45 protein-coding genes (1 of these 45 running past the window's edge) are annotated in these 57,671 nt (G+C 55.6%); 24 read left to right on the forward strand and 21 right to left on the reverse strand.

Features of this window, described 5'->3' with window-relative positions; genetic code table 11:
• The 8 genes from WX88_RS11250 to WX88_RS11285 form a co-directional block, all read left to right on the forward strand.
• Positions 1 to 2,932: SusC/RagA family TonB-linked outer membrane protein (locus tag WX88_RS11250; RefSeq protein WP_046244488.1), on the forward strand; the 2,932-nt coding region annotated here is incomplete at its 5' end.
• A 15-nt stretch (positions 2,933 to 2,947) separates the two neighbouring features.
• Positions 2,948 to 4,414 carry a SusD/RagB family nutrient-binding outer membrane lipoprotein gene (locus WX88_RS11255; protein ID WP_046244489.1) on the forward strand — a complete coding sequence of 489 codons (1,467 nt, stop codon included), beginning with the start codon at positions 2,948 to 2,950 and terminating at the stop codon, positions 4,412 to 4,414.
• A gap of 410 nt (positions 4,415 to 4,824) precedes the next feature.
• On the forward strand, positions 4,825 to 8,034 hold the full coding sequence (locus WX88_RS11260) for a SusC/RagA family TonB-linked outer membrane protein (RefSeq protein ID WP_197076754.1): 3,210 nt from the start codon (positions 4,825 to 4,827) through the stop codon (positions 8,032 to 8,034).
• A 34-nt stretch (positions 8,035 to 8,068) separates the two neighbouring features.
• Entirely contained in the window at positions 8,069 to 9,727 is a 1,659-nt protein-coding gene (locus WX88_RS11265) for a SusD/RagB family nutrient-binding outer membrane lipoprotein (protein WP_046244491.1), read from the forward strand.
• Positions 9,728 to 9,772: 45 nt separating this feature from the next.
• Positions 9,773 to 10,402, forward strand: a complete 630-nt coding sequence (locus WX88_RS11270; protein WP_046244492.1) for a hypothetical protein — start codon at positions 9,773 to 9,775, stop codon at positions 10,400 to 10,402.
• 830 nt (positions 10,403 to 11,232) lie between these two features.
• Positions 11,233 to 14,385 (forward strand): SusC/RagA family TonB-linked outer membrane protein, encoded by a 3,153-nt coding sequence (locus WX88_RS11275; protein ID WP_197076755.1) that lies wholly within the window; start codon positions 11,233 to 11,235, stop codon positions 14,383 to 14,385.
• Positions 14,386 to 14,415: 30 nt separating this feature from the next.
• A complete protein-coding gene (locus WX88_RS11280) occupies positions 14,416 to 15,981 on the forward strand; it encodes a SusD/RagB family nutrient-binding outer membrane lipoprotein (RefSeq protein ID WP_046244494.1) in 1,566 nt (521 codons plus the stop codon).
• Positions 15,982 to 16,033: 52 nt separating this feature from the next.
• Entirely contained in the window at positions 16,034 to 16,591 is a 558-nt protein-coding gene (locus tag WX88_RS11285; RefSeq protein WP_046244495.1) for a hypothetical protein, read from the forward strand.
• Between the two features lie 74 nt (positions 16,592 to 16,665).
• On the opposite strand, the gene hslU is transcribed toward WX88_RS11285, so the two are convergent.
• The 3 genes from hslU to lon all read right to left on the reverse strand — a co-directional run bounded on the left by hslU (position 16,666) and on the right by lon (position 21,935).
• On the reverse strand, positions 16,666 to 18,066 hold the full coding sequence (gene hslU / locus WX88_RS11290) for an ATP-dependent protease ATPase subunit HslU (protein WP_046244496.1): 1,401 nt from the start codon (positions 18,064 to 18,066) through the stop codon (positions 16,666 to 16,668).
• A gap of 52 nt (positions 18,067 to 18,118) precedes the next feature.
• Entirely contained in the window at positions 18,119 to 19,255 is a 1,137-nt protein-coding gene (gene porQ / locus WX88_RS11295; RefSeq protein ID WP_231590679.1) for a type IX secretion system protein PorQ, read from the reverse strand.
• 169 nt (positions 19,256 to 19,424) lie between these two features.
• Positions 19,425 to 21,935, reverse strand: a complete 2,511-nt coding sequence (gene lon, locus WX88_RS11300) for an endopeptidase La (RefSeq protein WP_046244497.1) — start codon at positions 21,933 to 21,935, stop codon at positions 19,425 to 19,427.
• A gap of 233 nt (positions 21,936 to 22,168) precedes the next feature.
• Between lon and WX88_RS11305 the strand changes: the two genes are divergently transcribed.
• Positions 22,169 to 24,304: an OmpA family protein gene (locus tag WX88_RS11305; protein ID WP_231590680.1), complete on the forward strand. Its 2,136-nt coding sequence runs from the start codon at positions 22,169 to 22,171 to the stop codon at positions 24,302 to 24,304.
• A 249-nt stretch (positions 24,305 to 24,553) separates the two neighbouring features.
• On the opposite strand, the gene WX88_RS11310 is transcribed toward WX88_RS11305, so the two are convergent.
• Genes WX88_RS11310 through WX88_RS11330 form a run of 7 tightly spaced genes read right to left on the reverse strand, consistent with a single transcriptional unit; the run spans position 24,554 to position 28,041 of the window.
• Positions 24,554 to 25,003: a 3-oxoacyl-ACP synthase gene (locus WX88_RS11310; protein WP_231590681.1), complete on the reverse strand. Its 450-nt coding sequence runs from the start codon at positions 25,001 to 25,003 to the stop codon at positions 24,554 to 24,556.
• Positions 25,000 to 25,431 (reverse strand): hypothetical protein, encoded by a 432-nt coding sequence (locus WX88_RS11315; protein ID WP_046244499.1) that lies wholly within the window; start codon positions 25,429 to 25,431, stop codon positions 25,000 to 25,002. Before WX88_RS11315 ends, WX88_RS11310 begins: the two co-directional genes overlap by 4 nt.
• Complete coding sequence (locus WX88_RS11320) at positions 25,418 to 25,900, reverse strand: hypothetical protein (RefSeq protein ID WP_046244500.1); 483 nt, start codon at positions 25,898 to 25,900, stop codon at positions 25,418 to 25,420. The genes WX88_RS11315 and WX88_RS11320 overlap by 14 nt, the downstream gene beginning before the upstream one ends.
• Before the next feature lie 3 nt (positions 25,901 to 25,903).
• The gene (locus WX88_RS31765; RefSeq protein ID WP_262489837.1) at positions 25,904 to 26,029 is read right to left on the reverse strand and encodes a hypothetical protein; all 126 of its coding nucleotides are present in this window, start codon (positions 26,027 to 26,029) and stop codon (positions 25,904 to 25,906) included.
• A 53-nt stretch (positions 26,030 to 26,082) separates the two neighbouring features.
• The gene (locus WX88_RS29445; RefSeq protein ID WP_052732594.1) at positions 26,083 to 26,367 is read right to left on the reverse strand and encodes a hypothetical protein; all 285 of its coding nucleotides are present in this window, start codon (positions 26,365 to 26,367) and stop codon (positions 26,083 to 26,085) included.
• Complete coding sequence (locus WX88_RS30805; protein WP_197076756.1) at positions 26,300 to 26,527, reverse strand: hypothetical protein; 228 nt, start codon at positions 26,525 to 26,527, stop codon at positions 26,300 to 26,302. Before WX88_RS30805 ends, WX88_RS29445 begins: the two co-directional genes overlap by 68 nt.
• 17 nt (positions 26,528 to 26,544) lie before the next feature.
• Positions 26,545 to 28,041: a GH3 family domain-containing protein gene (locus tag WX88_RS11330; RefSeq protein ID WP_046244501.1), complete on the reverse strand. Its 1,497-nt coding sequence runs from the start codon at positions 28,039 to 28,041 to the stop codon at positions 26,545 to 26,547.
• 143 nt (positions 28,042 to 28,184) lie between these two features.
• On the opposite strand from WX88_RS11330, the gene WX88_RS11335 reads away from it, so the two are divergent.
• Together WX88_RS11335 and WX88_RS11340 are read left to right on the forward strand one after the other, a co-directional pair.
• Positions 28,185 to 28,619, forward strand: a complete 435-nt coding sequence (locus WX88_RS11335; protein ID WP_046244502.1) for an OsmC family peroxiredoxin — start codon at positions 28,185 to 28,187, stop codon at positions 28,617 to 28,619.
• Positions 28,620 to 28,770: 151 nt separating this feature from the next.
• Complete coding sequence (locus WX88_RS11340) at positions 28,771 to 29,265, forward strand: hypothetical protein (RefSeq protein WP_046244503.1); 495 nt, start codon at positions 28,771 to 28,773, stop codon at positions 29,263 to 29,265.
• On the opposite strand, the gene WX88_RS11345 is transcribed toward WX88_RS11340, so the two are convergent.
• The 4 genes from WX88_RS11345 to WX88_RS11360 form a co-directional block, all read right to left on the reverse strand.
• Complete coding sequence (locus WX88_RS11345) at positions 29,262 to 29,744, reverse strand: Uma2 family endonuclease (protein WP_046244504.1); 483 nt, start codon at positions 29,742 to 29,744, stop codon at positions 29,262 to 29,264. The genes WX88_RS11340 and WX88_RS11345 overlap by 4 nt on opposite strands.
• A 52-nt stretch (positions 29,745 to 29,796) precedes the next feature.
• On the reverse strand, positions 29,797 to 31,353 hold the full coding sequence (gene dnaA / locus WX88_RS11350) for a chromosomal replication initiator protein DnaA (protein WP_046244505.1): 1,557 nt from the start codon (positions 31,351 to 31,353) through the stop codon (positions 29,797 to 29,799).
• 152 nt (positions 31,354 to 31,505) lie between these two features.
• The gene (locus WX88_RS11355) at positions 31,506 to 32,444 is read right to left on the reverse strand and encodes a bifunctional metallophosphatase/5'-nucleotidase (RefSeq protein WP_046244506.1); all 939 of its coding nucleotides are present in this window, start codon (positions 32,442 to 32,444) and stop codon (positions 31,506 to 31,508) included.
• 88 nt (positions 32,445 to 32,532) lie between these two features.
• The gene (locus tag WX88_RS11360; protein ID WP_052732595.1) at positions 32,533 to 33,300 is read right to left on the reverse strand and encodes a 5'-nucleotidase C-terminal domain-containing protein; all 768 of its coding nucleotides are present in this window, start codon (positions 33,298 to 33,300) and stop codon (positions 32,533 to 32,535) included.
• A gap of 195 nt (positions 33,301 to 33,495) precedes the next feature.
• On the opposite strand from WX88_RS11360, the gene WX88_RS11365 reads away from it, so the two are divergent.
• The 9 genes from WX88_RS11365 to WX88_RS11410 all read left to right on the forward strand — a co-directional run bounded on the left by WX88_RS11365 (position 33,496) and on the right by WX88_RS11410 (position 44,340).
• Positions 33,496 to 35,280 carry a methylmalonyl-CoA mutase family protein gene (locus WX88_RS11365; protein ID WP_052732596.1) on the forward strand — a complete coding sequence of 595 codons (1,785 nt, stop codon included), beginning with the start codon at positions 33,496 to 33,498 and terminating at the stop codon, positions 35,278 to 35,280.
• Between the two features lie 99 nt (positions 35,281 to 35,379).
• Positions 35,380 to 37,575 carry a methylmalonyl-CoA mutase gene (gene scpA / locus WX88_RS11370; protein WP_046244507.1) on the forward strand — a complete coding sequence of 732 codons (2,196 nt, stop codon included), beginning with the start codon at positions 35,380 to 35,382 and terminating at the stop codon, positions 37,573 to 37,575.
• Between the two features lie 97 nt (positions 37,576 to 37,672).
• On the forward strand, positions 37,673 to 38,497 hold the full coding sequence (locus WX88_RS11375) for a hypothetical protein (protein WP_156176071.1): 825 nt from the start codon (positions 37,673 to 37,675) through the stop codon (positions 38,495 to 38,497).
• A 499-nt stretch (positions 38,498 to 38,996) separates the two neighbouring features.
• On the forward strand, positions 38,997 to 39,776 hold the full coding sequence (locus WX88_RS11385) for a hypothetical protein (protein ID WP_046244510.1): 780 nt from the start codon (positions 38,997 to 38,999) through the stop codon (positions 39,774 to 39,776).
• 20 nt (positions 39,777 to 39,796) lie between these two features.
• Positions 39,797 to 40,387, forward strand: a complete 591-nt coding sequence (locus WX88_RS11390; protein ID WP_156176072.1) for a hypothetical protein — start codon at positions 39,797 to 39,799, stop codon at positions 40,385 to 40,387.
• Positions 40,388 to 40,511: 124 nt separating this feature from the next.
• Entirely contained in the window at positions 40,512 to 40,964 is a 453-nt protein-coding gene (locus WX88_RS11395) for a hypothetical protein (protein WP_046244512.1), read from the forward strand.
• 38 nt (positions 40,965 to 41,002) lie between these two features.
• Entirely contained in the window at positions 41,003 to 41,539 is a 537-nt protein-coding gene (locus WX88_RS11400; RefSeq protein WP_046244513.1) for a hypothetical protein, read from the forward strand.
• A 107-nt stretch (positions 41,540 to 41,646) separates the two neighbouring features.
• Entirely contained in the window at positions 41,647 to 43,059 is a 1,413-nt protein-coding gene (locus WX88_RS27545) for a Fic family protein (RefSeq protein ID WP_052732597.1), read from the forward strand.
• Positions 43,060 to 43,371: 312 nt separating this feature from the next.
• Positions 43,372 to 44,340, forward strand: a complete 969-nt coding sequence (locus WX88_RS11410) for a hypothetical protein (protein WP_046244514.1) — start codon at positions 43,372 to 43,374, stop codon at positions 44,338 to 44,340.
• 155 nt (positions 44,341 to 44,495) lie between these two features.
• On the opposite strand, the gene WX88_RS11415 is transcribed toward WX88_RS11410, so the two are convergent.
• The 4 genes from WX88_RS11415 to WX88_RS11430 all read right to left on the reverse strand — a co-directional run bounded on the left by WX88_RS11415 (position 44,496) and on the right by WX88_RS11430 (position 49,178).
• Positions 44,496 to 46,139, reverse strand: coding sequence for a hypothetical protein (locus WX88_RS11415; protein ID WP_046244515.1), 1,644 nt, complete (start codon positions 46,137 to 46,139; stop codon positions 44,496 to 44,498).
• 540 nt (positions 46,140 to 46,679) lie between these two features.
• Positions 46,680 to 47,435, reverse strand: coding sequence for a TonB family protein (locus WX88_RS27550; protein ID WP_082115985.1), 756 nt, complete (start codon positions 47,433 to 47,435; stop codon positions 46,680 to 46,682).
• A gap of 644 nt (positions 47,436 to 48,079) precedes the next feature.
• Positions 48,080 to 48,580, reverse strand: coding sequence for an ankyrin repeat domain-containing protein (locus WX88_RS11425; protein ID WP_046244516.1), 501 nt, complete (start codon positions 48,578 to 48,580; stop codon positions 48,080 to 48,082).
• Between the two features lie 121 nt (positions 48,581 to 48,701).
• Positions 48,702 to 49,178, reverse strand: a complete 477-nt coding sequence (locus tag WX88_RS11430) for a hypothetical protein (protein ID WP_046244517.1) — start codon at positions 49,176 to 49,178, stop codon at positions 48,702 to 48,704.
• Between the two features lie 413 nt (positions 49,179 to 49,591).
• Here WX88_RS11430 and WX88_RS11435 point away from each other — a divergent pair, with 413 nt between their 5' ends.
• Positions 49,592 to 50,509, forward strand: coding sequence for an urease accessory protein UreD (locus WX88_RS11435; RefSeq protein WP_046244518.1), 918 nt, complete (start codon positions 49,592 to 49,594; stop codon positions 50,507 to 50,509).
• A 72-nt stretch (positions 50,510 to 50,581) separates the two neighbouring features.
• Here WX88_RS11435 and WX88_RS11440 read toward each other — a convergent pair whose 3' ends face one another.
• Positions 50,582 to 52,957 (reverse strand): TonB-dependent receptor, encoded by a 2,376-nt coding sequence (locus WX88_RS11440; RefSeq protein ID WP_197076757.1) that lies wholly within the window; start codon positions 52,955 to 52,957, stop codon positions 50,582 to 50,584.
• Positions 52,958 to 53,320: 363 nt separating this feature from the next.
• Here WX88_RS11440 and WX88_RS28745 point away from each other — a divergent pair, with 363 nt between their 5' ends.
• The 3 genes from WX88_RS28745 (at position 53,321) to WX88_RS11460 (ending at position 56,300) form a co-directional block, all read left to right on the forward strand.
• Complete coding sequence (locus WX88_RS28745; RefSeq protein WP_072052998.1) at positions 53,321 to 54,379, forward strand: TlpA disulfide reductase family protein; 1,059 nt, start codon at positions 53,321 to 53,323, stop codon at positions 54,377 to 54,379.
• An 88-nt stretch (positions 54,380 to 54,467) separates the two neighbouring features.
• Positions 54,468 to 55,478 (forward strand): sensor histidine kinase, encoded by a 1,011-nt coding sequence (locus tag WX88_RS11455; RefSeq protein WP_052732600.1) that lies wholly within the window; start codon positions 54,468 to 54,470, stop codon positions 55,476 to 55,478.
• 87 nt (positions 55,479 to 55,565) lie between these two features.
• Positions 55,566 to 56,300 carry a LytR/AlgR family response regulator transcription factor gene (locus WX88_RS11460; protein WP_046244521.1) on the forward strand — a complete coding sequence of 245 codons (735 nt, stop codon included), beginning with the start codon at positions 55,566 to 55,568 and terminating at the stop codon, positions 56,298 to 56,300.
• 5 nt (positions 56,301 to 56,305) lie between these two features.
• Here WX88_RS11460 and ureG read toward each other — a convergent pair whose 3' ends face one another.
• Both ureG and WX88_RS29995 read right to left on the reverse strand, forming a co-directional pair.
• Positions 56,306 to 57,058, reverse strand: a complete 753-nt coding sequence (gene ureG / locus WX88_RS11465; protein WP_046244522.1) for an urease accessory protein UreG — start codon at positions 57,056 to 57,058, stop codon at positions 56,306 to 56,308.
• 228 nt (positions 57,059 to 57,286) lie between these two features.
• On the reverse strand, positions 57,287 to 57,671 hold the 3' portion of the coding sequence (locus WX88_RS29995) for an urease accessory protein UreF (RefSeq protein ID WP_156176073.1). It continues 293 nt past the right edge of the window; only the last 385 of its 678 coding nucleotides appear in the window; its start codon lies off the right edge, out of view; the stop codon is at positions 57,287 to 57,289.

The raw sequence follows: 57,671 nt of genomic DNA on the forward strand, positions 1-57,671 counted from the left end.
CACCGATACGAAACAACTGAATGAGGTTGTTGTCACTGCTCTTGGTGTAGAGCGAACCCGCAACTCGCTCGCTTATTCAGCTACTCAAATTGAGGGAGGTGATATTACGGTGGCTCGTAACCCTAATGCTATCAATGGCCTTTCGGGCAAGGTAGCTGGCCTAAATATTCAGCAGACTAATACACTTGGAGGCTCTAGCAACGTGGTCATTCGTGGCACAAAGTCGCTGTTCGGTAATAACCAAGCCCTTTTCGTAGTGGACGGTGTTCCTATCAGTAACGATAATACTAATACACGAGACCAGCGTACTGGCCGTTCGGGATACGACTACGGCAACGCCGCAGCCGATATTAACCCTGATGACATCGCATCCACAACCGTGCTAAAAGGCGCTGCCGCAACAGCCCTGTATGGTGAGCGCGCTGCTAACGGTGTTATCCTAATTACGACAAAAAAAGGTCGCACTGGCTTGAATGTGACCTTAAATTCGGGCGTAACCGTAGGCCGCGTTGACAAGAGCACTTTTATTAAGTACCAGAAGGAATATGGGGGGGGATACGGTGCCTACTATGGCCCCGATGCAGATGCTTATTTCAACCAACTAGGAGATGGGACTCTGGTAGTTCCGACCTCAGAAGATGCCTCCTATGGTGGGCGCTTTGACCCTAATTTACTGGTGCGTCAGTGGGGCTCTTTCACGCCGGGTTCGCCTACATTCGGCCAAGCCACTCCGTGGGTTACCGCTGCTAATGACCCAAGCACATTCTTCAAAACGGCGATATCAAGCTTAAATAGTGTTACTATTGACGGTGGCACCGAAAAAGGCACCTTCAAGTTGGGTTATACCAACAGTATTGAACGCGGTACCCTACCAAACAGCAAAATTGTAAAGGACATAATCAATTTTGGTGCCTCTCTCAACCTAACGCCCAAACTTACGACTAGCGCTACGGTAAACTTTTCACGAGTGAATGGTTTAGGTCGCTATGGAACTGGTTATGGCTCAGAAAACTTGATGACTAATTTCCGCCAATGGTGGCAGACCAACGTAGATATTAAGGAGCAGAAAGATGCCTATTTCCGCGACAAAACCAACGCAACTTGGAACTTTGCCAGCCCTGAGAGCGGAAACTTTTCACCAATCTACTGGAATAACCCTTATTTCGTCCGGTATGAGAACTATGAAAATGATTCGCGCTATCGCACCTTCGGCAACGTAGCCGCGACTTATAAGATAACTGATTGGTTCAACGTTTTGGGTCGCGTTACCCTCGATTCTTACGATGAGCAACAGGAAGAACGAGCAGCGTTGGGCAGCACAAAAGCTAGCTACCCTTCTTACTATCGACGCTTTAATCGTTCTTATCGGGAAATAAACTATGATCTGATTGGCAACTTCACGAAAAATTTCAGTGAGAATTTTTCATTCCGTGGTTTGATTGGTACCAACGTACGCCGTCAATACATTAAATCCATTGACGCGAGCACTAACGGCGGCTTGGCTTTGCCCAATCTCTACGCTCTAACCAATACCGTAAATCCCCTGGTAGCGCCCATTGAGACGGATGTAAGCATCGGGGTTGATGGAGTTTTTGCAAGCACAACCTTCGGCTACCGTGACCGGGTGTATTTGGACCTAACCGTACGCCGTGATAAATCAACTACTTTGGCGTTAGCCAATAATTCTTTCGTCTACCCATCAGCTTCGCTGGGCTATGTGTTCTCCGAAAGTCTTCGTGAAAGTACTCCGTGGCTATCATATGGCAAAGTGCGAGTGAACTACGCCGAAGTAGGCCAAGGTGCTACTCCTCGGAGTCTCTATGACTTCTTTTATCAGAGACCAGCTCTAGGTTCAGCAGCAATTGCATCGGTACCGGCCACTAAAAACAACCCGGACCTTGTACCCGAACGGACTCGCAGTGGCGAATTGGGCATCGAAACAGCTTTTTTGAACAGCCGCTTAGGACTCGAAGCAACCTATTATCAACAAAATACTACCAACCAGATAATTCCGCTAAACATCTCGACGGCAACTGGCTACAACTTCCGATATGTCAATTCGGGGGAGGTACGCAACCGCGGAATTGAATTGACCGGTTTTGTCGTACCAATCCAAACTGATAATTTCAACTGGAAAGTCAGTGCTAACTGGTCCCGCAACCGCAACGAGGTACTATCGCTCTTTGAAGGCGTAGACAACATTGTAGTAGCCACTTATCAAGCTGGAATTACGTCTAATGCCACGGTAGGCCAACCCTTTGGGGTTCTACGTGGTACTGATTTCGTCTACCTCAACGGTCAACGTGAAGTAGGAGCCAATGGCCGTTACCTACGCACAGCCGATGCCAATCGACCAATTGCCGATCCAAATCCTAAATGGCGCGGTGGCTTGACCAACACGATTTCGTACCGTGGTATTTCGCTGAATTTTCTCATCGACGTACGTCAGGGAGGACAAGTTTTTTCGCTTGACCGCTATTACGGTCTGGCAACCGGCCTGCAACCTGAAACAGCTGGCTTGAACGATTTGGGCAATCCTTCTCGTTTACCAATTGCTCAAGGGGGTGGTGTCATTCTACCCGGCGTGAAAGCGGATGGTACGCCTAACGACATCCGGACGAGCAATACCAATTTTGGATTATATGGTTACTCCCGTAATCCTGATGCAGCATTCGTATATGATGCCAGCTTTGTGAAACTGCGCGAGGTTGCGTTGAGTTATGCACTTCCCAAATCTCTGACCTCCCGCCTGGGTTTTGTAAAAGGAGCAGACATTTCCATAATAGGTCGTAACCTATGGATTATTCACAAAAACCTGCCGGATGCTGATCCAGAAGACAGTCTTGGCTCGGGGAACCTCGGTCTCGGCTATCAAGTAGGTGCCTATCCTACTACCCGTACTCTCGGTGCTAACCTTCGTCTGAGCTTCTAAAACGAATTGATAACCATGAAAAAAACCATTCTGCTTTCCTTATCAACTCTGCTACTAACAACAAGTTGTGTTGATAGCCTGAAGGACTATAATGTTGATCCTAAAAACCCAGCTACAGTTCCTGGCACCTCGCTTTTTGCTAGTGCTGAACGGTCGTTAGCTCGGGAGGTTAACAGTACTAACGTTAATCAAAATCCCTTTCGCCTCTATGTGCAATACTGGGGTCAAACCACGTATTTCGACGAATCTAATTACGACATCAAAACTCGTCAGATTGACCGGAATTTTTGGGAAACAATGTATACCGGCGGTGCTAACTCTGACGTTAACATAGAGCCCGGAGTGCTAAGCAACTTAAACCAAGCTAAGGCGCTAATACCAAATAACCAGTTTGCAACTACTAAGCAACTAGCTAATCAACAAGCTTGTGTTGAGATCCTAGCGGTGTATACTTGGGCTACGTTAGTCAATACCTTCGGGAATGTTCCATATACCGAAGCGCTTGATTTCACAAAGACCCAGCCTAAATATGATGACGCCAAGGCTATCTATAGTTCGCTATTCACCCGCTTAGATGCCGCAATTGCTGCTCTTGACCCATCTGCTCCAGGAATGGGTGATGCTGACATCATATACAAGGGCGACATCAATAGCTGGAAACGGTTTGCGAACTCATTAAAGTTGCGCTTGGCATTAATCATTGCTGATGAAGACCCTGCTACAGCCAAATCTTTAGTTGAGCAAGCTGCTTCCAATGTATTCAGTTCTAATGCTCAACAAGCTCAAGTAAATTTCGTCGCTTCTCCCCCTAATACCAATCCTCTTTGGGAGGATCTAGTGCAGAGTGGTCGTTACGATTTCGTTGGTGTCACTACTTTCATTGATACCCTCAAACACTTTAATGATCCACGTATTGGGGCTTATTTCAAGCCTGTTGGAAGTAATGTATATAAGGGAGGAGCATATGGCGAAGGCAATAACTATGCGAGCTTTTCAGCTCCCGGTAGCAAGCTGGAAGATCCTACTTTGCCTGGTATATTACTCTCGTACTCAGAAGTGGAATTTCTATTAGCGGAGGCGGCCGCACGAGGGTTTGCAGTGGGCGGTACTGTAGAAGCTCACTACAATTCAGCTATAACAGCCTCCATTTTATACTGGGGAGGGGTAGCCTCCGACGCAACGGCTTACTTAGCCCAGCCAGATGTGAAGTACTCGACTGCAATAGGTAGCGATTATCGTGAGAAAATCGGCCTGCAGAAGTGGATATCCTTGTACGACCAGCCTTTTATGGCTTGGACAGAATGGCGTCGACTTGACACTCCGAAACTTGAGCCAAACGCTGATAATGCTCGAAGTGCTATTCCATTACGCTTCACTTATCCAACCCTTGAGAAGAATCTAAATGGAGCAAACAACGCAGCGGCCTCTGCTGCCATTGGTGGTGATGCAGTTACAACAAAACTATTCTGGGATAAACGCTAGTCCCAACTAACGAATACATGTATAAAAAAAGGACTGTTGCAAATAACAGTCCTTTTTTTATACATGTATTTTTATTATATACTATATTTTATATAAATTTAAAAATAAAGTCAGCAGGATTTTCTTCTAATTTTTGGGAAAGCTAAGTTTTGAACTTCCAAAGGAACATAATATGCACTTATTTTTGTATTTTTAAAATTTTTAATATAAATTATATCTTTTTATACATTATATTATTCACCCTAATGTAGAAAGCAGATTTCAAATAGCAAAATCTGGAAAGTGTCGATAAAATCAGTACTTTCAACTTTTACAACACTACTCCATAGGCTTCTTTTTGCTTTTTCCATCCTTCACTCTTTTCTCACACCCATTTTCAATACTCAATGAAAAAACCTTTACTACTAATCTTGTTCCTACTTTTAGCGCTGGTTGGGCGAAGCTGGGCCCAAAGTCGCCCGGTCTCGGGCCGTGTCATTGATAGAAGCACGAATGAAGGCTTGCCTGGCGTCAGCGTCATCGTGAAGGGCACTACTACTGGCACAGCTACTAATGCTGACGGTCAATACACTGTTAATATAGCTGGCTCCGCAGCCACATTGCAGTTCAAATACCTAGGCTATGTTACAGCTGAGCAGGAAGTAGGCAGTTCGACAACTGTAGACATGGCATTAGCTTTGGATAACAAGGAGTTGAACGAAGTCCTCGTGACCGCCTTGGGTATCTCACGAGAGAAACGTGCCCTAGGGTTTGCTGTGTCCGAAGTGAAGGCCGAACAGGTGGTGCAGAAGTCGGAACCCGACCTGCTCCGTACACTATCGGGCAAGGTTCCCGGCGTGAACATTACTAGTTCAAGCGGGGTACCGGGGGCTTCTTCGCGCATTACTATTCGGGGCAATACGTCGCTCTATGGCGAAAACCAGCCTCTTTTTGTAGTAGATGGAGTACCTTATGATAACTCCCAAACGGAGTCGGATAACCCCCTGGCTAATGGTGCCTCCTACTCCAGCCGGACGTCAGACGTAGACCCCAATAATATTGCCACCATTAACGTGCTGAAGGGAGCTGCTGCGGCTGCCCTTTACGGTTCGAGGGCAGCTGGTGGGGTTATTGTGATTACTACCAAGACTGGTGGTGGTGGGCAACGAGGCCCCAAAGGTATTCAGGTGGGCTATATTACTGGATTTTCAATTGAGAAAGTAGCCGCTCTTCCTGACTATCAGAATAAATACGGTGCCGGTGCTAATTTTGTAAACTCCTCTGCTAACGGCTCGTGGGGCCCTGAGTTTGGCAACACTGCTCAAGGAGCGCCGGAGTTCATCCCTCATCCGCAGGCAGGCGACCCAAACTTTCCGGATATTCCGGCCGGTACGACAATTCCTTATCAGGCCTATCCTAACAACGTTAAGGACTTCTTCAGAACCGGGCACTTATTTGAGAATTCGGTGTCGCTAAACAGCACATCCGATAATTCGAACTTCACGGCCATTCTTTCGCGGGCTGACCAGCAGGGTACCATTCCTAATTCCTCTTTCGTGCGCAATAACCTTAGCGTCGGCGGCTCGGGCAGAGTCAATAAGATTAGTGTAAATGGTAACGTCGCATACGCCAACACCAATCAGCGGGGGCCTATTCAAGGGGCCAATAACCTAGCGGCTGGTTCGGCCTCCGCATTTGCCCGCACGCTGTTTTTACCCCGTAGTCTTGATCTTCAAGGCCTGCCTTATCAGGACCCGGTTACCCAAGGCCCCGCTTTTGGTTGGCTAACTGCACAGGCGGATAATCCTCTTTGGTCAGTAGAAAACGCTATCTATAAGTCACGGGTTGACCGCGTGGTGGGGAGTATGGGGTTGTCGTATGCCATCAAAGACTGGCTGACGTTAACTTACACTGGTGGCATCAATACATACACGGACACCCGCGCTAGTGTTATCCGCCCGGGCTCACGGGCCAACTCTGGAATTAGCCAGATTATTGAAGATAATATCCAGAATACCGAGTTCGAGCAAACGGTGCTCCTGAACTTCAATAAGAACCTGACCGAAGACATCAGCCTGACAGCCAGCATTGGTCAGAATATCAACGCCCGCAAGTTTGAGGGTAAATCCTACCTCGGCACAGGTATTATCACTTTCGGTATTGATAATATCGAGAATACTACTGAGAAAAGCACTTACGGATTCGCTTATTCTGAGCGCCGGTTGATGGGTTTGCTTGGCAATGCTACTGTCGGCTACAAAAACTACGCGTTTGTGACCCTTACGGGCCGCAACGATTTTTCTTCAACCCTTAATAAAGATGGTGTTATCGGTAATTCGGGCCGCTCCTTCTTCTATTCTAGCGTGGCCGGCTCATTGGTTCTAAACGAAGCGCTCAAGTTAGACTATCGCTGGCTGGACCTAGCCAAAGTGCGGGTCGCTTACGGCCGGGTAGGTCGTGATGCACCACCCTACCGCTCCGGCGCTCCACTTTACAATATCAATCCCGGCAGTTCGTATCCCTTCCGCGGGGTGCCAGCCATTGGTATTAGCGGCACTGTTAACAACCCTGGTCTGACGCCGGAGTTTTCTACCGAACTGGAATTAGGTACCGAGCTGACGCTGTTCCGCAACCGCATCTCGTTCAACGGCACTTACTATGATAAGCGCTCGACCAACCAGATTGCACCACAAAACCTGCCTGCAGCGACGGGGTACGAAGCGCGTTTCACCAACTTTGGAGAGATTACCAATAAAGGTTTCGAGGTAGCCTTTACGGGCTCACCTATCGAAACGGCTAATTTTCGCTGGAGCAGCACCTTCAATTTTACTCGCAATCGCAACATTGTAAAGAGTTTGACGGAAGGAGTCGACACCTTGATTCTTGCCAATACGTTTGCCGGAAACAGCATTCGTTCGCTCCTCATCCCTGGTCAGCCCTACGGTGTGCTGTACGGTACGGCTCCCCTACGCGATGAAAATGGAGAATTATATGTTGACCCGTTAAACGGACGCCTGATTCAGGGAAAAAACAAAGTCATTGGCAATCCAAATCCGGATTTTCTAATGGGATTTATTAACCAGTTTACCTACAAAGGAATCACCCTGAACACTCTGATTGACTACCGGAGAGGTGGTTCGCTATACTCGACCACGCTCCAAGAAGAACTGGGCCGGGGGGTAACGAAGGACACTGAAGACCGCAACCGACTGGTCATCATTGAGGGAATTCGCTACGACCGGGCCACCGGCAGAGCAGCAGTTGATGCTGACGGCAATGTTATTCGGAACAATACCGCTATTTCAGTGAATGACCTATACTTTTCAAGCGGCGGTGTAGGCGGAGGTGCGGCTAGTAATGGCTATAACGAGCAATCTGTGTATGACATTACAACGGTACGCCTGCGGGAAGTGACGCTAGGGTACGATTTGCCTAAGAAATTGCTTGGCAAAACCCCGTTTAGCCTTGTCAACATTTCGATTTCTGCCCGAAACATCTATTGGTACTCGCCAAACCTACCCAAGCATAGCAACTTCGACCCCGAAACCAGCACCTATGGTGCCAGCAACCAGCAGGGCTATGAATTCACCAACGCGCCAACCACTAAGCGCTATGGCGTGAACCTGCGGGTCAACTTTTAACCTTTGACTTTGGCCCTCCGGCTTTTCAAACTATATGAAATTTAACAAGATTTGCTTTATACTCGCTTCAGCCAGTATGTTAGCAGTAGCGCCCGGTTGCAAAGACTTTTACGACGTCAATGTCGACCCCTTATCGCCAGTGTCTGTAAACCTGTATTCGCTGCTGCCTGTAACGCAGGTAAGCATGGCCGAAAATTTGGGTGACAACATTGGTGGCCTAAGCCAGTACACGATGGCACTGATGCAACAACTGTACAATACGCGCAACATCGGCAATTTTCAACAAACTGGTGATTCGTTTACTGGCCCCTGGGCAGGTTTGTACCGGAGTACGCTCGTCAACAACGAGTTAATTATTACTCAAGGCAGTCAAGAATCGCGTTGGGACTATGTCGGCATTGCCCAGCTTCAGAAGGCTTACGTCTATAGCCAGATGGTAGACCTTTGGGGAGACATCCCCTACTCCGAAGCTTTGCAGGGTTCCATCAACACAACCCCCCGCTTCGACAAAGACGAAGACATATACAATGGCAACGGCTCCATCCAGGGCCTATTCTCACTAATAGATGAAGGACTAGCTAATGTAGCGAAGACAACCATCATCCCTACCAAGCCCGCCCTCGCCACTGTTGACTTGATCTATAAGGGCGACCTGAGTAAATGGGCCCGCTTTGGCCGGACGCTGAAGCTGAAACTATACAACCAACTTCGCCTGACAAACCCGGCCGCTGTTCAAGGTCAAGTAGGCCCGCTGTTGAGTGCGCAGCTCATGGAAGAGACTGGAGATTTTGAGTTGGCTTACAGCAGCGCTGTTAACCCCGACAACCGCAACCCTGGTTATGTAAATGATTATACATCCAGTCCCGAGAATAAGATTGGACGATACTTCTACGAAGGCATGGTGACTTTACGTGACCCACGTTTGCCCTATTACTTTTTCAACCAAATAGCAAGGGGGAATAGCACCATCAACCAAGATTACATCAGTTCACTCGACCCTCGTTTTGTTACGGTGCGCCCCGGAACGACTAGTCAATTTGCCAACTCAGCCTCCGCAGCCGAATTTCAAACCGTACAGGGCTTGTACCCTGTAGGCGGCCGTTTTGACGATGGTCTGGGTGGCAGGGTCAATGCAACGTCGGGCAAAGCGTCGGCCCCCCAGCGGCTACTCACCTACTACAGCCGCAGATTCATTGAAGCCGAACTTCAACTGACCGTTTATAATAATCCCACGGCAGCGCGTGCGGCCCTGGAGGAAGCCGTGAAGGCAGCGTTTAGAAAAGTAAATGCCATTGCTCGTGCTGATGGCAGCCCAGCCATTCAGGATACCCTTTCAACCAGAACTCCCAAGATTCCAAGCATTGCCGAGTATACCGCATCAGTTATCAACCGTTATAATACAGCAGCTACTACTGAGGACAAACTTGAGGTAATCATGTACGAGAAGTACGTGGCGAGCTACGGTTATGGCGTGGATATCTATACCGATTTCCGCCGCACGGGCCACCCGCGCATACGGGTGACAACCCAGGCATCTAACCCAAGCGCCGGGCTATTGCCCGATGATGGGTCTACTCAGGCAAACGGGCCCTTCCCGCTTCGCCTGCTTTATCCAATCAATGACCTCACCCTGAATCTTAACTCTCCCCGAACGCAGAGAGACGTTACCAGTCCCATCTTCTGGGATAAATAGGCTGCGACACTCTTCTCACTTGTTTGACTTTACTAGCAACGATTCATGAAAAATTACTTTACTAGCTTTCTCCTGTTGCTCCCTATAATGGTTACGCTGTCGTCTTGCCGCGAGACCAGCAAGCTGCCTGAGCCAGCGAATGTAAGTGTCCCACTTATCATCCCGGAAATCAATCCTCAAAAGTCTTTTTTTGATTATACCAACAGCCGGAGCTCAGAAAACGCTGTGGCTGCCGCCGGTATAGCACGCCCAGTTTTTGAATTTGTAGTCAACCCTTCACGAGGCTATGCTGAAATTCAGACAGTGGAGGTATACAAAAGCTTTCGCCGCGGTACTAATTTAGGTCCCCGCGTGAAAGTGATGAACCTAGGAGAATTTCCAGCCACTATTAGCATAAATAGCCAGGACGCACTCACAGGTTTGTTTCTAAGTAGCCCAATCAGTGGTCAGCCGGCTCCTATTGCAGTCAAGGCTGCAACTCCATCGAATCCAAATCGGCTTATTCCCCCGCCTGTCAACAATAAGGACGCTATTGTATTCACTTTCGAGTACGTGATGAAAGATGGCCGCCGCGTAATTCTTACGCCTCTTTCTACCATAGAAGGGTTCGTCGGGGCTCCAATAGCTAATACTTTTATCAATCCTCCCTACGCTGCTATAGCAGAGTTTCGATAGAAATATGCTGGCAGTCAACCTATATGTAGCATTGTATTGAAGGACAGGACGCTTTGAAAAAAGTTTTCAAAGCGTCCTGTCCTTTATAACCCACTAAAATTGGCTAGCTAGTGGCACGCAACTCGCAGCCCAATATCATACATGGGACATAGCGATGGAGTGTGGCAAGGTTTATCGTATTCATTATAAATAAATTATCAAAACAAAAAGTTTAATTAACGAAATATAAAAAATTATTAACTTTACTTCAAGCTTGGCAATTCGACACTGAATATATAATTTATATACCGCGTTAAACGGTCCTTTGATCAGTGAGCCCTATGCTGGAACCCGGTACGGTAGTCGTGCTCAACAGCCTATGGCGGATGCAATGTTATAAGGCTAGCCAAGTGGGGAAAAATACAGCACGGCTTTCAGTTTTGCAACCCTATCCACTCAATTACACATTAAATTGTTTTTCAGCATGTTGTGTCAATATGCAGATGATTCAGGCTCGTATATCCCAAGCCTTAACTGCGGCCTTATGGGCTGCGCTGTATCACTTAAACCAAAACACTCTTAAAAAATCTGTCAATGATATTAATCATTGACAATTATATATCAAAAATATATAATGATATGTTATCTGCCTTATGATATCACTCTCTAACGACTATTTACTCTCCAGCAAAATTTAAAAATTTTATCAAAAAATGATTCTTACCTTCTTTAAATACGAGAACTATGCCCTATTTTTGAAGAGCTAACATTTTTTTTGCATTAACTTCTCTTACATGAAAAAAATCTTACTCATGAGTCTTGTACTCATGTTCACTTTTCTCCACGGAGCAATGGCACAGACCCGTACCGTTTCCGGACGGGTGACAGACGAGAAAACCGGCGCCGGGCTTCCAGGCGTAACGGTGCTTCTGAAAGGCACAAGCAATGGTTCTTCTACTAACTCGGATGGCTCCTTCACATTGAGTGTGCCAGAATCCGGAGGAACCTTGGTATTCAGCTCTATTGGCATGGTTACGCAGGAACGCGCAATTGGTAGTGAGTCACAGTTTACGTTAGCGTTGGCTCAAGATGTAAGACAGCTAAATGAGGTTGTAGTGACTGCGTTAGGAATCCAGCGCGAATCGCGAGCACTTGGCTACGCAGTTTCGGAAATAAAACCCGAGCAAGTGGTACAAAAGTCAGAACCCGATGTACTTCGTACCATGCAGGGCAAAATCCCGGGGGTGAACATTGGTGGCTCCAACGGTGCTCCGGGCTCTTCTACCCGCATCACCATTCGCGGCAACAACTCCTTGCGCAGTGAAAATCAGCCCCTGTTTGTGGTAGATGGCATTCCATTCAACAACTTTCAAGATAATTCGGTCGGCTCGCTGGGCAACGGCGGTTCCGGCTCCAACCGCGCTGTGGACATCGACCCGAACAACATTGAGTCGATAAACGTGCTAAAGGGCATTGCCGCAGCTGCTCTGTACGGCTCACGCGCAGCCAATGGCGCCATCATCATCACCACCAAGACGGGTAGCCGCAACCGAGCTGCCAAGGGCCTAGACGTAGGTTACGCTACTTCATACTCGATTGAGAAAATTGCGAGCTTGCCCGACTACCAGAATAAGTACGGCGCGGGTGGCAACTTTGTAGCCTCAGCCGCTAATGGCTCGTGGGGACCGGAGTTCGGCTCTTCCCTTGCGCCAGAGTCTATTACAAACACGTTTGGCACCTTCGCTTACCAGCCTTATCCAAACAACGTAAAAGACTTCTTTGAGACCGGAAGCGTTTACGAAAACTCTATTTCGCTGACCGGCACTGGCGATAACGCTAAGTTTACTTCGGTACTCTCGCGCTCGGACCAAAAAGGCATGATTCCCAATAGTGGCTTTGTTCGCAACAGCTTCAGCGCTGGCGGTTCGGGCAACTTTAACAAGCTGTCTGTCGGCGCCAACGTGACTTATATCAACAGCAATCAGCAAGGTCCTATCGTAGGCGCGGGCAACCTAGCAAACGGTGCTTCGGCTTTTAACCGGATTATGTTTCTGCCTCGCAGCCTGGACCTCTCTGGCCTGCCTTCCGAAGACCCCATCACCCGTCGCCCGCTGCTGGGCTGGTTAACCAATTCGGCAGATAATCCATACTGGTCAACGAAGTACAACACGTATACTTCACGAGTGGACCGCGTGGCAGCTACCTTCAATGCCGGCTACGACATCCTGAAGTGGTTGAACCTTAGCTTCACGGGCGGCGTGAACACATACCGTGACAACCGCAATGTAGTAATCCGTCCAGGTTCATCGGCAGCCGGCGGCGCTGGTCAAATTATTCAGGATTACATCACCAACACCGAGTTGGAAGGAACTACCCTGCTCACCGCCGACTTAAACCTGACCGAAGACATCAGCCTGAAGGCCATTGCGGGTTACAACATAAACCGGCGCGACTACAACAACGAGTCGGTGACTGGTTCGGGCTACAACGCGTTCGACATCGACGACATTACCAACACCAGGACCGTGGCCCAAAACGGCACGACTCAAAACCAACGCCGTCTTGTTGGGGTGCTGGGCGACGTAACCCTTGGCTACAAGGACTTTGTTTACCTCAATGCGACGGCCCGCAACGACTGGTCGTCCACGCTGTCCAAATCCAACCGGAGCTTCTTTTACCCCAGCGTGAGTGGCACGCTAATCTTTACCGAAGCTTTCGGTATCAAGTCGGACCTGTTCAATCTGGGCAAGCTGCGCGCCAGCTACGCGAGAGCTGGCAATGATGCTCTCCCAGGCCAGATTTTCAGCGTATTCAACGGGGTTCCCACGCTCGGGAATAACATTGCCGGCTTAGGCTTTCCGTTTACGCCCACCGGCGGCGTGCTTACTGCTGGTGCCGTTATCGGCACCCGAATTGGCAACCTGGACCTGACTCCCGAATTCACCAACGAATTCGAAGTAGGAACCGACCTGAACTTCTTCAAGGACCGCATCATTCTGAGCGCAACGTATTACGACCGCCGCACCAGTGACCAGATTTTCAACGTGACGCTGCCTTTCGCTACGGGCTTTGCCTCGGCGACTACCAACGCCGGCGAAGTCTCTAACAAAGGCATCGAATTTGGGCTGACGCTGGTGCCCGTGGATGTGGCCGGGTTCCGCTGGAACAACTTCACGGCTTTCACGCGCAACCGCAACATCGTCGAGTCGCTCCGCCCGGGCCTCCAGCAACTGCTCAACGGCCTCACGGGAGATTTCTTCGCCGACCCCCAGTCCGTTCACTTCCCCGGCCAGCCATTTGGCCAAATCGTTGGTTCTAAAGTAGCGCGCGACCCGGCAACCGGCAAGGTGTTGATTGACCAAGCCACCGGCCGCACCATCACGTCAGTAACGCCTGGCATCATCGGCAACCCCAACCCCGATTTCACTATTGGCTTCACTAACACATTTACTTACAAAGGCATTACTCTAGAAGGAGTGGTTGACTTCCGCAAAGGCGGCGATTTTTTCGGGCAAACTATTCAAAATAATCTCTTTCGCGGGGTGACAAAAGACACCGAAGACCGGGAAAAGTCGGTGGTAATTGATGGCGTTTACGGCGACCCGAACACCCGGCTGCCTCTCCTGAGCGACGCCAACAACCCGAACAGCACGACGCAGAATTCCACCGCTATCTCGGTGAACGATTTGTACTTCGGGGCGGGTTCTTTCACCGGAGGTGGCGCCACTGAGTTTTCCATCTTCGATGCCACTACCGTTCGCCTCCGGGAAGTAACCCTGGGCTACCAACTGCCCGCAGGTTTGCTTAGAAAGACCAAGTTCATTCGGGGAGTCAACATCAGCCTGTCGGGCCGCAACCTGTACTGGTACTCGCCCAACGTTCCGAAGCACATGAACTTTGACCCGGAAACTAGCTCGTACGGCGCAGGCAATATCCAAGGGTTTGACTTCACGAACGCACCGACGTCGCGCCGTTACGGCGTTAACCTGCGCGTAAATTTCTAGATTTTCCACGACCATTCACGGAGACATCCCATGAAAATAACTAAAATTTCTGCTTTGCTGTTCGTGCTGGCCGGAACCAGCAGCTGTGGTGATAAGTTTTTTGACGTTAACAAAAACCCCGTCGCTCCATCCGATGCACAGGTAAACCTGTTGCTACCGGCCTCCCAGGCGGCGATGGCGTTTTACCTAGGCCACGCCACCAACGGCCTAAGCCAACCCTCTTCGGCCATTATGCAGCAGCTGGTGAACGGCCGCATTGGTACGTTCGGTTTGGACGGTACCACCTTTAACAACCACTGGCAGGGGCTATACATCGACATGCTGGAAAACAACGAGCTGGTGCTGACAAAAGCTCTTGCCGCCAATGCCTGGGGATACGCCGGTATCGCTCAGATTCAGAAGGCCTATGTATTCAGCCAAATGGTGGATGTATGGGGCGACCTTCCCTACTCGCAAGCCCTGCAAGGCACAAAGTTTGAAGCTCCCAAGTTCGACGACGACGAGGCTATTTATACCGACCTATTCCGCCTCATTGATGACGGCATAGCTAACATGAAAAAGACGGACGACGCCCTCCCTGCAGGTGTCGACGATTTGATGTACGGCGGTAGCAAAACCAAGTGGATTCGGCTGGCTAATACACTCAAGCTGAAGCTTTACAACCAGATTCGCCTGACCCGCAACGTGACCCCGGAAATTACGGCGCTGCTAGCCACTCCGGCAGACCTCATCGGAGCGGCCGACGACTTTGAATTCCGCTATGGCACAGCCGCCGGCAGTCCTGAGAACCGTAACCCTGGCTTTCAGGTCGACTACGTATTTGCTAATCGGGAGAACAGCATCAATCCGTACTTCTATTTGTTGATGAAGGGTACCAATGACCCGCGTATTCCGTATTACTTCTTCAATCAGGTTGCTAACTCGGCCACTCCCCCCGCCAATCTGGACTTCATAGATGGACGTTTCATATCGGTTCGCTTCGGCAGCACTGGTCAGTTCGCCGGTGTCGCCACTCAAACGACGCGCACCCTACAGGGCTTGTACCCCGTTGGGGGCCGCTACGATGACGGCGCTGGAGGAACCGCTTCGGGAGCCTCTGCCAAGGGTAATGTGCCCCAGCGATTCATTACTTTCTTCATGCGGAAATACATTGAGGCTGAGCTTCAACTGATGGTATTGAATAATCCTGCTGCTGCGCGCACGGCATTCAATGATGCCCTCATTGCGTCGTTTGCCAAGGTGAATGCTATTGCTACCAATGATGGCAGTCCCGTAATTTCGCCTACAGCCATTACCACCTACATAAACGCAGCCTTGGCTCGTTACGATGCTGGTGCTGGAAACGAAGCTAAATTGAACATCATCATGACGGAGAAGTACGTTGCCAGCTTTGGAACTGGTGTTGAAATGTACAATGACCACCGCCGGACGGGCTACCCCAATGTTCCGAATGCGGCTACTGATAACGACCCGTTGACACAAGCCACTGGTGCCTTCCCCTTGCGCTTCCCGTATCGTTTGAACGACTTGACATCTAATCCTAACGCTCCGGCGCAGATAAATCCTGCCACGGACAAAGTTTTCTGGGACCGGTAGAGCACACACTGCTTAAACAAGCCAGTGCTCCACCCTCTTCAACTCTAATTCCATGAAAAAACATATTTTTGCCGTGCTTCTCGCTATTAGTGCGTTAGGTGCAACCAGTTGCAATAAAGACCCCAAGCTGCCGACGCCAGATGTTGAGGAGTTCCCTCAGATTTATACCAACATCACAGCTCAGAGCACCTACAAGGTTTCCGAGATTCAGGGCGGTGCAAATCCGACTGCAACTGTCAATCTTGATGTGCGCGGTGGCGATGCCAATAAGGTAGAAGCCATTGAAATTTTCCGCCAAGCCCGTACGTTTAACGTGCCCGCCACAGGCAACGCGACTGTGGGCCAAAGTGCAACAAGGGTGCTTCTGAAAGCAGTTCCGCCAGTTTCGGGTGATATCCAGATCCCCTTGAGTGAAATGATTGCTGGATTGACCCGCCCCACGGGTGCCAGCCAAACCGGCACGCGTGTAGCTATTACACCAGCTTCACTCAAAGCAAACGAAGGATTTTTTCTTACCTACGGCCTATTGCTGAAAGGCGGCCGGCGAATCGCATACAACACGTCGTTCCTTAACGCGCCGTTCTCGGGAGTGGTGAACATCGTACCATAGTACAGGATGCCGTAACGCAAAAAAGCTCCGGCCTTGATGGCTGGAGCTTTTTTGTGCCCGTTGAAGTGGGTGATTTACAGTATGTACTGGCTCAAGTCACGGTTCTTAACCATGTCGTTCAGCCGCTCGTCCACTAGCGCGGCGGTAATGAGGATGTGGGCATTGGCCCCTATCTTATCGGGCACGTCGTAGAGAATGTCATTGAGCAGGCGGCTCATGACGGTATGCAACCGCCGGGCCCCGATGTTCTCGACCTCGGCGTTTATCTCCGAGGCGATTTCGGCCAGACGCTCCAGCGCGGCGTCATCGAACGTCAGTTCAACTTCTTCGGCTTTAAGCAGAGCCTCATACTGTTTAGTGAGGGCATTTTTGGGGTCCTTAAGAATGCGGAAGAAATCCTCTTTAGTTAGACTTTGTAATTCGACACGGATGGGGAAGCGGCCTTGAAGCTCCGGGATGAGATCAGAGGGTTTGCTGACGTGGAAGGCGCCGGCAGCGATGAAAAGGATATGGTCGGTATTGACGATGCCGTACTTGGTGTTCACGGCTGAGCCTTCAACGATGGGCAGTAGGTCGCGTTGCACGCCTTGACGGCTTACGTCGGGGCCGCCCTTGCCGCTGCCGCCGCTACTGGCTACTTTGTCGATTTCGTCGATGAAGATGATGCCGGCATTTTCGGCCTGGCGGATAGCTTCGTCCTTCACCTCGTCCATATCGATAAGCTTAGCGGCTTCCTCGTCGAGGAGAAGCTTGCGGGCTTCGGCAACGGTGACTTTGCGCTTGCGGGTTTTCTTGGGCATCATGTTGCCCAGCATATCCTGGAGGCCCGAAAGCGTACTTTCGTCCATGCCGGGAGGTGCTCCCATAATGCCCACGCTGGGCCAAGATTGAGCTACTTGAATCTCGATGCGGCGGTCTTCCAGCTCACCGTTTTTGATTTTCTGGCGGAAACGTTCGCGGGTGCGTTCGTTGAGTTCTGCGTCGGAATGCGGCAAATCCTCTCCTCCCCCGCTTGTCGGGAAACCCACGCTTGGCTTGGCTCCCGCGGGACGGGGGACGGCGGGGATGAGAGCGTCAAGAATCAACTCCTCTACGGCATCTGCGGCCTGTGCTTTCACGGCTTCCTGACGACGGGCTTTCACACGGTTCACGCTCTGCTCGGCAAGGTCTCGCACCATGCTTTCCACATCACGGCCGACATAACCGACTTCCGTGAATTTGCTGGCTTCTACTTTCACGAAGGGCGCATCAGAGAGGTGAGCAAGGCGGCGGGCTATTTCGGTTTTGCCCACACCGGTAGCGCCTATCATCAGGATGTTGTTGGGCACTATTTCGGCTTGCATGTCGGCGGGCGCGTGCAGACGGCGCCAGCGGTTACGCAGGGCAATGGCCACATGGCGCTTGGCCTCGTGCTGCCCGATGATGTATTTATCAAGCTCGGCCACGATTTGGGCCGGGGTCAGAAAATCTTGCATATGGGTTGTTTCGCGGGATACTGCCTAGCGTGGTGAATAGTTGCCTCGCCTATCAGGAACCAACTTTCCGGTACCTAGTCTTCGAGCGGTCGGGCCTTGGCTTATCAGCGGGGGGCGGGGTGCTGTTGCCATCTTTCTTTTTGAACAGCGAGTCTAGGTTACGGGATAGTGTGAAGTACTCGCTGGAACCTGAAGCTTGTAGGGTAGCGTGCGTATAATCAATTTGAAAACTGCTGATTTTTAGCATTACCCCGAAGCTCAAGCCGGCGCTGCCGCTGGTATTTTCGAGGCGGAGCTCACGGCGCTGCAGGTGATTGTAGCCCAGCCGAATATTCAGATTATTGCTCAGTACCAACGCAGTGGCGAAGGTGAAGTGGCGGGCCAGATTATCGCCGAAACTCTTGGTAGGCTTTTTTTCGACGCCGCTAGCATCGAGTTGGCCGCGCTGGTTGGGGTCGAGGTACTGAATATCCCACCGCTGAAGATGGTGAGCTGTGAGGGAAAAGCGCAGCGGCATGTGCTCGGGTTTAATGGTGGCGCCAATCTGCACATCGAGCGGCAGTGGAGCCCGATCAGTACCCGGGTAAGGCGAGAATTGATAGCCTGCATTTTTCACAGCTAAGCCAGCGGTAAACTCCTGTGTGGGATGTTTGTAAACAATCCCAGCATCTGCTACGCCAGCCACTGAGCGACTGCCATCAATGCTGGAAACAGCGAGCTTGGTAGTGGCACCGAACGTGAATTTGCCTTTGGTATAAGAGTCTGATACTCCTACCGTGTACTCATTTACCCCAAACGTGCCAATGCTGTTACCGGCTGCATCATAGCCCTCGAAATTGCCGTAGTTGAGGTAGGTCACCCCAATGCCAAAGCGCCCGGCTTTCTGAGTATTGAAAACGTAGGCAGCAGTGCTTTGCTTGATGTCGGCTACATAAGCTACGTAGCTCAGGGCCAGGCGACCATCCATGTCTGGGTTTAGCAGAGCTGGATTGCCGAAGAGCATAGTTGGGTCGTCGTTGCGGGCCGAGACGCTCATCCCACCCAAGGCTGCCAGTTGGGCGCTCGGTGGTAGGTCCAGAAATGGAAAAACGGTGCGACCACCAATCTGCTGTGCGCCGGCGGGCCGCAGCCCCATTGTTCCGACTAAAAGGCAAAAACCGGCAACCCGGCGAGCGGAAAACTGCTTCATAGGTCTAAGATAGGGAAGAACTAGGGCCCCTCGGCTCCTAACGGCACACCATGGCCAGAAAGTACATCCGAGTCAGCTTTTTAATCCCTGAGAGGGGTTCAATTCAAGCTTGGCACTAGAACTGAGCCCCTCCCAAAGATTTTCATCTCCCCGATAGCTGCACCTCGCTTCACTGGACTTCGACGCTGGGACCAACGGCTGGAACGGGCTCATCACGCACGGGCAACTTCTGCGGGTGAGGTACCAGTTCGTCGAGCAAAGCCACGCGCAGCACGTCATCGACCCGGTCGGCGTAGTGAATGGTGAGCCCTTTGAGATAATCCTCCTGGATTTCCTCAATATCCTTGCGGTTTTTGGGGCACAGAATGATGTCCTTCATGCCGGCGCGGCGGGCAGCCAGCAGCTTTTCCTTGATGCCGCCCACGGGCAGCACCTTACCACGTAGCGTGATTTCGCCGGTCATGGCCAGGCGCGGGCGCACCCGGCGCTGGGTGAAGGCCGAAGCCATGCTGGTGAAAATAGCAATGCCCGCGCTAGGACCGTCCTTCGGCACGGCGCCTTCGGGGAAGTGGATGTGCAGGTCGTACTGCTCAAATAAGCGGTAGTCGATGCCTATTTCATCGGCACGGCTGCGCAGGTAGCTCAGCGCGGTAATAGCCGACTCCTTCATTACATCGCCGAGCTGGCCGGAGAGGGTGAGTTTGCCGCGGCCACGGCTCAGCAGGCTTTCTACGAAGAGAATGTCGCCCCCCACGCTGGTCCAGGCCAAGCCCGTGACCACACCGGCGGTATCATTATCCTGGTACTGGTCGCGGTCGAAAATGGCCGAGCCCAGGATTTTGCGGATTTCGGCTGGCTCCATTATGGCGGGCAGAGCCTCTTTACCAGCTTTGCGACGGGCCAGGTTGCGGGTTACGGCGGCCAGCCTACGCTCTAGCCCACGCACGCCCGACTCCCGGGTGTAGTCGTCGGCCACCCGATGCAGAGCAGCATCCGTGATTTTTACTTCGTTTTCGCCTAGCCCATGCTCCTTTAGCTGCTTGGGCCAGAGATGCTTGCGGGCAATCTGCACTTTTTCTTCCTGGGTGTAGCCAGTCAGGTCGATGATTTCCATCCGGTCGCGCAGGGCGGGCTGAATGGTATCGAGCGAGTTGGCCGTGGCAATGAATAGAACTTTGCTCAGGTCGTATTCTACCTCCAGGTAATTATCGGTAAACGTGGCATTTTGCTCGGGGTCGAGCACTTCGAGCAGGGCCGAGCTGGGGTCGCCGCGGAAGTCGCTGCTCACTTTGTCGATTTCGTCGAGAATGATGACAGGGTTCGACGCTCCAGCTTTCTTGATTTGAGCAATGATGCGGCCGGGCATGGCGCCGACATAAGTTTTGCGATGGCCCCGAATTTCGGCTTCATCGCGCACGCCACCGAGGCTCATACGCACGTACTTACGGCCCATGGCGGCGGCAATGCTGCGGCCGAGGCTGGTTTTACCCACGCCGGGAGGGCCGTAGAGGCACAGAATAGGCGCTTTCAAATCCTGCTTCAGCTTGAGCACGGCGATGTACTCCAGAATTCGCTCCTTCACCTTTTCGAGGCCAAAATGGTCGGCATCGAGGATTTTCTTGGTTTGCTTGAGATTGAATTTATCCTTGGTGTACTCGCCCCAAGGCAAATCCAGCAGGAACTCCACGTAGTTAATGCTCACCGAATAATCGGGAGCCATGGGGTTGGTGCGGGCCAGCTTCTCCAACTCTTTTTTGAAATGGAGCGCGACGGCTTCGGGCCATTTTTTGGTTTCGGCACGAGCCCGCAAGCGGTTAACATCCTCGTCCGGACCTTCCTGCCCCAGCTCATCTTGCAGAGTTTTGAGTTGTTGGCGCAGAAAATACTCACGCTGCTGGGCATCAATGCCGGTGTGCGTTTTGGAGCGGATATCCTGCTTGATTTCCAGCAGCTCGGCTTGGCTCAGCAGGGCTTCGAGGAGCTGGCGGGCCTGCTGCTCGGGGTCGGCCAGCTCCAGCAGCTTCTGCTTGGCGGGCAGGTCGAGCTGCACGTTGGAGGACAGAAAATGCGTGAGGAAGGCCGGCGACTGAATGCCGTCGAGCATGGCCCGAGCTTCCATCGGAATCTCGGGCGTGAGCTCCAGCACCTTGGTAGCCGCCTCGCGCAGTGCTTGCAGCAAACCAAACTCGGCCGGAATTTCGGGGTTTAGAGCTACTTCGGAAAAGTAGCTCACCCGCGCTGTGAGCTGCGGCGTGAAGGTGAGTTGCTCTTCGACGGTGAAACGCACCTGCCCTTGCAGAATGATGGTGATTTGACCATCGGGCTGTTCGAGCAGCTTCAGGATACGGGCCAGAGTACCCACGGGATGCAACTCAGCCACGGTAGGCTCGTCAGCATCGGGGTTTTGCTGGGCTACCACCCCGAGCAACTTATCAGCCGCATACGCCTTACGCACGAGTTTCACACTTTTCTTACGCGTGACCGTGACGGGCAGCACCACGCCCGGAAACAGGACAGTGTTGCGCACAGGTAGCAACGGCAGCGTGGGCGGGGCATCGTCGCCGCGCAATAAATGGTCGGGGTCGGCAGCCATAATGGCGATGGATTCGGGTTGAGAATTGGAATCGCTGAGGACCTGAACGGGAAATGCAGCGGAAGAGGAAATAGATGCCAAATGCATGGACAATAGTAAAGCCAGAAGCAACGACGGCGGGTGCCAGATTGGCAGCCTACCGACTTTTGAAGCGGGAGGTACAAGGTACGGCTTCCCGACGCTTTTGGCTGTCAAGGGTCGTGCCAGCCGAATAGAGCCGCCAAAGCGACGTATTTGAAGAATGGTTTACCTGACTACTGGCTCATAAATCGTTAATTTGTTGGCAACTTGCGCAACTTCTTATTTTTATTACTTTACTAATGCCCCTTTTATTGCGTTGGTGTGCATTTCTTTTCCTGCTCGTGCTGTTGGGAATGGCCGCTACGCCGCGCGCTCAAGCCCAGCGCCGGCCCACAAAAGGCATACCGCCCGCTGCCTCACCTTCGGCCGATACTACGAGTGGCGGAGCATCGGCCACGCCTAAAAAACCGGTCAAGAATCCGCCTGCTGGCAAAGGAACTATTGCTCCCGGCACGTATCAGGTGCGGGGCCTCAGCAGCCGCGTGAGCCGGAAGCTGCGCCTGCGCCGCGATGGCACACCTGATTTTGTCAACATCAACCGCTACCCGTTTTACGAGGATAAAAAGGCCTTGCGTGCCATCGCCAAGTCGGAGCGCCGCCATCAGTATCACCAAGCCCGCTTGCTGCTCGAAGACTATGTAGCCCGCTTTGGTCCTACCAACTTTGCCCGCAACACCAACATGCTCTGGCGCCTGGGGCAGCTGTTGGAGCGCGATAGCCAGATGGTGAAGGCCAAGGCATATTACCGCCTGGCTCTCAAACACCACCGCACCGACATCACCAAGGTGCAGCTCTACTACGACTCGCTCGAGCAGAAAAATAAGGACCTGTACGTACCCCTGAAAACGTACTACGACTTGGTGGAATACCGCAAGAACCTCAACACCTTCCATCCACCCAAAGGTGTGTACACGAGCATGGGAGACGCCATCAACAGTAAAGCACCCGACTACGGGCCCGCGCTGGCTGGCAATGACTCACTCATGCTGTTCAGCAGCAAGCGCAAGCGCCGCGGCCTCACTGGCGTGATAGATGAGGACCTGTATACTTCTCGCAAAGAAGGCATCAGCTGGACCGATGCCGAGCCGTTGCCCAAACCCATCAATTCGCCCAACAACGAGGGCTCGGCCTGCCTGAGCAAGGATGGACGCACCATTTTCTTCGCCCGCTGCGAGTGTGCCACCTGCCACGGCAACTGCGACCTGTTCACGGCCACGCTCGGCAAAGACGGTAAATGGAGCGCCCCCAAAAGCCTGGGGGCAGCCGTGAATTCGCCGGCCTGGGACTCGCAGCCCACACTTTCGCAGGGCGAGGACACCCTGTACTTTGCCTCCGACCGGCTGGGAGGCTTTGGCTTATCTGACATCTATTTTACCCACAAGCTGCGCAACGGGCAGTGGAGCGCCGCCGAAAACGCAGGGCCGGTCATAAACACCCGCGAGAGCGAAGTAAGTCCCTTCTATCACCCGCTCTACCACGTGCTGTACTTCAGCTCGCGGGGACAGCTGCTGAACTTTGGCGACTTCGATATTTATAAAACCTATCGCGTGGGCGGACGCTGGCAGGAACCCAAGAATATTGGCCCGCTGGTGAATGGCAAGGGCTCGGAATACTATTTCACCATTGACCGCGAGAGCAAAAACCTCTATTACGCCCGCTCCGAAGCCAAGGAGCTCAACAACCTCGACCTTTACTCTTTCCCGCTGCCGATGGAGGCCCAGCCGCTGGCCACTACTAAGGTGGAAGGCACGCTCATCGATTCGGTTTCGAGCAAGCCGCTGAATGGCATCGTGAGCATTATCGATACGGATAATGGTATTGAGGTAGCAAGCAAGTTTATCCGGCCTGATGGCACGTTCGACTTTGAGCTGATTGAGGGCTCGCACTACGCCATGCTAATTCAAAGCCCGGATTTTTTCAGCGTCGAAAAGCAGTTCGCACTAAAGGGCGACACGGTGATGACCCTGCTCACCAACAGCATTGACTACAAGCTGCCGTTGATTTTCAAGAACATCGAGTTTGAGCCGGGCAAGTCGTCCATTTTGCCTCCTATGTACACCACATTGGACCGTGTAGCCGTCTTTTTGGTCGACCACCCTGCGTTCCGCCTCAGCATCGCGGGCCACACCGACAGCCAAGGCGACCCTGAAGTGAACGAGAAGCTCTCGCAGGACCGCGCCGAGGAAATTCGCCGCTACATCGAGCGCAAGGGCAAGCTCCAGCCCAACCGCATCGAGAGCTTCGGCTATGGCTCTACCCGGCCGCTAAAGGATGAGCTAACCGACGCCGATGCCAAAGTGAACCGCCGCGTGGAGTTCCGCCTCCTCAAGCCCGAAGATGACAAAGCCCCGGCTGGCGGCGCGGATTGGAAGTAGGAACTCAGGGGGCACTCTGGGCTTCTCAAGCAGCACTTTTGCCTACTCGCACGCTACTTCCGTCTACTTGCACGGTACTTCGGCGTACTCGCACGGCACTTTTGCTTACTCGCATACTACTTCCATGTACTCGCACGGCACTTTTATACACTCACAAGACGCTTTTGCATGCTCGCAGGGCACTTCCGTACGCTCAACTGAGGCTTTCGCGTGCTCAAGAGTCTGCGAGCATAATCTTGGTCGGACAGCTTAAGTTATGGCCAGTACCCGCACCACTTTGCCGTTAAAGTGGGCCTCCTCCCCTGCCCGCAGGCCTTTGAGGACTACGGCGACGGGCGCAACGGCCGACACGGCGAAAACCTCCGGCTCGCCTTCCACCGTCAGCTTGCCGGCGCTGATGCTGATGTAGAACCAGCTCAGGCTGGTGTTGACGAGGGCGCCGGGGCGCACAGTATCGCAAGGCAGCTCGGGATTGATACGAGCTAATTCGGCTTGCAGCTGCTGGGCCTGCTGCATGTGCGCGGCGTTGCGGTCGCGCTCAGCGTTGGCCATGTCGCGCCCGGTCTCGTACTTGTCGCCGGCACTGCTCTTGGTTTCAGAGCTGGAGGACTCCTGCGCGGCCTGCATGGCGGTACGGGCGGCGGCAATGCGCTGCTCGATGAAGGCTTGGCAGGCGGCGTGGAGGGCAGATTTGGTCATCGTGTTTCGGCTTTCCATATAATTTCTGGCGTGTCACTTACATTCCAGTCTGCCAGTAGTGCGCCTAGTTTATTGATGGATGCTGCTTCTGAGGCAATGGAAAACTCGAAGCAATGATAGGCAGCGCCTTGCTCACGGTTATCAACGATAAACCGTAGCGCTGCGTGGCCTTGCGGGTCGGTACAATAAGCACTTATCAGCAGATAGGCCATCGCGGAGGCCTTATCGGCAGAGCCAACTTCAAAGCTGACGGTGTGCGCCACACTTCTCGGAAAGGCCATTAGTTGCTGCCCAAACTCTACAAATTCATTTATTTGCCCGTAGAAGCTGAGGTACGTTTTTACTTGCGGACTGGTAATTTCCAAGTCGAACGTACAGTGAACGCCGAAATCCACACTAGCCTGAAATACAATTTTACTTCTTTCCATTGGCGACCAAAATACTACCGTCTGGCCGACTCGCTGCTATTGCTGCCTTGACTTTTTGCGTCCACTGGGTGTCTTCCGGCGCCACCACCAGCACCCGGAACCCGTGGCGCTCCCCTTCTATTCGCACGCCTTCGGAGTCGTCAATCAGCAAGTCGATACCGAAGCTAGGCGGGTGTTTAGTACAGCGGGCGCGCACTTCGCGGTCGTGCCGCTGCTGGTTTACCACGCCATCTAGCCGGATACCGTGGAGCCAAAAGAGCCGGCGTATACGCCAAGCGCCGCGGTACGAGGTAGTATATACCCACACCTCCCAGCCCTGCTGGCGGCAGTGGTCGGTCAACTTCATGATTCCGTTGCGCAGTTGCTCCTGCCCCAATAGCTTCGCCAAGATGGGCCATTGGGGCTGTTCCAGTGGAAAGTCGTAGCCACAGCGAATGAGCGTGTTGTCGAGGTCGAAGGCGAGGCGCATTGATTATTCGCCCGGGTTTTGGCTGTCAAGCAGGCGTAAATCCTCCTTGTCTTTGGCTCGGCCGGTACTAGCCTTGTTGCGGCGCAGGTCGTTGATGCTGATAACCGCCACGGGGACGCCATCAAGCACACTGGTTTCTCGTCTGGGGTAACATTCAGTGAAGCCAACGCCGTCGATGGCGGTTAATAAATCGATGCGATGGGCGAAATACCGATTTGCACAATGGTACCGGATTCCATGAAATCGGCCACCGTATGCCCCAGGCTGGCAACGCCAGAGGCCAGCACGCGCACCAGCCGCGTTACGTTTTCGATGGTTTGGTTAACCCACACATCAATATCACCGGTATTGCGCACCACACCGTAGCGGGCTATTGCGAAAGCGCCCACCACCAAATACTCAACCGTTTGAGCGTTTAATAATTCGATAAATTCTTTGAAGTCGGGGTTGAGTTGGTTGGCCTTCATCGTGGTTGGACAGGTGAAACGGATAGGCCAGTTGGCGCATGACTTCGATGGCGGCCATGCGCTCTTCGGGGGATTTGGTGAGCCAATAAGCCATGTCCTCCACATCCTGGTCGGCGTGCAAAGTGGTTTTGCGGGTGACGGTTCTATCGAGGCGAAGCATGGTTAAAGTTACGGATTTTAGCCTGCGTTGGCCAACCCCTCCGCTACCCTCCTATCATTCCCCAACCGCGGCACTTTGTTCTGCCCGCCCAGCTTGCCCAGGCTTTTCATGTAGCGTTGGAAAGCCCCAGCCGGTAACGACGTGAGTTGCAGCGGCACCAGAATATTGCCCTGCCTGAGGTCATCATAGTACGTATTGCGGCGGCGCAACGCGGCATCCAAAGCCGCTGCGAAAGCCCCGGCATCCTGCGGGGGGCGGGCAAACTCTACCAGCCACTCATGCCGCGAAGGCTTAGCGGGGTCGTCGCTCACCAGCGGGGCCACGGTGAATTCGATAACCTCAACTTCCGGAAATTGCGCCATAACTTCACGAAGTGCCTGCTCCACTTCCTCCCCAATGACGTGCTCACCAAAGGCCGAAAGAAAGTGCTTGATGCGGCCAGTGACTACTACCCGGTGCGGCCGCAGACTCACAAAGCGCACCGTGTCGCCCAGCGAGTAGGCCCACAGGCCCGCGTTGGAGGTGAGGATGATGGCGTACTGCTTATCCAGCTCCACATCGGCAATGGTGAGCCGGGGAGCATTGGGCTCAAAAAACCGCTCGGCGGGCACGAATTCAAAAAAGATACCGCTGTTGAGCAGCAGCAGCAAACCGGGGTTGCCGGGCTCATCCTGGAAAGCCAGAAATCCCTCAGAAGCAGGAAATAGCTCGATGCTGTCCACGGGCCGGCCGATGCTTTCGAAGAGCTTGGCGCGGTAGGGCTCGAAGTTGACGCCGCCGTAGACAAACAGGTTGAAATCGGGAAAAATGTCCTTGATGGGGCGGCCGGTGCGGGCGGTAAGCCGGTCAAAATACATCTGCACCCAGGGCGGAATCCCCGAAATCAGCGTCATCGGCTGGTGCAGCGTCTCGTCCACGATGCGCTCCAGCTTGGTTTCCCAGTCTTCGATAATGTTGGTTTGGTAGCTCGGCAGCTGGTTGCGACGCAGGTAGGCAGGCACATGGTGATTGGCAATGCCCGAAAGGCGGCCGGTGCGGATGCCATGGTGCAGCTCCAGCTCCGGCGAGCCGGACAGGAAAATCAGCTTACCATCCAGAAACTGGCTGCGGCCCGTGCGGTAGATGTAATACAAGAGCGCATCCCGGGCCCCGTCGATGTGGTTGGGAATGCTGGCCTGGGTGATGGGAATGTATTTGGTGCCCGACGTAGTACCGCTGGTTTTGGCCAGGTACAACGGCCGGCCGGGCCAGAGCACATCGGCCTCACCAGCTTGTGTGCGGTCGAAATAAGGCTTGAGGGCTTCATAATCGCGCACGGGCACCTGACGGGCTAGGTCGGTGGGCGTTTGCACGCCGCCCAAGTCGTGGGCGCGGCCGAAGGCAGTGCCCGCCGCCTGGGTCGTGAGCTGACGCAGGAGCTCGCGCTGAGTGGTTTCGGGGCGGTGCTGCCAGCGCTGGTAGCGTCGGGCAATGTAGCGGGCCAGGGGACGGCTCAACGCAGATTTCAATCCCATAATCTGAATAAAACACCTTTGCAATGGCTACGAAGGTACGTTGGCCGCGTTCTCCGATTTATACTTGTGCAACCCGGCTAGCTTGCCTCCGTTACCTTTATTCCACCTACTCAACACTTACTTCACCAAATCATCAAGCAATCATGGCAGACCACGCAGGCAAAGCCGTCTGGAACGGCGACATCAAAGGCAGCGGCACCCTTAGCACCCAAAGCGGAACCCTCAACGCGCCATACTCAGTTGGCAGCCGCTTCGAAGGCAAGCCCGGTGCCAACCCCGAGGAGCTTATCGGGGCCGCGCACGCCGGCTGCTACACCATGTACCTGACCAGTGTGCTCACCAAGCACGGCCACCAGGTGCAAAGCATTACCACGACCTCGACCGTGACGATGAACCCCAACAACGGCAGCCCCATCATCGAGCGCATCCACGTCAGCACCGAAGGCAACGTGAGTGGCGGCAACATCACAGCCGAGGATTTTCAGAAGCACGCCGAAGACGCGAAGACCAACTGCCCCGTTTCCCGCGCCCTGAGCGCAGTGCCCGAAATAACGCTGGATGCCAAATTTGTCGGGTAAAATAACATTGAGAACGTCATGCTGAGCGCAGCCGAAGCATCTCTACCGCGAGAGTAAATAATTACTACTGCATGCGAGATGCTTCGGCCGCGCTCAGCATGACATTTCTATTTTTACCCTTCAGTAAAATCTGCGTTCTAAATTTGCCTCTATGCCCACTGGTACTACCCGCATCCGCCTCCGCCCCGCCAACACTTCCCGTATCCCTTTCTGGGGGCAATTAGCCATTGGCGCCTTCTGGCTGGCCTACGTACTATTTTCGATGTGGAGTGATAGCAACGTGCACGACTACCACTTTCTGCACTGGGTATTCCTCGTATTCACGTTCGTTTACATCGGCTACATTCTGGTGCACAATGCCCCCATTTTCGGCACCCAAAGCTACCTGGAGTTCACGCCTGGCTATATCGTGCACAAAAATGGCCTGTTTCGGCCCAAGCAAGTATTCGCCGCCGAAAATATTGCGACCCTGGAGCTAAAGCCGCTGCTGCTGCGCGTGCGCCAGAAAGACGGCGAAATCTACGCTCTCAACTTGCGGGAGGTGAAAGGCCGGCTGCGTAAAGTCAGCTTTCGGGAGCAGGTACGGCAGTTTGCGGCGCAGCACAACCTGCCCCTGCAGGAGGTAGCGCCAAATAGCGCGAGCTAGTCGAACAGCTGGCTGACCACGATTTCGGCTCCCGTCACTGGGTCGGTCAGGGTCTGGCCATTGTAAAAATACTTGTACTTGCCCGGCTCCGAGAAAACGGCCACGGCTCGCAGCTCGGGCACCACCATCCAGTACGACTGCACCCCGGCCGCGAAGTAGCGCCCAGCTTTTTCCAGCAACTCGGCAATGACCTGGGTAGGCGACAGAATCTCAATAGCTGTGCGCGGCACCACCGTCACAGCAGTGTAATCTGGCCCCACCGAATCGGGCAGTTCTCCTTCAGTGAATATGGCAACATCCGGAATCATCTTTGCTTCCGCGATGGCTAGGCTGATTTCGGCCAGCACCTCGTAGCGGGTTTGCAAAAAATCTTCTACTTGTCGAACAAGGCGTTTTTGAATACGGGCGTGTTTCAGGCTGGGCATGGGCTTTCCGCGTTCCAGCTCGTAGTCAGAAATTTCTGGAGCAAGGGTTTCCATAAGAGGCTAAGGCTTTCTCAAATGTAACGAACCCCAGCTGGAAATAGGTGCCCTACTTTTTCGCGAACTTCTTCCGCAGCTCGTCCACCTGGTCGCGGAATTTCTTATCCGAATCCACCAGGTCCGACACGGTTTGCACTGAGTGCATAACGGTGGTATGGTCGCGCCCACCGAAGTGAAAACCAATGGTTTTCAGGGTATGCGAGGTGTGGTGCTTGGCGAAATACATGGCCACCTGCCGGGCCGTCACCACTTCCTTTTTGCGGGTTTTGTCCTTCAGCAGCTCCACCGAAATGCCGAAGTAAGCGGCCACGGTCTTCTGAATGAAGTCGAGGTTGACTTCCGCCTCCACTTCCTCAATGATGTGGCGTAGGGCCTGCTTCACCATTTCCAGGTCGATATCGCGGCGCGACAGGCTACTCTGGGCCACCAATGAGGCGATGACACCTTCCAGCTCGCGCACGTTGGTGTGCACCGAGTTGGCGAGGTAGTCCACTACATGGTCCGGTGGAATGTCGATGCCGTCCTGCTCCATCTTGTTGCGGATGATGGCCACCCGCGTTTCAAAGTCGGGGCTTTGTACATCGGCCGTTAAGCCCCATTTAAAGCGGTTCAGCAGTCGGTCTTCCAAGCCTAACAGGTCCTTGGGGGGCCGGTCCGAGGTCATCACAATCTGCTTGCCCGACTGGTGCAAATGATTGAAGATGTGAAAGAACATCTCCTGCGTCTTGCCTTTGTTGGCCAAGAACTGCACATCGTCCAGAATCAGGGCATCGACTTGCAAATAGAAATTAGCAAAGTCCTGGACCTGCGCACGCTGCACGCTGTCGATGAACTGGTTGGTGAACTTCTCCGCCGACACATACAGCACAAACCGCTCAGGCGCGGTGGCTTTGATATGGTTGCCAATGGCCTGCACCAAGTGCGTTTTGCCCAGGCCTACGCCACCGTACACCATCAGCGGGTTGAAGCTGGTGGTACCGGGCTTGTTAGCCACGGCCAAGCCCGCCGAACGAGCCAACCGGTTGCAGTCACCCTCGATGTAGTTGTCGAAGGTGTACGAGCCATTGAGTTGCGACGGCACTAGGTTGCCGTCCATCGGCCGGGCCGTGTCGAAGGGGTTGCGCGGCGGAGCCAGGGTATCGGCGGTCTGGTTATTGATGCCGAAGTTGCCACGCGGCGTGGTGCGCACCGCTCCCGAAGCAACATAGCGGGCTGAGGCGGCGCGGGCGCTGCCAGCCAACGGGTTGCCCACGGCGGGCGGCGGGACCTGCGGCACGTCGCGCGGGTCGGGCGCAGCGGTTTTGCGGGGAGGGGGCAAGTGCAGGGCCCGGGGCGGTGCCTGGTCGTTACCCTGGTCTACCACCACGCTGTACTCGAGGCGGCCCTCGGAGCCCAGCTCTCGGAATAGCGCCCGGCGCAGCTCATCGACGTAGTGCTCCTCCAGCCAGTCGTAAAAATAGGCGCTGGGAACCTGGATGGTCAGCACGTTGCCCTTTAGCTCGACGGGCACTATGGGTTGGAACCAGGTCTTAAAACTCTGCTCCCCGATTTCCGCCGAGATGCTGCGCAAACAGCCAGCCCAAACCGTGCGAAAATCTTTGAGCATGAGAGTAATTAGACATTAAACCGGAGCTAACCGGAGACAAAAAAAGCAACGAAAGCAGTGGCTGTACAGTAGCCTGTTTTTTTAGAGGGGGACAAAATTGTGGAAAACTCTGCACTTAAAAAAGCCTGAAATCACTTGTTTTTGTCGTGCTTTTAACAGGCCGCCCGAACCGGCACCACGCTGGCACTGGCTAACCCAGGCCGCTTCTTTTTCACTGAAAATTCGTAGTCGAGCCTTCCTAAATTTATACCTGACCAGCCTACTTGGTTTATCAAAGTGGAGTGGCCATCGGAGCTGGCAATGGGCTCCGGCGCCTCCATAAACGTGTGCGTATGGCCGCCCAATATCAGGTCAATGCCCGACACCTGAGCAGCAAGCTTCCGGTCGTCGAGCTTGGCGTCGGCGTACTTGTAGCCGAGGTGTGAGAGGCAGATGACCATGTCGCATTTATCAATTTGGCGCAGCTGAGCTACCATCTCTTTGGCTTTGGTCACGGGGTCGAGGTAGGTGGTGGCGCCGAAATTCTTGTCGGCTACCAAACCCGCAAGCTCAATACCAAGGCCGAATACACCAATGCGGACGCCTTGCTTCTCGAACACCTTATAGGGCGCAAACTGGCCTGCCAAAGGGGTTTTCGAGAAGTCATAGTTTGCGATGAGGAACGGGAAGGTAGCATTAGGCAACTGGCGCTGAAGTCCGTCCAGGCCGTTGTCAAAGTCGTGGTTGCCCAAGGTACTGGCGTCGTAGGCCATCTGGCTCATAAGCTTGTACTCCAACTCGCCCCCGAAGAAATTGAAGTACGGCGTGCCCTGGAAGATGTCGCCCGAGTCGAGCAGCAGCACATTGGGCTCTTTGCTGCGAATGTCTTTGATGAGGGCCGCGCGTCGCGCCATGCCTCCCAGCCCGGCCCATTGCCCACCGTTGTCAGGAAAGGGCTCGATGCGGGAGTGCAGGTCATTGGTATGCAGAATGGTGAGGCGAACGGGAGCCTTGCCAGTAATGGCTGCTTCGGCCGAACTTGCCAAGCCGCCCAACACAGTGAGACCAGCGGTACCAAGCAGGGAATTGCGGAGAAAATCGCGGCGTTTCATAAAGAGAAATTAAAAATTATGCGTTAAAAGCCTGAGGGCAAGACAGCATCGACACGGAATGGGATTAACCTTTTTGACTCCTCAATTTTTAATTACCTCTGACCCGGCCTTCCACCTTCGCCGTTACGGGCTGGCCGGCTTTGGTCAGGTTGCGGATGTGGTCGGCAATGGCGGTGCGGAGCAGGATATTGGTGTGGCGGGGCGCGAGGGACTTAAAAAATACCATGTTGTCGCCGCCGCTGGCCAAGTAGTCGGAAATGGCAATCGGCCAGGTTCTGTCCATATTGGCATCGAAAAGCTGGCTGCCAATACGGATATCTTTAGGCTGGCCGTCGAAGGTGACGGTGTAGGTAGCACCGGATATGGCCATTTTGATGTGGGCGGCATATTCGAACAGCTGCTGAACCACTGACCCCGGCGCGTCGAGCACCACCAGCTCGTTCTCAAACGGCATCAGCTCAAATACTGACCCTAAGGTGATGGGGCCGGCCGCGAAGCCGGCGCGCAGGCCTCCGTTAGTCATCACGCCCAATGGAATGGACTCACTCAAGGCTTTGCTGGCGCGCTCCCGCTGCAAGTCGGCCACGAAATTGGCCAATGGCGACTCGCCCAGACTTTTGACGAGGGGCACCGGGGCAGTACCGAGCACCTCGGTCATTTGGGAAGTCACTTTGTCGTGATACGGCGCGATGATGGCCGCGATGGCTGGGTCCTCGGCTTGTGTTTTGCGCACTGGCTGGCTCGTGACTGGGGCAAAATGGGCCGTGGGGACGTAAGCGGCGCGCTGGCAGCCTGGCGCAATTGCCAAGGCAAACAGCGAGGGGGCGAGCACGGCGCGAAAGGATTTTTGCGGCATGAGTTTGAAGAAACAAGCGACGAGTAAGGCAACTTTCTTTAATTGCAAAGCTACGATACCAGTTCGGCCTACTGCGGTGGTTGCAAGTAGTAGCAACGGACGCTTCGGGGCACAATCGGTATCTTTCGGCCTGTTTTCGGCCAGCCCTGCCCAGAAGCAGACCCGTTATTAGTGTTGCCCAAGAGCCCACCATCTATGTCCGATACCCCGGTCGCCGCGCCCGTTTCCTTCGTTGAATTTCCGGCCGTAACCACTGCGGAGTGGCAGGCCCGCCTGGCCCGCGACCTCAAAGGCCAGGACCCTACCACCCTGCGCTGGCCGCTGCCCGATGGCTTTAGTGTGGAGCCGTTTTATCATCGCGAAGCCTGGACGACGCTGGGGGGCCCACCGCCGCCCCTGCCCCACCCTGCAACGCCGTGGCTGAACGTCCCGGCCCTAACCGTCGCGGCAGATACCGACGGCCGGACGCAAATCGACCAGGCCGCCGCGGCCTTAGCGGCGGGGGCCGATGGCGTCCACTTCATCCTGGCCAGCTCTACGCCTTTCGCGGTGCATTACCTGGCCGAGCAGTTGCCACTGGCACGCACCTTCGTGGGCTATACGGTAACGACCGGGCCTGATGCGCTGCTCAGCCAGTTGGTGGATGCCGCGCCCGGCACGCCCCTGCGCGGCTTCTTGCGGTTTACACCCGAGCAGGTGCCCGAAGGGGCCGAAGCGGCTGATTACCGGGCGGCCCTGCGGCGCTGCGTGAGTCTGACCACGGGCATGCCCGATTTCCGGGCGCTGGCTGTGAATGGAGCCTTCTTCGGCAACCGCGGGGCCACCGCTACCCAACAGATTGCCTTTAGTCTGAACACGGCAGTAGCCCTACTGGCGGAGCTGCCCAGCGACGACCTCAGCGCGGCGCAGGTCGCGGCCAGCCTGCACCTGCACCTGGCCATCACCCCCAGCTACTTCCCCGAAATGGCCAAGCTGCGGGCTTTTCGGCGGCTGTGGGCCACGCTGCTGCACAGCTTTGGCCTGCCAGCCGAGCTGAACCACCGCTTGCGAATTCACGCCGCCACTTCCTCCTGGACCCAGACGACGCTCGACCCGCACACCAACCTACTACGCCATACCACCGAGGCTATGAGCGCAGTGCTGGGCGGGGCCGATTCGCTGTCGGTGGCGCCCTTCGACAGCTTATTTGCTGAGGACAACGAGTTTTCGGCCCGCTTGGCTCGCAACCTTTCGGTGCTGCTGCGCGAAGAGTCGGGACTTGGCCACGTGCAGGACCCAGCGGCGGGCTCCTATTTTCTCGAAACCCTGACCGACCAGCTCGCGCAGGAGGCCTGGATGCTGTTTCAGCGTATTGAGGCAGCCGGTGGGCTGCCGCAGGCGCGTAGTCAGGCCATGAAGGACATCAGGGACGTGGCGAGCGAAACTTTCCGGCGCATTGCCGCCGGGCAGCAGGTAATTGTGGGCACCAACCGCTTCCAGAGCCGGGAGGAGCGGTTCAGCTTCAACCCCAAAAAGCTTCTGCGCTCGGCGGCCTTCGACGTGACCCGCGCCGCCTATCCAACCGAAGTGCTGCGGCTGGCCACGGCCCTGCACTTCGAGCGCCGTGAGCGCAAGAGCCGGCGCGCGGCCATTGTGCTGCTGGGCACCAACACCAACCAGGTTATTATGGACACGTTCGTGAGCATGCTGATGCCCCACGAGCGGCCCGAAATCGCGGCCAGCCACCCGCCGGGCACGCTGTCGCTGCTGTACTCTTCCCCCGAGGAAGCAACGCTGATGTATGCCACACCAGAGCAATTTCAGCGCTTTGCCCGTTTCATTTACCAGATTCCGACCGAGAAGCAGCACTTTATTCCGCCGGCCTTGCTCAGCGCCGACCTGCCCACGCTGCAAGAGGCGGTGCGCGTGTTTGGCTTCCACGAAATGAAGGTGCAGGGCTACACCACGGAGGAGGTGCTGGCGCGCCTGCAAGGGAGGTAGTAGTTAATTGTAAATTTTTGATTATGAAGCAGTATTCGAATGTGTTTAGATAAATGCAGGCCTGTCAACCATTCATAATTTATAGTCCAGAATTGTTCCATGAAACCTGATTTCTCTGCCATCCCTTACAACGCCGCCCCCAGCATCGTGGCCGCGCCGGAAACTGCCGTTACGCTTACGCCGGAGGGCATTCCCATCAAGGCTACTTATAGGCCAGAGGACGTGGCGAATCTCGACCACCTGGGTTTTGGAGCGGGGCAAGCGCCTTACCTGCGCGGGCCCTACGCCAGCATGTACGTGCAGAACCCGTGGACCATCCGCCAATACGCGGGGTTTTCGACGGCAGAGGCATCGAACGCATTCTACCGCCGCAACCTGGCTGGCGGGCAGAAAGGCTTGAGCGTGGCCTTCGACCTGGCCACGCACCGGGGGTATGACTCCGACCACCCGCGGGTGCAGGGCGACGTGGGCAAGGCTGGCGTGGCCATCGACTCGGTAGAGGACATGAAGATTCTCTTCGACCAGATTCCGCTCGACCAGATGTCGGTGTCGATGACCATGAATGGGGCGGTGCTGCCGGTGCTGGCCTTCTACATCGTGGCGGCCGAGGAGCAAGGCGTGAGCCCTGACAAGCTGGCCGGCACCATTCAGAACGACATTCTGAAGGAGTTTATGGTGCGGAATACCTACATCTACCCGCCCGGGCCGAGCATGCGCATCATCGCCGATATTTTCAGCTACACGGCGGCATACATGCCCAAGTTCAACTCGATTTCCATCTCGGGCTACCACATGCAGGAGGCCGGCGCTACCGCCGACCTGGAGCTGGCCTACACCCTGGCCGACGGCCTGGAATACGTGCGCGCCGGCCTCGCGGCGGGCATGAAGATTGACGAGTTTGCCCCGCGCCTGTCCTTTTTCTGGGCCATTGGCATGAACCACTTCATGGAAATTGCCAAGCTGCGCGCTGGGCGGTTGCTGTGGGCCAAGCTGATGAAGCAGTTCAACCCCAGCAACCCCAAGAGTCTGGCCCTGCGCACTCACTGCCAAACCTCCGGCTACTCCCTCACCGAGCAGGACCCTTACAACAACGTGGCCCGCACCACCATTGAGGCACTGGCCGCGGCGCTCGGCGGCACCCAGAGCCTGCACACCAACGCCCTCGACGAAGCCATTGCCCTGCCCACCGACTTCTCGGCGCGCATTGCCCGCAACACCCAGCTCTACCTCCAGCACGAAACCGACATCACCAAAGTCGTGGACCCCTGGGGCGGCTCCTACTACGTCGAAACCCTCACCCACGAGCTGGCCGACAAGGCCTGGGCCCTCATCCAGGAAGTAGAGGAGCTGGGCGGCATGGCCAAGGCCATCGAAACCGGCCTGCCCAAGCTGCGCATCGAAGAAGCCGCCGCCCGTAAGCAAGCCCGCATCGACTCGGGCAAGGAAATCATCGTGGGCGTGAACAAGTACCAGACCACCGAGAAAACCGAGGTCGAAGTGCTGGACATTGACAACGACGCGGTGCGCGAAAGCCAGATTGCCCGGCTCAAGAAAATTCGCGCTGAGCGAGATAACGTAGCTGTGAAAGTGGCTTTAGCCGCCCTCACCGAAGCCGCCGGAATCAGGGTTGAGGAGTTAAAAGCGAAGAGTGAAGAGCTAAGAGTTGAGGGAGAAAAAACAACTCTTAACTCTTCACTTTTAACTTCTAACTTACTGGCCTTAGCCGTAGAAGCCGCCCGCGCCCGAGCCACGCTGGGCGAAATCTCCGACGCTCTTGAGGCTCAGTACGGCCGGCACCAGGCCACGACCCGCACCGTAGCGGGCGTGTATTCGCAGGAAATGGATTACAACGAAGCGTTCGCCACCGCCCGCGCCGCCGCCGAAGCCTTTGCCGCCCGCGAAGGCCGCCGCCCCCGCATGCTGGTTGCCAAAATGGGCCAGGACGGCCACGACCGCGGCGCCAAAATCATCGCCACCAGCTTCGCCGACGTGGGCTTCGACGTCGACATTGCTCCCCTCTTCCAAACGCCCGCCGAAGTAGCCCGTCAGGCTGCCGACAACGACGTGCACGTGGTGGGCGTGAGCAGCCTCGCCGCCGGCCACAAAACCCTGCTGCCCCAGCTGCTCACGGAGCTGAAGCAACTTGGCCGCGAGGATATTCTGGTCATTGCCGGCGGCGTGATTCCGGCTCAGGACTACGGCTTTTTATACGCAGCCGGCGTGGCGGGGGTGTACGGGCCGGGAACGGTCATCGCCACGGCGGCGCAGGAGATTCTGGCGAAGCTGGGGGAGTAGGATTTATCATTTTACCTGCTGGCATACTAGAATACCGCTCAAATTAAAATTAATTAATCAAATTTGATATTATTCATTTTTTAATTACACACTTCGGATGACACAGGTAGAAAAAGCAAAAGATAAAGTCGCACATTTTCTTGCTTCTATAAATTTCAAGAACGGTTCGAATTTAGACTCAAGACCAAATTCAGACCTTTCAAATAATATGAGTGAGGATATGATAGGAACCTTTACAAAAGGAGAAATTAACTTTAACATAGAATTTAAACCATCCCATAACGTAAACATTTTTTATAACTTCAACAGAAAAGTAGAAGTTGACATAAATATTCCCCAATCTTATATTGATACCGTCGCACTGGATAATATATTAAAAAGTGTTGATGAGTTCATGGAAGCAAGTGGCTTCGAATATGAAGCCCAAGAAGAGCCTATTTATGGTTCTTTTTTCCAAAAGCTACTATTCCTGGCAAAAAGCCCAAAGACTCAGGAACAAGTCAGCGACGTACTTGATAAGGAAAAAGCTGCTTTACAAGCACATTACTTAAATAAGCCTGTTGCAGAAGCCACAGCACAATTATCAACTGCTGCTGCTGGATTAATTGCGGCTTGTAATGGTGTTGATGAAATTGTTATCAGAGCTGGCGTACTAATTCTTGTCAAAACTATTGTAAATGGTTCGACAAAAATGATGATAGAAACTATCTCTCCTCAGCTAATGAACTACCTAGACGAGAATCCAGGTATGCTAAGGGACCCTGCTTTGGTATACCATTTCCTGTCTCAATTACCAGAACAGTTTCGTCGAGCCAAAGGCAATCATACAGAAGCTTATTCCGCAGCTAGAATCATAACGTATGGCGAAGAGACTTTGCCGAGGGTACCAGATTCTGATACTTCTTACGCTCTAGGAGCATAGTTATTCAGTTCCAATAAGCACAAGAAAGTCCCGCCCCACCCAGCTTGTCCTTACCCAAATCTTTTTCCGGCTTTCCCGAAGTAACGCAAAGCCCCTTTTGAGCCGGCTGACCTCGCTTGAAAAGCACCACATCGGGTAAGTAACCGCGCAAAAACGCCCTTCCAGCCACACGGCCAGAAGGGCGTTTGAGATTTGGGTAAGGACAAGCCCCACCCAGCGGGACTTTTTTATTCCCATTTTTACATCTACTAATTGCCCTCCCCCATGCCCCTCTTCGCCACCCTGACCCGCCTCAAAGCCGAACTCGACGCCCTCCGTCCCTTGGCCCCACAGCAGCAGGTGCTGCAAAAGTTTCGGCTCGGTCATCGGTAGCTTTATGCGTCGGCGTATACGGCCCGGCCACGGTCACGCGCTGGAGATTCTGAGGAAACTATCAGCCTGCCCCTGACCAGCAAGACACTATTTCGCCGTCGATGTAAGTTCTAGCTTCCTTCCCTTTATGCCACGCTACCAATACTCCCAGATTGCCATTTACGACGCCAAAGGTGGCCCCGAAAAAGCCACTTATTATGAAGGCGACTCGCACGAAGCTACTCCTACACAAACCGGGCGCTTTATAGTAGCGCGGGTCGAAAAGCACATCAGTCCCAAGAAGTATATGTGGTCGGCGGTGCCATGGGGCACGCCGCTGCGGGTTAACGCCGCCGGCACCGTAGAAGTGCAGCTGCACGGCCGCTGGCAGCCACTGACGGACATGCCCACGTGGAAAGCACAGTATGGGAATGACCAGGTAGGGGTTAGAGTAGATATAGAGAACTCTTACAAAAAGATGATAACCCCCCTAAAGAAGCATTTAAAGGACGTTGGTACAATCCCTAAGACTTGGATTTTTAATGACTTTGGTCATGTAGCAGTGAAGTATTTCGAAGATTTGAACCACAATGGCCGGCAAGACAGTAATGAGAAACCATCGAATGATTTCATCCACACCACGCCCTATGATGAATTATACACTTGGTTCAATGCCACTACTGCATGGCACGTCGATATTAACCTCGCTCCTTCGCATGGCTGCATCCACTTACGGCCGGTTGAAATAGACAAGCTACTGAGCAGTGGTTATTTGAAGCCTGGTGCTTCATTGGAGGTCCATTCCTACGCAGCGCGCCACCAAAAACTGTTCACAGTAAACAGTAAAGCACGGAGGCACGCGCGCACAGAAGTTCACTTCTTTCCGGGCGAGCATAAGCTTGTAGTTTATGCTGTTGCGCAAGCCTGAGTATGTTTAAGGCCTTCCCTATGAAGTTTTTTTTACGTGCCTGTTTAGCTACTTCGGGTTGGTTTCTGTTGGCTGAGTGCGAACCAACCACACGCACCTCTGATTCAACCGAATCGGCTCCTTCTGTACTGGCCACGGCCCGCTATGCGGTGCAACTACTTACGGCCGCCCCCCCAGTACACGCCGGCCCCACTTTCACTTATGCTGGTCGCTCGGCCCGCTATGAGGCCGAGTTCCAGCGCTACGTACTCGAACTGCCTGGCTATGAATTTACGGCCCGCACGGACACCACTGGCGCGCTCACGGAGGCCGTTATTTTTCCGCTGCCACCGTCCCTCGCCCTCGACAGCACCGCGGCTATTCATATCGACCCAACCCGACCAGCCGATACCTTGGCCGTGAGCTTAGCCGAACTTCGGCAGGCATTCGGCCCTTGGAAAGGTGATTTCTTCACTCCACAGGAATCAACGCCAGCTCCACACCGAACAGTTTTCACCTATCGTAATCCCACCACTGGCCGGGTGGCTCGACTGGATGTCTTCTTGAGAAGCAGCCCTTCAGCCCCTCGCAACTCCGTCTTATCCATCTATTCTTCTGTCGTGCATGAATAGGATAGCCGGTTGTTTCCTCGTTTTGGCTGCTTTAGTAGCCAGTTGTGAGCCAGCCTCACGTCGAGCTGAACCTGCTGCGCTCGCTGCTCCCACAGTACTAGCTACGGCCCGCCACACGGCCGGCTTGCTTACAACCGCCACGCGCCCCGGTCCCACCCTTACCTACGCCGGCCGCACGGCGCGCTACCACCCCGGCCACCGGTGCTACGAACTAGAACTGCCAAGCCACGAGCTGCGGCTTTACCCCGACAGCACCGGCGCACTCACGGAAGCCGACATTGTGCCGGTGCCCCCTAAGTATCGCCCCGACAAAGCTGGCGTCATTCACATCGACTCCTCGCGCCCACGCGACACACTCACCGTCAGCTTACGCGAGCTGCAAGGCGCGTTCGGACCCTGGCAAGGCGACTTTCCTCTACCACCTGCGAAAGAAGGACCGTTTCCACCGCCCCACTCTACGGAGTTTAGCTACCAAGACCCCAACACGGGTAAGGAAATCCGACTTACGGCATGGCTACGCAACGCGCCTTCCGCGGCGCGCAATAGAGTGCTGAGCCTTACCATCACACGCAACTAAGCATGATGCGGCTATGCTTCAGCGTGACTGCAATAGCGATGCTGCTTGCCAGCTGTGAGCCAGCCCCGCGTCGAGCCACTACCGCCCCCACAGTGCTAGTCACGGCCCGCCACGTGGCCGGCTTGCTTACGGCTGCCACGCCCACGCGCCCCGGCCCCACCCTTGCCTTTGCCGGCCACACGGCCAGCCTCGACGCCGAGTGCCACTGCTACACGCTCAAGCTGCCGGGCCACGAATTGTCCCTCTATGCGGATGCTACTGGCGCGCTGACGGAGGCGGACATACAACCCGCTACCGCCCCCCGTGAGCTAAGCCAGTCGGGCACCAGCCACATCGACCCAGCCCGGCCGCGCGATACCCTGGCCGTGCGATTCGCCGAGTTGGTACGGGTCTTCGGCCGGTGGCAGGGCGAACGGCACCTGCTGCGCAGCGAGGCCCCGTCGCCCTACCGAACTGAATTCACGTATCGCAACCCGGCCACGAGCAGGGCCACCGAAATAAGTGCATCCTTGAAAAACCCTCCTGCCAATCAGCGCAATTCGGTATACATGCTGCAATTTTCCATAACGCCTTAAATGCGCTTGCCCGACGACCGGGTTTGAGTTTTCGCTTTGGGAGCTTTAGCAGTAGCTTGCTGCGACACCCCTTCGCGCGGCTCTTCTTTGTACGCTACTTCCTCCCCATGCCCCTCTTCGCCACTCTCGACCGCCTCAAAGCCGACCTCGATGCCCTCCGACCCCTGGCGCCGGAACAGGAGCAGCGGGTGCTGCAAAAGTTTCGGCTCGACTGGAACTACCACTCCAACGCTATTGAGGGCAACTCCCTCACGCTGGGTGAAACCCGCTCGCTGCTTCTGCATGGCCTCACCGCCGAGGGCAAGCCCCTGCGCGACCACCTCGACATCAAAGGCCACAACGAGGCCATCCTCGGCCTCGAAGAAGTGGTGCACGACACCCGGCCTCTCACCGAGCAGTTCATCCGCGAGATGCACCAAGTGCTGCTCGGCGAGGAGCACTACAAATCGGCCCACACCGCCAGCGGCCAGCCCACCCGCCAGCGCATCGTGCCCGGCCAGTACAAAACCAGCACCAACAACGTGCGCACCGCCACCGGCGAAACCTTCTTCTTCGCTAGCCCCGAAGAAACCCCGGCCAAGATGCACGACCTCCTGGCGTGGTACCGCCAAGAGGAAGCCACACCCACCCTGCACCCCGTCGCCCTGGCCGCCGAGTTTCACCACCGCTTCGTCAGCATCCACCCCTTCGACGACGGCAACGGCCGCATGTCGCGCCTGCTGATGAACCTCATCCTCATGCGGCACGGCTACCCCATCACCGTCATCAAAGCCGATGAGCTCACCCGCAACCGCTACCTAGCCACCCTCTCCGCCGCCGATGTCAACGACCCCGAGCCCTTCCTCCGCTTCATCATCGAAAACGTGGAAGCGTCCCTGCGGCTCATGATTCGCGCTGCAAAAGGCGAAGCCATTAATGAACCTGACGACTTAGATAAGAAACTGGCGCTGCTTAAAGTTGAGTTACAAGGTGAAACAGGCGCTCCAGACACAGTTTGGGACTTACATAGTCAGAATATTTTCTACCAACGCTTTTTAGCTCCTTGGTTAGATAAGTTGAATGAAGAAGCCGGCAAATTTGACTTTGCATTTGTTCGCAAACAATTCTTCCTTTTAACTTCATCAAACCGCTCTGTAATGAATGAAGGGGTAGATAATGCTACTGTTCTACAGCGAACGGCAGAAGAACTTTTCACTTCCAAAACACTTCTTACAAGTGCCGACATAGTTGTTCGCTGGGAAGCATTCCGTCAAAAAGGAAACGTTTTTGACATAAATCTGACAATCCGAATAAGATTTCGGGGCGCTGAATTCTCTATAAGTGCCGAAGTGGACCAAGAGCATAAAAACAGGCTTGGTGCTTCTCCAGCCGCAATACTCTTAGGGGATAAGATACTTTTAGATTCTCCCTATCGGAGTAATTATCCTCCTGAATTGACGCACGACACGGTGAAGGTGGCAGCGAATATGGTTTATGATGCTATTTCTGCTAAAAAAGCTGCATTTGATAAACAAGGTTAATGAACCCTAGGCCCGCCCCACCCGGCGGGCCTTCTTTTTTGTCCGAATCCCTTCCTCGCCAGTCCGAAGCCCGTTCCCACCCCTCCGAAGCTCGTTCCCACCCCTCCGAAGCTTCTTCCCGCCCCTCCGAAGCGCGTTACCGGCGTTCCGAAGCTCGTTCTCACCCTTCCGAAGCCTCTTTCCGGCATTCCGAAGCGCGTTGCCGGCATTCCGAAGCCCGTTTGCACCGCCGGCAACGGGCTTCGGAATGCCGGCAACGCGCTTCGGAATCACTATCTTGTAGGCTCACTATCATCATTCATTTTCAAGACCATGAAAAGAGCTACCGCGGTGCTCCGGCACTACTCCCAACCCGATGCGACCATGCGCCAGGACATGCGCACGATGTACGAACATTACATCGCGCGCCAAGCCGCGTTCCAAGCCTTTGACCCGGAGTTTGATGCCACCTTCGGGCCGGATTGGCTGGTGGCGCTGAACACGGCCGACACCACCCCCGACCACAGCGTGCGCGTGGGCGACCTGAAGGAGGACACCGATGACGTGGAGGATGTAATGGAACAGGCCCGCCGCGCCGTGCAAACGGTGTTTTATTACGTGGGCCGCGCTTTCCCCAACAATGCCGGCCGGCTGGCCACCTACGGCCGCAGCACCTACGCTGCCGCCCGCAACAACCACAACAAAATGCGCACCCTCCTGCAAACCGCCTTCACCTCGGCCACCCGCGACCAGGCGGCCCTGGCAGCCAAGGGCTACAGCGCCGAGCAGCTCGCTGCCCTAGGCAGTCTCGTGGCCGAGCTGACCGCCACCAACACCACCCAGGAGGTAACCAAGGGCACCAACACCGAGCAGAGCGACCACTACATCACCGTGCAAAACCTGGCCTACGGCTTCGGGCAGGAGGTGAGCGCGGCGGCTAAGCTGCTCTTTGCCGCTGACGCGGCGACGCTGGCCCTGTTTCGCCTGGGTGGGGCCACCAGCAGCGGCCTCGAACACCACGAGTTGACAGTGGCCCCGCGGGCTGTAGCCACCGTGGCATTCACCACCCCGCTGCTCGACACGGCCCGGCTTCGCCTGCGGCTAGCCGTGCCCCAGCCCGGCCAAACCGCCCGCGTAGGCCGGGTGGTCGACGACCAGAAACTGCCGTACTCCGTGACGCTGACCACCGAAATCAGCGAGCTTGATGTGCTGGCTCCGGTTCTGGGGCCAATCGGCCAGGTGCTGATGGTGGAGAACACCAGCCTTGAGCCCGTGCGTGTGGAAATGACCGTGCTAAACTAGGACACACCCGGCAACTCGTAGAGCAGCTTTCAGCGCACTAAAAGGCAAGGCGGCCCAGATAAATATCCGGGCCGCCTTTCTTGTGTATTCGCTACCAGCCTGCCGCCCTAGCGGGTACAATTGCGGCCCGGCGCTATACCCACTTCGAAACGACTCTAGCGCACCTGAATGGCGGCGCGGCCAACTTTCCCATTACCCAAGATGGCGCGCAGCTGGTAGAGGCCGGGGGCAAGGCCAGCGAGGGCAAGGGCGTAGGGGCCCGCGGCGGTAGGCAGGGTGTGCTCGCGCACGATGCGGCCCAGGGCATCGGCGAGCACCAGGTGGCCGCCACCGGCGGGCAGCACCAGCGAAGTGCTGCCGGTAGCGGGGTTGGGATAGGCTTCCAGGACCACAAGTGGGGCCTTCGAGCGGGTGCTGGAGAGCAGGCCACCCGGCGTGAGCTTGGCGACGAAGGTATCGAAGGCGCCGCTGCTCACGGGCAAGGTTCCGAACTGGATGTCCCCGACGGTGAGACCAGTAACATAGACGCTGCCGCTGGCATCGACGGCCAAGCCGGCCCCGCGGGAGCCATCGGCGCTGGTAACGCTCACTACCTGGTCGGCCCAGACGGCGGTTCCTCCGGAATTGTAGCGGGCCACATAGGCGGCCTGGGGGCCCTGCGTGGTGAGCGTGGTGCTGCCAAACACGGCAGAGCCCTGGATGCCGCCCGTGACGTAGTAGCCCCCACGGCCATCGTAAACCACGTCGCTGGCGGTGTATAAGTCGTCGATTGTGGGGGTTATCAGCTGACGCCAGGCCTTGGTGCCGAGGGCATCGTAGCCGGCCACGTAAATGCTACTTGACTCGCTGGAACCCCTGTAAAAGTCGTCGTAGTAGCCGCCCACTACGGCGTTGCCGGCGGGGTCTACGGCCACGCACTGGCCCGAATCGTCGGCGGCGTCGCCATCGCGCTGGGCCCAGACAGGGTTGCCGGCCGCATCGAGCTTGCACAGGTATAAATCGAGACCACCGGCGCTGGTAAAGGTGGTGGGGCCAAAACTAATGGTGCCCGTGAAGCCCCCCGTGAGATAGATATTGCCGACGGCATCGAGCGTCAGGTCGCTGGCAACGCCACCCGTGCTGACCTGCTTGGCCAGCAGCACGGTGCCAGCGGGCGAGAACCGGTACAGGAACATGCCCCCGCCGATAAGGCCCGCGGCGCCGAAGGACACGCCAGCGCTAAAGTTGCCGGTAATGACCACGTTGCCGCTGGCATCAACCGCTATTCCGGTGGCGTAGGCGTCGCTACCCCCACTGCCTTGCCGCATCCACTGCTGTGTGCCCATCCCGTCAAATTTTATCAGGAACGCGTCTTTGGTCGTGGCTGAGGGCGTGGTGAGCGTGGTGGCGCCCAGCTTGAGAGCCGAAGTAAAGTACCCGGTCAGGTAGGCATTGCCGACGGCATCCACGGCCACGTTGCTGAACAGGTTGTCATCAGCGGGGGAGTCGAATTGAGTGGCCCAGAGCACCGTGCCCGCGGCGCTGTACTTGGCCAGAAACAAGTGTCCCGAGCCAGGTCCAGCCGTGAGCGTAACACTGCCCAGCGTGAGCGTGCCTTCAAATGGTCCCGTGACGTATTGACTGCCATCGGCGGCCACGGCAATGTTGCGGCCATTGCTGCTGCCGCCACCCCCCGTAGAGCTAGTGCGTTGCACGCTCGTCCAGGTAGGTTGGGCATGGGTGGCTGCCGCGCATAACCCCAGTGCCATCAGCAAGCCCAGGCGTGGCAGCAGAGACAAGAAAGAAGTATATGTTTTCATAACTGTTGGAAAAAAAGAAAGATTTGGTTGATTGAAAAAACGATTAAAAAGCGTGAAAGGTAGGTTGCTAAGCGCCTAACTACGGCGGAAAGCAACCTACCGGTTCTCCCTCTTCTGGGCCCCGCTGCTCCCAACCAGAACCACACGACAGCGCGAAAACGCGGCTTTGCCACCTTACTCGGGGTACTTGCTTGGCCCACCTCATACCGACCTCATCAAGTAGCATTCACTTCTATATTCTATGACTGAAGATGTTCGGCTAGCCCACTCACGGCCTCCAAATGCTTCGCTCCCTCCGGCCCTTTTCTGTGCACCGCCCATTATCATTTCCATTTGGTACCGGAGTAGTGTTCTCCTTTTAATTTCATTTATTTGAATAAAATGTTATTATGAATGCACACCCGAGATGCCTTTAACCGAGAAATGGTAGCGGTTAATGCGCTTGCACCTCGGGCGTAGCCGAGGATGCCCGGCATTGGTGAGCGCAGCCCCGACCAGCGCACGCTCATCCTGCGGTGAGCTGGCCTCGTTGACAGGGGCTTATTCCTCCCGGAATACGAAGGGCACGGACAGGATGCGCGACACCCGTACGGGCTTGCCCGCCATGAGGCCGGGGTTCCACCAGGGCATGAGACGGATAATGCGCAGGGCTTCTTCGTCGAAGCCATTGCCGCAGCCGCGCATCACTTCCGCATCGGTAATTCGGCCCTGCTCATCGACCACGAAGCTTACAAATACAGTGCACGACAAGCGCTTAGCCAGCGCGCTTTCGGGGAAATGGGCATTCTGGCCGATGAACTTCCGATAAGCCTCGTCGCCACCGGGAAAGGTGGGCGACACCTCCGAATACTTCAGCACGGTTGGCTGGACGGCGGCCCCCGATTCGGTGCCGGGCGCGGAAGCAACAGCTTTTGCTTCCTCGGCCAGTTCGGCCGCGGTTCTGATGGGTGCCGGGCGGGTCACGGAGTACATTTTCACGGTCAGGGGGTTGTTCGTCTGCACGGTCATCGTCTGGTCGCGGTAGCCCTGGCACTTAAACACCAGCACCGCCTTGTCGTTGGGGAGCGTCAGCAGGAAGGTGCCGGAAGCATTCGTGCTCGTAGCCTGAGTCGTGCCCTGCACCGCCACAAATACGCCAGGCAACGGCTCCCCAAGGTCGGAAACGACCTTGCCCGCCACGGGCATGAAAGCCACGCTGCTAACTGGGCTTTGCTCCCGCACTGAGGCCGTGACAGCGTGCGGATTATCAGCCGCAAGCACTTGGCTTAGAAATAATAGTGTAGAGGAAAGCAACATAGGCGGGTGGGATTGGAATGGTTGGAGAGGAATTCTTTAGAAATGGGCAACAATCGATTTCAGCGTCTGAAGGTGCTACAGTACCGGGACTTTAGGTTTCGGTGAAAGCCTAAGTGTCAACTATTCTGTAGTGTGTAACACGCTTCAGCAGTGTGCAAAATCAGCCTGCCGCTTATTAGCATAATACAATACATAGCAAAATTTAATCAATTATACTACACAGTGAATAAGCTTAACTATAAGCAGTTTGCCAGTATTCTAGAACAAATAAAGTAAATTTTTAGCTGGCAACATATAACTGCCTTCTATAAATAGGCTCATTTTTTATTTATTCTCTAAATCCGATAGAAATGTACTATTAGCAGTACAATAAATGCCTTAATAGACCCTCTGCTAATCCAAATTATTGGGCGTTAGTAGCGCCCTGGCGAATGCCTTGTAAGCTGGTTTTACCACCTTTAGCAAGGAAGAAAGATTGTTACGGAAGGACTTCCATAAAAGTCTAAATCTTACTCAAAAAGCACCCGGCCAGGCACCGGGAAGCAGCCCCACCATCCGTGCAACTCAATCGGGAGGATTAGTTGTTTGTCGCGGTGGGCTGCTTCCCGATGCCTGGCCGGGCGTACTGTATTTAAACCAGTATTTTATGCTTCGGCCGGAGCGCCGCCGAGCAAGGCCCAGGCTTCTTCATTGCCTTGCTGACCGGCGAGGTGCAGGGCCGTGAAGCCGCGCACGTCGAGAATGGCTTTGTCGGCACCGGCCTCGACCAGAAGCTTCACCAGATTGTTGCGGCCGAAGAGAGTGGCAAACATGAGTGCAGTGCCCCCGTTGCCGTTTTGCAGGTTCAGGTTGGCGCCGTGCTCGATGAGCAGGCGGGCAATTTCGGGGTAGCCTTTGAAGCTGACGCCCATCAGGGCCGAATTGCCGGTGATGTCCTGCAAGTTGGGGTCGGCCCCGGCTTCGAGCAGAAATTTGGTGGCGTCGAAGTGGTTGTCGTAGGATGCCAGAGTGAGAGCCGTGAAGCCTTTGTCGTTGGTGGTGTTGATGTCCAGGCCAGTGGCAAGCAACTCCTGAATGGTGGCTACATCGCCGCGGCGGGCGGCATCAAACAACACATCTTCGGGGTGGGCAGAAGTAAAATTCATGAGAAATCAGTAATCAGTATGTGGGTAATGAGTAGTTGTGTTAGTCCGTATTCGGTATGGCGCTGCTAATAGTTGGGGCATATTTGACCTTCGCCTGCCCCCGCCCTGGCTACTGGCTGCATCAAAACCACAGCAGCACCACTAAGGTCAACAGGGCTAATAACCCGCCGACGGCGGCGGTGTTTACGACTGTTTCGGGGGTGCGACCGGGTGCTACTCCCACGGCAGACACGGCACCCAGTAGCAGCGGCAACACAACAAAGGTGCCGTATATAGTACCGCCGTAGGGCTGAAACGGGGCCGCGCCATCGGGCGAGTCGGGTGCACTCACGCGACGCACTACCCCTAAAAGCGGCGTTTGCCACACCGTGATGGGCTGGCCTTCGCGCACGCGGTGGCTGATGGAGCTGGGCAGCCGAAACAAAGTGTGCTCGGTGCGCACCCGGTAGGCCAGCTGCGGGTCGGACAGCGAGACGGAAACAGAGATGGGAAAGCGGCTGCGCACGGTTTCGTGGGCGTATTCGCGCAAGGGCAGCGCCCAGTCGAGGCCCAGCAGCAGGCAACAGAGCAGCAATGCCGCATTGAGGCGGCGGGCCACGCGGGCATGGCGCAGCAGGCGCTCGTAGGCCGGGGGGGCGGCAGCGTAGCCGCGACGGGCTCCTGGGCCAGCAGCACATTGTAGGCAATGCGCCGCCGGGGGTGAGCCAGGATACCGTAGCCGGCTTCTACTTCGGCCAGGCGAGGCTTCATGGCAGGGTCGAGGGCAGCCAGACGCCGGAGGCGGGTGCGCTGGCGCACGTAGGCTAACTCAATTTCCTGGGCCGTAGCCATGGGGTCGACCCCTAAGACGCGGTAATAGTTCTGCATATCAAAAACGCGGCAATAGCCTAATATACAGCCGCGCCCTCGTTTCAGAACGCGACCAACCCGCCCCTTGTTGTGTGCCAACGTTGGCGCATTTTTCAGGGTAAGTAGTGGCGACTAGGCGGCAGGGCCGTAATTAGCGGCACCGTGCCCCTATCTGATGCAACTTCCCGTTTAGCGGCTACCGCCGATCCTGCTCCGGCCCGTCTGGAGGCTGCCCCGGCCTGGAGCCGGCTGGAGGTGGCACCAGTGCGCGGCCGGTCACGGCTCATCAGCTGCGAAAACGTGCAGCCGCTCAAAGTTTTCAACCCCTCCTCGCCTACCGCCGCCTGCCACGTGGTGCTGTCGAGCTACGGCGGCGGCATGGTGGCCGGCGATGCCATTCGGCTGCGCATCACGGGGCAAGCCGGCGCGCGCCTGATGGTGAGCACGCAGGCCAGCACCCGGATTTTCCGCTCGATTGACGGAGCCACGGCCAAGCAGCACACGCTGGGCGAGCTGGGAGCCGGGGCATTGGCCGTGGTTTTCCCCGACCCGGTGGTGCTGCAAGCCGAAAGCCGCTACCACCAAACCCAGGAGTGGCACCTGCAGCCCGATGCGCTGCTGCTGCTGGTCGACTGGTTTCACTCGGGCCGCATGGACCAGGGCGAGCAGTTTGCCTTTACCGCCCTGCATTCGGAGCTGCGGGTGCGAGTGGCGGGGCGGCTGGTGCTGCTGGATAGGTTTGCGTTCAGCCCCGACGAGCACATTGCCACTTCGCCCGGCAACTTCGCCGACTATCAAACTTTCTTTTCCGCGTATCTGGTGGGCAGCCCCTCCGATGCGCGCTTCCGCCACTTGGCGGCACTGCTGGCCCAGCAGAAGATGCCCGGCAGCACCGGGCCGCATTTCAACATCAGCGGCCAGCCGGTGCTGCTTTCCGTGGCTAAGGCGAGGGAGAATGTGTACGTGCTGCGCGCCGCCGCCCGTAGTCGGATGGCATTGCAGCCGCTGTGCGATGCGCTGCTGGCGGGGCTGGCGGCGGAGGAACTGCTGGGGTATAATCCGCTGAAGCGGAAGTATTGATGTAGCCCGGGCTTCTGGTTTGTATGCAGAGTCATTCTACATATACGCGGACTAAAAGTCCGCGCTACTTTCCTAGTGGCCTACGCGGCCTTCCTCGTCGCTGGTGCCGACGGCGCGGCGGGCCTGGGTTTTACCGCTGCCGAGCTTGCAGGTGAAGGTCAGCGTCAGGCGGCGGCTTTCGTATTGGTTATTCCAGGTCATGTTCACGTTGTTGTAGACGACGGAGCTGCGGAAACGGTCGGTGTAAAACAGGTCGCGCATTTTCAGGCTGAGAGTGGCTTTATCGGCCCACAGTTGCTTTTTCAAGCCCAGGTTGAAGGACCCGCTCGCTTTCATGTTGAACAAGCCGTACACGGAGGGTGAATTATAATTGCCATCGACTTGCAGCTTGAAGTGGCGGGGCAGTGTGAACGTATGCTCGGAGCTGGCCGACCAGGCGAAGCGAGTGAGGCGCACCGGACGGTTTTCTATCCGCGATTGCACTTCGTTGTAAGAGCCAATGAGCTGATTGTCGGTGCCCCACCACTTGGTGATGTCAGTGTGGCCACCCGAAGTCAGGCTAAACGTAACGGCCCGGTCCAGGTTCTGGGGAATACTGGTCGTGACTTTGGTTTGGTCGTCCTGATACACCACCTGATTCATGGCGTTGGTTTCGAGCAGATAGCTCAGGCTCAACACTTGAAAATCACGGTGCAGGTAGTTCAGCACGAACGAGCGGGAGAGCGACGGGGCCAGGAAGGGGTTGCCTTGCAGGGCGGTGTAAGCGTCGGTGTAGAAGAGAAACGGGTTCAGGCTGTGGTACGCGGGCCGGGTGATGCGGCGGCTCACCGACACCCCCAACTGGTCCTGCTCGCTGAATTTATAGCTGGCAAACAGGCTGGGGAATAGCTGAAAGTAGTCGCGGGGCACGCGCTGGCTGGTGGTGGCCGATTCGCCCAGAGAGTGGGTTTGCTCGCCCCGCAAGCCGCCTTTCAACTCCAGATGGCCCAGGGTAATGCTCAGGCTGAAGTAAGCGGCGCTGATGGTTTCGTCGTACTGAAACTGGTTGGTGCGCAGCGGGTCGAGTTGCCACTCCGCAGCCCGCAGCTGGTCGAACTGAATGGCACTGCGGGTGGTCACCCAACTTATTTTGGCACCCGCCTCGGCCCGCCAGGCGGTGCCGGCAAAGGGATGCACATAGTCAGCCTTCAGGGCCCGAATGGTTACCTCCGACGACTGGGCGCTGCGCAGCTGCCCGGCGTCCTGCGCCTGTTCGCTGTCTGGCCCGAAAGCCACGTTGCTAAACCGCTGGTTCTTATCGGTGGTGTAGCGCACGTAGTCGGCATCGGTGGTCAGCTCGCGGCCGGCGCTGTCGAGGGCCCAACAATAATTTAGGTTCAGACCGAAATTGGCATCATGGCCAACTTGGGGGTTGTCGAGGCGCAGCCGGCCAGCGGCATCGGTGGCGTTTGACTCGCTGGTGGTCTGGGCCGTGGTTTTCCCGGTGCTGCCGCGTAGCTGGACGCCGAGGGTATGGCGGGCAGTCAGGGCGAAGTCGGCCCCCACGGTGTAATTGAGGTCCTGGCTAAGCGGGCGCCAGTAGTTCACCTGCTCAAAAGTGGTATCGCGGATGTGGCGCACCAGTACCAGACGGTTGAAGGAGTTGTAGCGGCCGGCATCGAGGCGGGTGAACAGCCGCACCTTGCCCACGTTGTAGGTCAGGTTGGTGCCGGCCGAGCCTTTTTCGTAGCGGCCGTAGCCCGCGCTGACGGTTGCCGTGCCGTTCAGGCCGGGCAGCTGGTTGCGTCGTAGCCGGATGTTGAGCACGCCCGCCGTGCCGGCCGCATCCATTGAGGCGGGTGGGTTGGGAATCAGCTCAATCTGGCTGATGGCTGAAGCGGGCAAGGACTTGAGGTAGCTGGTCAGCGCCTCGCCCGACATGTAGGTTAGCTTGCCGTCGATGAGCACGTTGATGCCCGCGCTGCCCCGGTAGATGAGGTGGTCGTCTTTGTCGAGCTGCACGCCCGGCGCCTTTTTCAGCACTTCCAGGGCATTGTCGCCGGCCGTGCTCAGGCGGTCCACGTTCAGCACGGTGCGGTCGGCGTGCTGCTCCAGCACAGGCGGGCGGCCCTGCACGGTTACCTCTTTCAGAGCCGTGGCAACGGTGGTGAGGCGCAGGGGCGGCACCATTACCGGGTGGTCGCCGGGCGCTACGGCAAAAGCAGCGCTGCGAGCTGAGGCGTAGCTCAGCAGCAGGGCTTTCACGCAGTAGCGGCCCGGCGGCACACTAGCGAAGGCATAAGCACCCTGCTCAGTCGTGGTCTGGGAATTGGCAATGGCAGAATCCGGCAATTGCAGCAGCACGGCAGTAGCGAAGGCCAGGAGCTGGCCGGCCTGGTCGAGCACGGTGCCGGAGACCGTGGTTTGGGCCTGCGTACGTTGCGCCAATCCTGACAGGATAAATAGCACAAGCAGAAAAAGGCAGCGACGGCAATAAGCAAGTGGGCGCATCAGAAAAGGGTGGTGACTGAATGATGAGCCAAAGGTGAGTCCCCGCTATACCGGCCTAAAAAAAGATTATCCCAACTCCCTCAAACCCGATGTCACCCCATAAGGCACGCGTTTTTCCAATTCACATTCTAAACCGGGACTTTGGGATAAAAAACTGCCGGCGGCTAATACCTCAGCATAGTTTTGGGCTCTTCATTTCCGGCGCTGAATGGCGCTACTCTCCGCTTTCCCAGACATCTCCAGGACGAATAAGCACCAATTACCGAATAGATACTGGGGTGTCAAAAACCTCTTTGGCATTCATCTTCAACTGTCACTTCAATGACCCCGTTAGTTCGCTCTTTTTCACCCTTTGTGTGTGCGCTTATTCTCTCACTTCTCAACCAAGCCTGTCAGAATACCGCGGCAACTGACGGCTACACGATAAGCGGACAACTAAGCCATGCACCGGCTGGCACGCCCGTTTATTTAGCCCAACTAAATGGCGGCAAGGTTGTCGAAAAAAATACGGGCAGAACAGATACGCAGGGAAGCTTTGCGTTGCAGGGCAAGGCTACGACGCCCGGACTTTATCAAATCAGCCTCAGTGATGATAACCGGGTACTTGTAGTGCTTAATAACAATACCCGCCTGCAACTGCACGGCGACGCTCAAAATCTGATAAGCAGCTACTCCGTGCAAGGCAGTCCTGAATCTGAATTGGTGCATCAAATGACCGGAATAATGCTCGATACCAGTAGCCGTATGGAGCAAAAAGTAGCGTCCATTAAACACCTTATCCGGCGCAATGCCACGTCGGCCGCCGCCGGCTTTATAGCCTGTAATCAAATTTTCTTTGATCCCGAGCAAGACGCGCAATTCACCGATTCTATTGCGTTGATACAACAAAAAGCCCATCCTGAGCTACCTTTCTATCGGCGGCTGCGGGCAAAAAGGGCGCTATTGAAACCCACTGCCATAGGTACCACCGCCCCTGATATTGAGGAGGCGCTCCCAAACGGCAAACGGGTGGCTTTACACGAATTGCGCGGCAAATACGTGCTGGTGGATTTCTGGGCCAGCTGGTGCGGACCTTGTCGACAACAGTCGCCCAATCTGGTTAAAACTTATGAGAGATTTAAAGACCAAGGCCCCGGGTTCACCGTGTATAGTGTATCGCTGGACCATAACCGTGACCGTTGGATAAAAGCCGTAGCAGCGGACAAGCTCCGCTGGCCTACCCACGTATCGGACCTGAAGGGGTTTGATAGCGCACCAGCGGCCACTTACGGCGTGAGAGAAATCCCCCAGTCTTTTCTACTCGACCCGCAGGGGCAGATTATTGCCAAAAACCTCTCTCCCGAAGCCTTAACGGTGAAGTTGGCTGAGGTGTTGAAGTGATTTCATCAAGGCTGATTTCTGAAAAGCAATAGGCAATTATATTGAGCCCTTCGATGGCATTCTACCCCTTATTCTTCCCGTCGTTATCATGACCAAAAACACCCGCCACCTGCACCTGCTGGGCTGGCTGGCCTACGCGAGCTATGAGCTGCTGGGCCACTTCGTGCAGCAGAAGCTGCCGCTCAGGGTGCACCTGTGGCTCTCGCTCTCGTTTCTGGTTGTTCAGGCCACCGAATTCTACCTCTGCTACCTGGTGGTATTTCCGCGCTTCCTGCGGACGAGCCAGCCCCTGAAGCTGGTGGCGGCGCTGGCGGGCGTCATGGCGCTATTCATCGGGCTGCGCTACAGCCTGGAGGAAGTGCTGTACCCGGCCGTGCTGGGGGTTCACAATTATTTCGATACTCCCTTTACCAGTTACATTTTCGACAACATTTATTACGGCAGCCCCGCTATTGTGATTAGTGCTGCCCTGTGGGCCGGGCAAGCCGCCTTGCGCACCGAGCGGGAAAACCAGCAACTGCGCGACGAAAAACGGGCGGCCGAAGTAGCGTTTCTGAAGTCCCAAATCAACCCGCACTTCCTCTATAATACCCTCAACATGCTCTACAGCATGGCCTACCCGGTGGCCAAACCGCTGGCCGCCGCCATCCTCAAGCTAGCCGAGCTGATGCGCTACATGCTGCACGACAGCGGCAATGGCCAGGTCGACCTCGTTCAGGAAATCGACTACCTGAACAATTACCTGGCCCTCTACCGGCTGCGTTTCCCCGACCAGCTGTTCGTCGATTTCACCGTGACGGGCGAGCCCACCGGCCACCGCCTGGCGCCGCTGGTACTCATTCCGTTCGTGGAAAATGCCATGAAGCATGGTGTCCTCGACGACCCGGCTGAGCCCGTACGCATCCGCCTCGCCCTCGAGCCGAATGAGCTGCTGTTCGAAGTCGAAAACCGGCGGAGCGACTACCAGAAGGACGCCACCACCGGCATTGGCCTGCACAACCTGCGCCGCCGGCTGGAACTGCTGTACCCCGAGCGCCACCGCTTGTGCATCGCCGCGGCCGGCCAGCAGTTCACTACCTCGCTCCGGCTGGCGCAGTAGCGGTTTTCGATTTCGGCCCGCACGCCACACGGCCGGCCGCGCTGCGTGCCGCCTGGCGTTCTTTATTACTTCCCTTTTCCACTGCCCATGATTCGCTGCCTTGCCGTCGACGACGAAGCTCCTGCCCTGGCCATTCTCGCCGATTACATCGGTCAGGTACCTTTCCTGGCGCTGGTGGGTGCCACCACCAACCCCGTCGAAGCCCTGACGTGGGTGCAGCAGGGCCGCGCCGATTTGGTGTTTCTCGACATCCAGATGCCCAAGCTCACCGGCCTGCAATTCCTGAAGCTCAATGGCAATAAGTGCAAGGTGATTCTCACCACCGCCTACCCCGAATACGCGCTCGAAGGCTACGAAAATGACGTGGTAGACTACCTGCTCAAGCCAATTTCGTTTGAGCGGTTCCTGAAAGCGGCCCAGAAAGCCCTGGCCCTGCTGCCCGGCACGCCGCCGGAGCCAGTGGCCCCGCCAGCCGCGGCAATGGCTCCAGTGGTCACTTCGCCTCCCGGCCACATGTTCGTGAAAGGCGAGACGAAAAACAAGTACCTGCGCATCAGCTACCCCGATATTCTGTACATCGAAGGTCTGAGCAACTATGTTTCCATTCAGCTGCCCACCCAACGGGTAGTCACCTACCAAACACTGAAAGAGCTGGCCGAAACGCTGCCCCAGCCGCCTTTCCTGCGAGTGCACAAGTCCTTCATCGTATCGCTGGATAAGATTCGGATGGTCGACGGCAACACGATTTATATCGGCGAGAAACTCATTCCCGTCAGCGAAACCTACCGCGAGCAGCTATACCGTCTGATTAGGGAAGCGTAAATACGCTACCGCCTGTCTTCGCGCACGGCGGCCAGGGCGCGGGCTTTGGCGGCTTTGATGTGGGCAATAATGTCGTCCAGCCCGTGGCCGTCGATGGCACGGGCGAAGAGAAAGGGGCCTTCGCCGCGCATCTTGCGGGAGTCGCGTTCCATCACGCCGAGGTCGGCTTTTATCAGGTCTTTGAGGTCGATTTTGTTGATGATGAGCAGGTCAGATTGCGTGATGCCGGGGCCGCCCTTGCGCGGAATTTTGTCGCCGCCCGATACGTCGATGACGTAGATGGAATAGTCGACCAGCTCGCGGCTGAAATGGGCGGCCAGGTTGTCGCCGCCGCTTTCCACAAACAGGTAATCGAGCCCGTAGTTGAAGCGGGCCATGAGTCCTTCCAGCGCGTCCATGTTCAATGAAATGTCCTCGCGGATGGCCGCGTGCGGGCAGCCCCCGGTTTCCACGCCCACAATCCGGTCCTCATTCAGGGCGCTGTGGCGGATTAGGAATTCGGCGTCTTCGCGGGTGAAAATGTCGTTGGTCACCACACCCAGCTCGAACTCGTGGCGCAGCCGCTCGCACAGCGCTTTGAGCAGCGCCGTTTTGCCCGTGCCCACCGGCCCGCCAATGCCCACGGTAAAGGCCCGCTTGCGGAAGTTGCGGTAAGAAGGCAGCCGCCGGGTTTCGCGCTCATTGAAGTCGCCGGGCGATTCATATGCCTCGTGGGTGTGGCCGTGGAGCAGCAGCGCGAGTTTTTCGACAAAAGCCATTGGGGAAGTTTTGAGTTTTGAAGGTTGAATTTTAAAGGCGGTCCGCCGTAATCAAAGTGCTAAAGGCCATCCAAGCATAAAAGAACGTCATGCTGAGCGGAGCCGAAGCATCTCGCCTGTGGTAGTAACTCAATTGATTGGTTTACTCCCCCGAGCGAGATGCTTCGGCTCTGCTCAGCATGACGTTCTTTTCAACAGGACCAGCTCCTTTACCCTACATAACGGGCCTTAATTCTGAAAGAGCTTGGAGTACATATCCTCGTGCAGTACCTGCACGGCATCGAGCAGGAACGCGGAGCGGGTGGCCTCGCCGTATTCCTTGCCGGCCTGGGCGGCCAGGATGTGGTCGAACACGGCGTAGAAATCGTGCTGTAACTGGTGGCCCTCCAGCGGCCCCAAAAACCCAAGGCGGATGGCGGCGCTGAGTTGGTCGCGGAGCAGCATGTGCAGGTACATGGCCTGCAAGTTGGGGAGCGCAAAGCCTGCTCGCTGCAAACCCAGCGCAAAAACCAGCGTGAAGTGCGGCGGAATAGTCGCGGCCACAAACCATTGACCAAGGACCTCCAGCTGCGCGGCGGGGTAGAAAGAAGCCAGCAGCTTGAGCCAGTTGCGC

Source organism: Hymenobacter terrenus (assembly GCF_000972495.1).
Lineage (GTDB): Bacteria > Bacteroidota > Bacteroidia > Cytophagales > Hymenobacteraceae > Hymenobacter > Hymenobacter terrenus.

What these genes read in the sequence shown, in the direction of transcription:
- WX88_RS11410 (WP_046244514.1), top strand. Translation starts at nt 43,372, where the DNA reads ATGAAAAGAGCTACCGCGGTGCTCCGGCACTACTCCCAACCCGATGCG.
- WX88_RS11275 (WP_197076755.1), top strand. Translation starts at nt 11,233, where the DNA reads ATGGCACAGACCCGTACCGTTTCCGGACGGGTGACAGACGAGAAAACC.
- scpA (WP_046244507.1), top strand. Translation starts at nt 35,380, where the DNA reads ATGAAACCTGATTTCTCTGCCATCCCTTACAACGCCGCCCCCAGCATC.
- WX88_RS11415 (WP_046244515.1), bottom strand. Translation starts at nt 46,139, where the DNA reads ATGAAAACATATACTTCTTTCTTGTCTCTGCTGCCACGCCTGGGCTTG.
- WX88_RS11390 (WP_156176072.1), top strand. Translation starts at nt 39,797, where the DNA reads ATGAAGTTTTTTTTACGTGCCTGTTTAGCTACTTCGGGTTGGTTTCTG.
- WX88_RS11425 (WP_046244516.1), bottom strand. Translation starts at nt 48,580, where the DNA reads ATGAATTTTACTTCTGCCCACCCCGAAGATGTGTTGTTTGATGCCGCC.
- dnaA (WP_046244505.1), bottom strand. Translation starts at nt 31,353, where the DNA reads ATGCTCAAAGATTTTCGCACGGTTTGGGCTGGCTGTTTGCGCAGCATC.
- WX88_RS27545 (WP_052732597.1), top strand. Translation starts at nt 41,647, where the DNA reads ATGCCCCTCTTCGCCACTCTCGACCGCCTCAAAGCCGACCTCGATGCC.
- WX88_RS11320 (WP_046244500.1), bottom strand. Translation starts at nt 25,900, where the DNA reads ATGCGCCTCGCCTTCGACCTCGACAACACGCTCATTCGCTGTGGCTAC.
- WX88_RS11270 (WP_046244492.1), top strand. Translation starts at nt 9,773, where the DNA reads ATGAAAAATTACTTTACTAGCTTTCTCCTGTTGCTCCCTATAATGGTT.
- WX88_RS11255 (WP_046244489.1), top strand. Translation starts at nt 2,948, where the DNA reads ATGAAAAAAACCATTCTGCTTTCCTTATCAACTCTGCTACTAACAACA.
- lon (WP_046244497.1), bottom strand. Translation starts at nt 21,935, where the DNA reads ATGCATTTGGCATCTATTTCCTCTTCCGCTGCATTTCCCGTTCAGGTC.
- WX88_RS11310 (WP_231590681.1), bottom strand. Translation starts at nt 25,003, where the DNA reads ATGACCAAATCTGCCCTCCACGCCGCCTGCCAAGCCTTCATCGAGCAG.
- WX88_RS11365 (WP_052732596.1), top strand. Translation starts at nt 33,496, where the DNA reads ATGTCCGATACCCCGGTCGCCGCGCCCGTTTCCTTCGTTGAATTTCCG.
- WX88_RS29445 (WP_052732594.1), bottom strand. Translation starts at nt 26,367, where the DNA reads ATGAAGGCCAACCAACTCAACCCCGACTTCAAAGAATTTATCGAATTA.
- WX88_RS11355 (WP_046244506.1), bottom strand. Translation starts at nt 32,444, where the DNA reads ATGAAACGCCGCGATTTTCTCCGCAATTCCCTGCTTGGTACCGCTGGT.
- WX88_RS28745 (WP_072052998.1), top strand. Translation starts at nt 53,321, where the DNA reads ATGACCCCGTTAGTTCGCTCTTTTTCACCCTTTGTGTGTGCGCTTATT.
- WX88_RS11375 (WP_156176071.1), top strand. Translation starts at nt 37,673, where the DNA reads ATGACACAGGTAGAAAAAGCAAAAGATAAAGTCGCACATTTTCTTGCT.
- WX88_RS11455 (WP_052732600.1), top strand. Translation starts at nt 54,468, where the DNA reads ATGACCAAAAACACCCGCCACCTGCACCTGCTGGGCTGGCTGGCCTAC.
- WX88_RS11280 (WP_046244494.1), top strand. Translation starts at nt 14,416, where the DNA reads ATGAAAATAACTAAAATTTCTGCTTTGCTGTTCGTGCTGGCCGGAACC.
- WX88_RS11335 (WP_046244502.1), top strand. Translation starts at nt 28,185, where the DNA reads ATGGCAGACCACGCAGGCAAAGCCGTCTGGAACGGCGACATCAAAGGC.
- WX88_RS11305 (WP_231590680.1), top strand. Translation starts at nt 22,169, where the DNA reads ATGCCCCTTTTATTGCGTTGGTGTGCATTTCTTTTCCTGCTCGTGCTG.
- WX88_RS27550 (WP_082115985.1), bottom strand. Translation starts at nt 47,435, where the DNA reads ATGTTGCTTTCCTCTACACTATTATTTCTAAGCCAAGTGCTTGCGGCT.
- WX88_RS11330 (WP_046244501.1), bottom strand. Translation starts at nt 28,041, where the DNA reads ATGGGATTGAAATCTGCGTTGAGCCGTCCCCTGGCCCGCTACATTGCC.
- hslU (WP_046244496.1), bottom strand. Translation starts at nt 18,066, where the DNA reads ATGCAAGATTTTCTGACCCCGGCCCAAATCGTGGCCGAGCTTGATAAA.
- WX88_RS11340 (WP_046244503.1), top strand. Translation starts at nt 28,771, where the DNA reads ATGCCCACTGGTACTACCCGCATCCGCCTCCGCCCCGCCAACACTTCC.
- WX88_RS30805 (WP_197076756.1), bottom strand. Translation starts at nt 26,527, where the DNA reads ATGCTTCGCCTCGATAGAACCGTCACCCGCAAAACCACTTTGCACGCC.
- porQ (WP_231590679.1), bottom strand. Translation starts at nt 19,255, where the DNA reads ATGAAGCAGTTTTCCGCTCGCCGGGTTGCCGGTTTTTGCCTTTTAGTC.
- WX88_RS11460 (WP_046244521.1), top strand. Translation starts at nt 55,566, where the DNA reads ATGATTCGCTGCCTTGCCGTCGACGACGAAGCTCCTGCCCTGGCCATT.
- ureG (WP_046244522.1), bottom strand. Translation starts at nt 57,058, where the DNA reads ATGGCTTTTGTCGAAAAACTCGCGCTGCTGCTCCACGGCCACACCCAC.
- WX88_RS11400 (WP_046244513.1), top strand. Translation starts at nt 41,003, where the DNA reads ATGCTGCTTGCCAGCTGTGAGCCAGCCCCGCGTCGAGCCACTACCGCC.
- WX88_RS11285 (WP_046244495.1), top strand. Translation starts at nt 16,034, where the DNA reads ATGAAAAAACATATTTTTGCCGTGCTTCTCGCTATTAGTGCGTTAGGT.
- WX88_RS11385 (WP_046244510.1), top strand. Translation starts at nt 38,997, where the DNA reads ATGCCACGCTACCAATACTCCCAGATTGCCATTTACGACGCCAAAGGT.
- WX88_RS11345 (WP_046244504.1), bottom strand. Translation starts at nt 29,744, where the DNA reads ATGGAAACCCTTGCTCCAGAAATTTCTGACTACGAGCTGGAACGCGGA.
- WX88_RS11360 (WP_052732595.1), bottom strand. Translation starts at nt 33,300, where the DNA reads ATGCCGCAAAAATCCTTTCGCGCCGTGCTCGCCCCCTCGCTGTTTGCC.
- WX88_RS11315 (WP_046244499.1), bottom strand. Translation starts at nt 25,431, where the DNA reads ATGGAAAGAAGTAAAATTGTATTTCAGGCTAGTGTGGATTTCGGCGTT.
- WX88_RS11265 (WP_046244491.1), top strand. Translation starts at nt 8,069, where the DNA reads ATGAAATTTAACAAGATTTGCTTTATACTCGCTTCAGCCAGTATGTTA.